Source organism: Actinomadura decatromicini (assembly GCF_008121305.1).
Lineage (GTDB): Bacteria > Actinomycetota > Actinomycetes > Streptosporangiales > Streptosporangiaceae > Spirillospora > Spirillospora syzygii.
Window position 1 is genome coordinate 1 of sequence record NZ_VSRQ01000005.1, and the last position, 56,431, is coordinate 56,431.

At 70.8% G+C, this 56,431-nt stretch carries 51 protein-coding genes, 1 tRNA gene and 1 pseudogene (1 of these 53 cut by a window edge); 26 read left to right on the forward strand and 27 right to left on the reverse strand.

The window, feature by feature from the left end:
- On the reverse strand, nt 1–166 hold a 166-nt coding region (locus FXF68_RS22725), incomplete at its 3' end, for an Hsp70 family protein (RefSeq protein WP_148762449.1).
- A gap of 400 nt (nt 167–566) precedes the next feature.
- On the opposite strand from FXF68_RS22725, the gene FXF68_RS22730 reads away from it, so the two are divergent.
- On the forward strand, nt 567–1,205 hold the full coding sequence (locus tag FXF68_RS22730) for an RNA polymerase sigma factor (protein ID WP_148762451.1): 639 nt from the start codon (nt 567–569) through the stop codon (nt 1,203–1,205).
- Complete coding sequence (locus FXF68_RS22735) at nt 1,198–2,373, forward strand: hypothetical protein (RefSeq protein ID WP_148762453.1); 1,176 nt, start codon at nt 1,198–1,200, stop codon at nt 2,371–2,373. Before FXF68_RS22730 ends, FXF68_RS22735 begins: the two co-directional genes overlap by 8 nt.
- 42 nt (nt 2,374–2,415) lie before the next feature.
- Here FXF68_RS22735 and FXF68_RS22740 read toward each other — a convergent pair whose 3' ends face one another.
- Entirely contained in the window at nt 2,416–3,993 is a 1,578-nt protein-coding gene (locus FXF68_RS22740) for a 3-hydroxyacyl-CoA dehydrogenase (RefSeq protein WP_148762455.1), read from the reverse strand.
- A gap of 113 nt (nt 3,994–4,106) precedes the next feature.
- Here FXF68_RS22740 and FXF68_RS22745 point away from each other — a divergent pair, with 113 nt between their 5' ends.
- Nucleotides 4,107–5,315 carry an acetyl-CoA C-acetyltransferase gene (locus tag FXF68_RS22745; protein ID WP_148762457.1) on the forward strand — a complete coding sequence of 403 codons (1,209 nt, stop codon included), beginning with the start codon at nt 4,107–4,109 and terminating at the stop codon, nt 5,313–5,315.
- A gap of 201 nt (nt 5,316–5,516) precedes the next feature.
- Here the strand turns inward: FXF68_RS22745 and FXF68_RS22750 are convergent, their stop codons facing one another.
- Nucleotides 5,517–6,086 (reverse strand): TIGR03086 family metal-binding protein, encoded by a 570-nt coding sequence (locus FXF68_RS22750; protein WP_342787164.1) that lies wholly within the window; start codon nt 6,084–6,086, stop codon nt 5,517–5,519.
- Nucleotides 6,087–6,457: 371 nt separating this feature from the next.
- On the opposite strand from FXF68_RS22750, the gene FXF68_RS22755 reads away from it, so the two are divergent.
- Complete coding sequence (locus FXF68_RS22755) at nt 6,458–8,557, forward strand: (Fe-S)-binding protein (RefSeq protein ID WP_425458616.1); 2,100 nt, start codon at nt 6,458–6,460, stop codon at nt 8,555–8,557.
- A 52-nt stretch (nt 8,558–8,609) separates the two neighbouring features.
- On the opposite strand, the gene FXF68_RS22760 is transcribed toward FXF68_RS22755, so the two are convergent.
- Nucleotides 8,610–10,298: an AfsR/SARP family transcriptional regulator gene (locus tag FXF68_RS22760; RefSeq protein ID WP_246178937.1), complete on the reverse strand. Its 1,689-nt coding sequence runs from the start codon at nt 10,296–10,298 to the stop codon at nt 8,610–8,612.
- 151 nt (nt 10,299–10,449) lie between these two features.
- Here FXF68_RS22760 and FXF68_RS22765 point away from each other — a divergent pair, with 151 nt between their 5' ends.
- Both FXF68_RS22765 and FXF68_RS22770 read left to right on the forward strand, forming a co-directional pair.
- Entirely contained in the window at nt 10,450–11,217 is a 768-nt protein-coding gene (locus tag FXF68_RS22765; protein WP_148762463.1) for a hypothetical protein, read from the forward strand.
- Between the two features lie 59 nt (nt 11,218–11,276).
- Complete coding sequence (locus FXF68_RS22770) at nt 11,277–12,047, forward strand: ZIP family metal transporter (RefSeq protein ID WP_148762465.1); 771 nt, start codon at nt 11,277–11,279, stop codon at nt 12,045–12,047.
- An 8-nt stretch (nt 12,048–12,055) separates the two neighbouring features.
- Here the strand turns inward: FXF68_RS22770 and dcd are convergent, their stop codons facing one another.
- Complete coding sequence (gene dcd, locus FXF68_RS22775; protein WP_067892601.1) at nt 12,056–12,631, reverse strand: dCTP deaminase; 576 nt, start codon at nt 12,629–12,631, stop codon at nt 12,056–12,058.
- Nucleotides 12,632–12,711: 80 nt separating this feature from the next.
- On the opposite strand from dcd, the gene FXF68_RS22780 reads away from it, so the two are divergent.
- A tRNA-Gly gene (locus FXF68_RS22780) sits at nt 12,712–12,782 on the forward strand.
- 252 nt (nt 12,783–13,034) lie between these two features.
- On the opposite strand, the gene FXF68_RS22785 is transcribed toward FXF68_RS22780, so the two are convergent.
- Together FXF68_RS22785 and FXF68_RS22790 are read right to left on the reverse strand one after the other, a co-directional pair.
- Nucleotides 13,035–13,358 (reverse strand): type II toxin-antitoxin system PemK/MazF family toxin, encoded by a 324-nt coding sequence (locus tag FXF68_RS22785; RefSeq protein WP_246178893.1) that lies wholly within the window; start codon nt 13,356–13,358, stop codon nt 13,035–13,037.
- Complete coding sequence (locus FXF68_RS22790) at nt 13,355–13,663, reverse strand: type 2 periplasmic-binding domain-containing protein (RefSeq protein WP_148762467.1); 309 nt, start codon at nt 13,661–13,663, stop codon at nt 13,355–13,357. The genes FXF68_RS22785 and FXF68_RS22790 overlap by 4 nt, the downstream gene beginning before the upstream one ends.
- An 800-nt stretch (nt 13,664–14,463) precedes the next feature.
- Here FXF68_RS22790 and FXF68_RS22795 point away from each other — a divergent pair.
- Nucleotides 14,464–14,661: pseudogene (locus FXF68_RS22795) on the forward strand (DUF2283 domain-containing protein); the annotation flags it as partial.
- A gap of 532 nt (nt 14,662–15,193) precedes the next feature.
- Here the strand turns inward: FXF68_RS22795 and FXF68_RS43120 are convergent.
- Nucleotides 15,194–15,334, reverse strand: coding sequence for a hypothetical protein (locus FXF68_RS43120; protein WP_222870041.1), 141 nt, complete (start codon nt 15,332–15,334; stop codon nt 15,194–15,196).
- A 1,117-nt stretch (nt 15,335–16,451) separates the two neighbouring features.
- Here FXF68_RS43120 and FXF68_RS22805 point away from each other — a divergent pair.
- Complete coding sequence (locus FXF68_RS22805; protein ID WP_148762471.1) at nt 16,452–16,946, forward strand: hypothetical protein; 495 nt, start codon at nt 16,452–16,454, stop codon at nt 16,944–16,946.
- Between the two features lie 597 nt (nt 16,947–17,543).
- Here FXF68_RS22805 and FXF68_RS22810 read toward each other — a convergent pair.
- Both FXF68_RS22810 and FXF68_RS44660 read right to left on the reverse strand, forming a co-directional pair.
- Nucleotides 17,544–18,278, reverse strand: coding sequence for a class I SAM-dependent methyltransferase (locus tag FXF68_RS22810; RefSeq protein ID WP_148762472.1), 735 nt, complete (start codon nt 18,276–18,278; stop codon nt 17,544–17,546).
- A gap of 190 nt (nt 18,279–18,468) precedes the next feature.
- Nucleotides 18,469–19,005, reverse strand: a complete 537-nt coding sequence (locus FXF68_RS44660; RefSeq protein ID WP_148762474.1) for a DUF6886 family protein — start codon at nt 19,003–19,005, stop codon at nt 18,469–18,471.
- Between the two features lie 389 nt (nt 19,006–19,394).
- Here FXF68_RS44660 and FXF68_RS22820 point away from each other — a divergent pair, with 389 nt between their 5' ends.
- Nucleotides 19,395–20,027 carry a DUF4190 domain-containing protein gene (locus FXF68_RS22820; protein ID WP_148762476.1) on the forward strand — a complete coding sequence of 211 codons (633 nt, stop codon included), beginning with the start codon at nt 19,395–19,397 and terminating at the stop codon, nt 20,025–20,027.
- Nucleotides 20,028–20,074: 47 nt separating this feature from the next.
- Here the strand turns inward: FXF68_RS22820 and FXF68_RS22825 are convergent, their stop codons facing one another.
- The 5 genes from FXF68_RS22825 to FXF68_RS22845 form a co-directional block, all read right to left on the reverse strand.
- The gene (locus FXF68_RS22825; protein ID WP_148762478.1) at nt 20,075–20,815 is read right to left on the reverse strand and encodes a methyltransferase domain-containing protein; all 741 of its coding nucleotides are present in this window, start codon (nt 20,813–20,815) and stop codon (nt 20,075–20,077) included.
- Nucleotides 20,816–20,831: 16 nt separating this feature from the next.
- On the reverse strand, nt 20,832–21,182 hold the full coding sequence (locus FXF68_RS22830; RefSeq protein ID WP_148762480.1) for an ArsR/SmtB family transcription factor: 351 nt from the start codon (nt 21,180–21,182) through the stop codon (nt 20,832–20,834).
- Nucleotides 21,183–21,255: 73 nt separating this feature from the next.
- Nucleotides 21,256–21,681 carry an arsenate reductase ArsC gene (locus FXF68_RS22835; RefSeq protein WP_148762482.1) on the reverse strand — a complete coding sequence of 142 codons (426 nt, stop codon included), beginning with the start codon at nt 21,679–21,681 and terminating at the stop codon, nt 21,256–21,258.
- Nucleotides 21,681–22,721: an ACR3 family arsenite efflux transporter gene (gene arsB, locus FXF68_RS22840; RefSeq protein ID WP_187438054.1), complete on the reverse strand. Its 1,041-nt coding sequence runs from the start codon at nt 22,719–22,721 to the stop codon at nt 21,681–21,683. Before arsB ends, FXF68_RS22835 begins: the two co-directional genes overlap by 1 nt.
- A 59-nt stretch (nt 22,722–22,780) precedes the next feature.
- Nucleotides 22,781–23,164: an ArsR/SmtB family transcription factor gene (locus FXF68_RS22845; RefSeq protein ID WP_148762484.1), complete on the reverse strand. Its 384-nt coding sequence runs from the start codon at nt 23,162–23,164 to the stop codon at nt 22,781–22,783.
- A gap of 85 nt (nt 23,165–23,249) precedes the next feature.
- On the opposite strand from FXF68_RS22845, the gene FXF68_RS22850 reads away from it, so the two are divergent.
- On the forward strand, nt 23,250–23,720 hold the full coding sequence (locus FXF68_RS22850) for an ArsI/CadI family heavy metal resistance metalloenzyme (protein ID WP_148762486.1): 471 nt from the start codon (nt 23,250–23,252) through the stop codon (nt 23,718–23,720).
- Here FXF68_RS22850 and FXF68_RS22855 read toward each other — a convergent pair whose 3' ends face one another.
- From FXF68_RS22855 to FXF68_RS22865, 3 genes are all read right to left on the reverse strand, one after another.
- Nucleotides 23,721–24,401: a class F sortase gene (locus FXF68_RS22855; protein ID WP_148762488.1), complete on the reverse strand. Its 681-nt coding sequence runs from the start codon at nt 24,399–24,401 to the stop codon at nt 23,721–23,723.
- Nucleotides 24,402–24,697: 296 nt separating this feature from the next.
- Complete coding sequence (locus FXF68_RS22860; protein ID WP_148762490.1) at nt 24,698–25,183, reverse strand: hypothetical protein; 486 nt, start codon at nt 25,181–25,183, stop codon at nt 24,698–24,700.
- A 264-nt stretch (nt 25,184–25,447) separates the two neighbouring features.
- The gene (locus FXF68_RS22865; protein ID WP_148762492.1) at nt 25,448–27,883 is read right to left on the reverse strand and encodes a M14 family zinc carboxypeptidase; all 2,436 of its coding nucleotides are present in this window, start codon (nt 27,881–27,883) and stop codon (nt 25,448–25,450) included.
- A 290-nt stretch (nt 27,884–28,173) separates the two neighbouring features.
- On the opposite strand from FXF68_RS22865, the gene FXF68_RS22870 reads away from it, so the two are divergent.
- Nucleotides 28,174–28,626: a hypothetical protein gene (locus tag FXF68_RS22870; RefSeq protein ID WP_148762494.1), complete on the forward strand. Its 453-nt coding sequence runs from the start codon at nt 28,174–28,176 to the stop codon at nt 28,624–28,626.
- 235 nt (nt 28,627–28,861) lie between these two features.
- On the opposite strand, the gene FXF68_RS22880 is transcribed toward FXF68_RS22870, so the two are convergent.
- A complete protein-coding gene (locus FXF68_RS22880; RefSeq protein WP_148762496.1) occupies nt 28,862–29,356 on the reverse strand; it encodes a hypothetical protein in 495 nt (164 codons plus the stop codon).
- A 482-nt stretch (nt 29,357–29,838) separates the two neighbouring features.
- On the opposite strand from FXF68_RS22880, the gene FXF68_RS22885 reads away from it, so the two are divergent.
- Nucleotides 29,839–30,273, forward strand: coding sequence for a MarR family winged helix-turn-helix transcriptional regulator (locus tag FXF68_RS22885; RefSeq protein ID WP_148762498.1), 435 nt, complete (start codon nt 29,839–29,841; stop codon nt 30,271–30,273).
- Nucleotides 30,270–30,710 (forward strand): hypothetical protein, encoded by a 441-nt coding sequence (locus FXF68_RS22890; protein WP_222870042.1) that lies wholly within the window; start codon nt 30,270–30,272, stop codon nt 30,708–30,710. The genes FXF68_RS22885 and FXF68_RS22890 overlap by 4 nt, the downstream gene beginning before the upstream one ends.
- Nucleotides 30,711–30,860: 150 nt before the next feature.
- Here FXF68_RS22890 and FXF68_RS22895 read toward each other — a convergent pair whose 3' ends face one another.
- Entirely contained in the window at nt 30,861–31,307 is a 447-nt protein-coding gene (locus FXF68_RS22895; protein WP_187438055.1) for a DoxX family protein, read from the reverse strand.
- A gap of 311 nt (nt 31,308–31,618) precedes the next feature.
- Between FXF68_RS22895 and FXF68_RS22900 the strand changes: the two genes are divergently transcribed.
- The gene (locus FXF68_RS22900) at nt 31,619–32,302 is read left to right on the forward strand and encodes a pentapeptide repeat-containing protein (protein WP_148762500.1); all 684 of its coding nucleotides are present in this window, start codon (nt 31,619–31,621) and stop codon (nt 32,300–32,302) included.
- Here FXF68_RS22900 and FXF68_RS22905 read toward each other — a convergent pair.
- Nucleotides 32,299–32,667 carry a bleomycin resistance protein gene (locus FXF68_RS22905; protein WP_148762502.1) on the reverse strand — a complete coding sequence of 123 codons (369 nt, stop codon included), beginning with the start codon at nt 32,665–32,667 and terminating at the stop codon, nt 32,299–32,301. The two genes, FXF68_RS22900 and FXF68_RS22905, sit on opposite strands and share 4 nt — an antisense overlap.
- A 135-nt stretch (nt 32,668–32,802) precedes the next feature.
- Entirely contained in the window at nt 32,803–33,183 is a 381-nt protein-coding gene (locus tag FXF68_RS22910; RefSeq protein ID WP_187438056.1) for an RICIN domain-containing protein, read from the reverse strand.
- Between the two features lie 134 nt (nt 33,184–33,317).
- On the opposite strand from FXF68_RS22910, the gene FXF68_RS22915 reads away from it, so the two are divergent.
- The 5 genes from FXF68_RS22915 (at nt 33,318) to FXF68_RS22935 (ending at nt 44,116) form a co-directional block, all read left to right on the forward strand.
- The gene (locus FXF68_RS22915; protein ID WP_148762506.1) at nt 33,318–34,361 is read left to right on the forward strand and encodes a helix-turn-helix transcriptional regulator; all 1,044 of its coding nucleotides are present in this window, start codon (nt 33,318–33,320) and stop codon (nt 34,359–34,361) included.
- Nucleotides 34,362–34,517: 156 nt separating this feature from the next.
- Nucleotides 34,518–36,503, forward strand: a complete 1,986-nt coding sequence (locus tag FXF68_RS22920; protein WP_187438057.1) for a VMAP-C domain-containing protein — start codon at nt 34,518–34,520, stop codon at nt 36,501–36,503.
- Nucleotides 36,500–37,534: an AAA family ATPase gene (locus tag FXF68_RS22925; RefSeq protein ID WP_148762510.1), complete on the forward strand. Its 1,035-nt coding sequence runs from the start codon at nt 36,500–36,502 to the stop codon at nt 37,532–37,534. The genes FXF68_RS22920 and FXF68_RS22925 overlap by 4 nt, the downstream gene beginning before the upstream one ends.
- A complete protein-coding gene (gene fxsT, locus FXF68_RS22930) occupies nt 37,531–40,515 on the forward strand; it encodes an FxSxx-COOH system tetratricopeptide repeat protein (protein WP_148762512.1) in 2,985 nt (994 codons plus the stop codon). The genes FXF68_RS22925 and fxsT overlap by 4 nt, the downstream gene beginning before the upstream one ends.
- 34 nt (nt 40,516–40,549) lie before the next feature.
- Nucleotides 40,550–44,116: a P-loop NTPase fold protein gene (locus FXF68_RS22935; RefSeq protein ID WP_148762514.1), complete on the forward strand. Its 3,567-nt coding sequence runs from the start codon at nt 40,550–40,552 to the stop codon at nt 44,114–44,116.
- On the opposite strand, the gene FXF68_RS22940 is transcribed toward FXF68_RS22935, so the two are convergent.
- The 5 genes from FXF68_RS22940 to FXF68_RS42490 all read right to left on the reverse strand — a co-directional run bounded on the left by FXF68_RS22940 (nt 44,109) and on the right by FXF68_RS42490 (nt 52,731).
- A complete protein-coding gene (locus FXF68_RS22940; RefSeq protein WP_148762516.1) occupies nt 44,109–44,900 on the reverse strand; it encodes a hypothetical protein in 792 nt (263 codons plus the stop codon). The two genes, FXF68_RS22935 and FXF68_RS22940, sit on opposite strands and share 8 nt — an antisense overlap.
- Nucleotides 44,901–45,066: 166 nt before the next feature.
- Nucleotides 45,067–45,471, reverse strand: a complete 405-nt coding sequence (locus FXF68_RS22945) for a DUF5959 family protein (RefSeq protein WP_148762518.1) — start codon at nt 45,469–45,471, stop codon at nt 45,067–45,069.
- A 42-nt stretch (nt 45,472–45,513) separates the two neighbouring features.
- A complete protein-coding gene (locus FXF68_RS22950) occupies nt 45,514–52,056 on the reverse strand; it encodes a HEAT repeat domain-containing protein (RefSeq protein ID WP_148762520.1) in 6,543 nt (2,180 codons plus the stop codon).
- A 12-nt stretch (nt 52,057–52,068) separates the two neighbouring features.
- Nucleotides 52,069–52,494 (reverse strand): hypothetical protein, encoded by a 426-nt coding sequence (locus FXF68_RS22955; RefSeq protein WP_148762522.1) that lies wholly within the window; start codon nt 52,492–52,494, stop codon nt 52,069–52,071.
- Between the two features lie 66 nt (nt 52,495–52,560).
- Nucleotides 52,561–52,731, reverse strand: a complete 171-nt coding sequence (locus tag FXF68_RS42490; protein WP_187438058.1) for a hypothetical protein — start codon at nt 52,729–52,731, stop codon at nt 52,561–52,563.
- Between the two features lie 28 nt (nt 52,732–52,759).
- Here FXF68_RS42490 and FXF68_RS22960 point away from each other — a divergent pair, with 28 nt between their 5' ends.
- The 6 genes from FXF68_RS22960 to FXF68_RS22985 form a co-directional block, all read left to right on the forward strand.
- Nucleotides 52,760–53,218 (forward strand): helix-turn-helix domain-containing protein, encoded by a 459-nt coding sequence (locus FXF68_RS22960; RefSeq protein WP_148762524.1) that lies wholly within the window; start codon nt 52,760–52,762, stop codon nt 53,216–53,218.
- A 95-nt stretch (nt 53,219–53,313) separates the two neighbouring features.
- Nucleotides 53,314–54,141 carry an SAM-dependent methyltransferase gene (locus FXF68_RS22965; protein ID WP_148762526.1) on the forward strand — a complete coding sequence of 276 codons (828 nt, stop codon included), beginning with the start codon at nt 53,314–53,316 and terminating at the stop codon, nt 54,139–54,141.
- Between the two features lie 27 nt (nt 54,142–54,168).
- Entirely contained in the window at nt 54,169–54,432 is a 264-nt protein-coding gene (locus FXF68_RS22970; RefSeq protein WP_148762528.1) for a DUF397 domain-containing protein, read from the forward strand.
- A 186-nt stretch (nt 54,433–54,618) separates the two neighbouring features.
- Entirely contained in the window at nt 54,619–55,461 is an 843-nt protein-coding gene (locus FXF68_RS22975) for a helix-turn-helix domain-containing protein (RefSeq protein ID WP_187438060.1), read from the forward strand.
- Nucleotides 55,462–55,491: 30 nt separating this feature from the next.
- A complete protein-coding gene (locus FXF68_RS22980; protein WP_067892539.1) occupies nt 55,492–55,689 on the forward strand; it encodes a DUF397 domain-containing protein in 198 nt (65 codons plus the stop codon).
- Nucleotides 55,690–56,186: 497 nt separating this feature from the next.
- On the forward strand, nt 56,187–56,431 hold the beginning of the coding sequence (locus FXF68_RS22985) for an ATP-binding protein (protein WP_148762532.1). Its footprint extends 532 nt past the window's final position; 245 of the gene's 777 nt are visible here — the first part of the coding sequence; the start codon lies at nt 56,187–56,189; its stop codon lies off the right edge, out of view.

Below are 56,431 nucleotides of genomic sequence, written 5' to 3' on the forward strand. Positions count from 1 at the left end.
GCTTGGCGACCTCGCCCACCAGCACCTCACCGTTCTTGGCGAAGGCGACGACGGACGGCGTGGTCCGCGACCCCTCCGCGTTCGCGATGACCGTGGGCTCTCCGCCCTCCAGGATCGCGACGACCGAGTTGGTCGTCCCGAGGTCGATGCCGACCGCACGTGCCATGTTCTCGTCCTCCGTCGTTTCTCCGGTGTATCGCTCCCCGGTCGCGCCAGGGTGCGGCCGGTTCGTCTGCTGTCCGCAAGAGTGCCCGGACGTCCCCGCTCTGTCAAATGACTTGAGCCGACCGGACTCAACTTTACTGACGACCTCTTCAACAGGACGAGTGAGCGGGGTATTCCGGTTCCCCGCGGCGTCCCGCGAGCGAAGAGATCGGCCTCGTGGACGAGGCCCGCGCGCGCCGCGTCCATCCCCAGGAGGACGCCGTGCGAGCGATGCCCGTGCGAGCGAGGCCCGTGCAAGCGATGCCCGTGCGAGCGATGCCCGTGCGAGCGATGCCCGTGAAAGTGATGTCGGGCTCCGGGTGATACGTGTACGACCGCCGTCCGCCACGGAAAGGCAGCACATGACAGGGGAGCCCCTCACCGCGGATCCGCCCCCGGACACACGGCCCGGCCGGGTGGAGGACAGCACCGTCCTGCGGATGTCCCTGAACGAGCCCGAGCGGTTCGGCGCCATCTTCGACGCCTACTTCGCGGAGATCCACGGGTACGCGGCCCGGCGGCTCGGCCCGGACGCCGCGTCCGACATCGCGTCGCAGACGTTCCTGGAGGCGTTCCGCCAGCGGGCCCGCTACGACGACTCGCGGGCCGCCGTCCGGACCTGGCTCTACGGCATCGCGACCAACGTCATCGGCAGGCACCGGCGCGCCGAGGTGCGCGGGCTGCGCGCCCGCGAGCGGCTCGGCCCCGCCGAGCGCTCCGGCGACGACGCGGGCGGCGGGCACGCCGACCGGGTGGACGCCCGGGTCAGCGCCGAAGGGCTGCGCGGACGCCTGGCCGGGGCGATCGCGGCGCTGCCCGCGCGCGACCGGGACGTGCTGCTGCTCGTCGCGCTGGCCGACATGAGCCACCAGGAGGTGGCGGCCGCGCTGGACATCCCGTACGGGACGGTCGGCTCGCGGCTCAACCGGGCGCGCCGGAAGGTGCGCGCGGCGCTCGGCGGGACCAATCCGATGCACGACCTGGAGGACGACCATGGATGACCTGCGGACGGTCCGCGAAGCGTACGGCGAGCCCGCGCCCCCGACGGCGGCCGAGATGACCGAGGCCCGCGCCCGGATGTTCGAGCAGGCGCCGCGCGTCCGGTCCGGGTGGCGCGCCACCGGGTGGAGGTTGAAGGTCGGGGCGGGCGTGGTCGCGGTCGGCGCGGCCACCGCGGTCGTGATCGCGGCCACGGGGTCGTCGCCGCCCGCTCCGCACCCGACGGTCGAGCTGGGCAAGGGAGCGGTGCTCGCGGCGGCGGAGAAGGCCGAACTCCAGCCGATGGGCAAGTACTGGCACGACGACAGGGTCAGCGGCCAGGCGTACGTGGTGCGCGCGAAGACCGGGACCTACGCGATCTTCGGCGCGCACAGCGAGACGTTCAACTGGTCGGGTGTGAAGTCGGGCATGGGCGAGGCGTACTACGGCCGCGACCTCCCGGCCCATCCGCAGACCGCGCGGGACGCGGCCCTGTGGCGCGCGGCCGGGGCGCCGTCGCAGATCCGCGTCTGGTCCGGTGATCACTTCGCCACCTATACGACCAAGGCGACCGCGTGGACCTCGGACGGCCCCAACGTGGGCGTCGATCCTCGCGGCGGCGGCAAGTTCATCATCGGCAAGTCGGTCGAGGACCTGCAGAACCTCCCGACCGACCCGGAGAAGCTCGCCCAGTTGTTCCTGAGCGGGAAGGCGATGGAGCAGGAGGGGAAGGCGGCCGGACGGGCCGACCCGAGCGGGGCGAAGTCCGGGCGGCGGGCGCTCGCGGCGATGAAGATCATGCGGGTGTCGGGCCTGCTGGCCACGCCGGTCTCGCCGAAGGTGCGGTCCGGCCTGATGAGGGCGCTGGCCGCCCAGCCGGGCGTGCACGAGATCGGCCGCGTCACCGATCCGCTGGGCCGCCGGGGCGCCGCGCTGGGCACCGACGACCGCGCGGTGACGGAGACCGGTGAGTTCGGCACGCCGAAGGCCCAGCAGGGGACCTACCGCGTCCGCGTGGAGATCGTCTTCGACGAGCGCACCGGCGCGCTGCTGTCCACGCAGACCGTGCTCACCCAGCCGGGCGGGCCGTACGCGGAGATGAGGCCCGGCTTCGTCCTCGACTACATGGCCTGCCGTTCGGCGGGATGGACGGACGCCAAGCCGAACCCGCCCGCGAAACTCCCGTTCTGACCCGTCGAGCCCGCGGGCCCTCTCCGGAGGCCCGCGGGCTTTTCAGGAGGTGAGGTCGGACGGTGCGGTGCCGGCCTCGGTCAGGGGCAGGCCGAGCGCCGCCCGTTCGGTGAGCCAGCCGCTCGGCCGGTAGCGCGGGTCGCCGGTCGCCGCGTGCAGGCCGCGCAGGATCGCGAGGACGCTTTCCGCCCCGGCCTGCTCGCCCCACTCCAGCGGGCCGCGCGGGTAGCCGAGCCCGAGCCGCACCGCCGTGTCGACGTCCTCGGGACGGGCGAGCCGCTGCTCCGCGATCCCGCAGCCCACGTTCACGATGGCGGTGAGCAGGCGTTGCGCGACGGGCGCGGGCGCGTCCCGGACGACGCTGACGGACCGTCCCGTGGAGACAAGGGCCGCGAGGGCCGCGCGCCCAGCCGTTTTGTCAACGCCCGGATGCACGGACAGGGTGAGCCGAGTGAAGAACCCACCGAACGGGTCGACACCCAAGGTGCGCTCCACGGGAAGGCCCTCGGCCTGGGCCGCGCCAAGCGTGCTCTGCCCGAACGGCGCGACAAGGGCGATCGCCCGGCCGGACGGCTCGTCCCCTTGCTCGACCTCCACCCCGGACGTCGAAAGCAGCGCGCCCAGTTCTTCGCGCACATCTCCGTGCACCCACACAGGACGCGGCTCCACGACCGGTGCCGTCACCTCCGGCGGCTCTTGCTTAGCGCCGTCTACATACCCGTAGAAGCCTTCGCCCGTCTTGCGTCCGAACATCCCCGCGTCGACCCGGGCCCGTCCGATCCTGGACGGACGGAACCGAGGCTCCCCGTAGAACCCCTCCCAGATGGACTCCATGACGGAGTGCGAGACGTCCATTCCGGTGAGGTCGAGCAGTTCGCAGGGGCCCATTTTCAGGCCGAGTACGTCGCGCGCTATGCGGTCGATGTCCGCGGGCTCGGCGGCGCCCTCGGACAGGATCTGCAACGCCTCCGTCACCAGCCCGCGCCCAGCGTGGTTGACGAGGAAGCCGGGCGCGTCTGGGGCGACCACGGGTTCGTGACCGAGACGCCTCACCAGGTCGGCCAGCGCGTCCGGGACCCAGTCGGCCGTCCGCGCGCCAGGAATCACCTCGACCAGGCGCATCAACGGCACCGGGTTGAAGAAATGGAGTCCCGCCAGCCTGGACGGGTCCTTCAACGCCGCGCCGATGGCCGTCACCGACAGCGAACTGGTGTTGGTCGCCAGGATCGTGTGCTCGGGACACGTGCCCTCCAGCGCCGCGAACAGCTTCCGCTTCGTGTCCAGGTCCTCCCGGACGGCCTCGATCACGAGATCGCATTCCTGGAACGGCGTGAGCGGCTCGCCCACCGGACGCAGCCTCTCCTTGGCCCGCGCCGCGTCGCCCGCGTCCATCCGCCCCTTGCTCACGAGCCGGTCGAACATGCCGCCGATGTCCTCGACCGCGCTGGTCACCGCCTCGATCCGGACGTCCGCCAGCTCGACCGTCAGCCCTCCGGCCGCGGCGAGCTGTGCGATGCCGCGTCCCATCGCCCCCGTCCCGACCACCCGGACCGTCGTCGCCCGCCGCGCCCACTCCGCCACCGCCGCCTCCTCGATCGCCCACTCCTGGTTTCCCGGCATTTCCCAAGATTCCCTGGCATTCAACCCCCCGCTGGACGGAAGGGTGGGCGCCGCCCGCCGCGCCCCGGGCCGTAGCCTGCCTGATGTCCGACATCGACGTCCAAGGAGCCACCATGCGCGACGCGGTGATCTGCGAGCCGCTCCGTACTCCCATCGGCCGGTTCGGCGGGGTGTTGAAGACCGTCCAGGCCGCCGAACTCGCCGCCACCGTCATCCGGACGCTCGTCGAACGGACCGGACTGTCCGGCGACGCGATCGACGAGGTGATCCTCGGGCACTGCTACCCGACGTCGGACGCCCCCGCCATCGGCCGTGTCGCCGCGCTCGACGCCGGGCTGCCGGTCGAGGTCGGCGGCGTCCAGCTCGACCGGCGCTGCGGGTCCGGGCTCCAGGCCGTCGTGAACGCGGCCATGCAGATCCAGACCGGCGCCAGTGACGTGATCATCGCGGGCGGCGCGGAGAGCATGAGCAACGCGCCCTTCTACACGACGGCCGCGCGCTGGGGCATCCGCGGGCCGTCCCTCGAACTGCACGACGCGCTCGCGCAGGGGCGCGTCACCGCTGGCGGCGCCCACCACCCGGTGCCCGGCGGGATGCTGGAGACCGCCGAGAACCTGCGCCGCGAATACGGCATCGGACGCGAGGAGCAGGACGAGCTGGCCGTCCGCTCCCACCGGCGCGCCGTCGCCGCGCAGAGGTCGGGCGCGTTCGCGGAGGAGATCGTCCCGGTGACCGTCCGCTCGCGGAAGGGGGACACGGTCGTCGACACCGACGAGCACCCGCGTCCCGACACGACCGTGGAGACGCTGGCGAAGCTGCGTCCCGTCCTTGGCAAGACCGACGACGAGGCGACGGTCACCGCCGGGAACGCCAGCGGCCAGAACGACGCGGCCGCCGCCTGCGTCGTCACGACTCCCGAGCGGGCCGCCGAGCTGGGGCTCCGTCCCCTCGTCCGGCTCGTCTCCTGGGCCCGCGCCGGGGTGCCGCCCCGGACGATGGGCATCGGCCCCGTCCCCGCGACGGCGCGCGCCCTCGACCGGGCCGGGCTCACCCTCGCCGACATCGACCTGATCGAACTGAACGAGGCGTTCGCCGCGCAGGCCCTTGCCGTCACCCGCGAATGGGACCTCAAGGAAGCCGACTGGGACCGCGTCAACGTCAACGGCTCCGGCATCTCCCTGGGCCACCCCGTAGGCGCCACCGGCGCCCGCATCCTCGCCACCCTCGCCCGCGAAATGCGCCGCCGCGACTCCCGCTACGGCCTGGAAACAATGTGCATAGGCGGCGGCCAGGGCCTGGCCGCCATCTTCGAGAAGTGTTAACCCAGGGGGGCGAGTTAACCCAAGGGGCGCCCCCCTGGAACCCCCGTTGCGGCGCAGGCGATCCTCACGCCGCTGTGGCGGGCTGTCTTGCCTGTGCGGGTGTGTGTGGCGTCGCTGCGGTCGCCTGCGCCGGCGGGTCGTGCGGCCTCCGGCGTTGGGGCGCCTCCGGCCGCACGACCCGTGGCCTCGGCTCAGGTCTTGTCAGGCCGGGTTTCTGCCGGTCATGCCGAGCAGGCGGTCCAGTGGGGGCGCGTCGCAGGGGACGTCCACGGCGGGGCCGAAGAGGCCCTCGATGCCGGCGCCGCCGCTCTGTTCGACGGTCGGGGCCACGAAGGCCAGGCAGGCGGCGACCTCGTCCTCGCCCACCTCGTAGGGCTGGCCGCTGGCGCGCGCGATGTCCCAGCCGTGGACGACCAGCTCGTTCATCGCGACGTGTCCGGCCGCCTCGCCGGGGAGGTCGACCCCGCCCGCCCGGGTCATGCCCTGCCAGGCGTCGGGCGAGCGCCAGGCGGCGGCGAGGGCGTCGAGCTGCGCGGGGATGCGGGTCCGCCAGTCGGACGGGAGCCGGGTGGCGTCCGCGGACGGCGGCCGCGACGGCCCGTCCGGGAACTCCTTCTCGGCGGCCCAGGTGAACGCGAGGGTCAGGCCGTTCAGGTGGTCGAGCAGCGCGCCGAGCGGCATGTCGCAGGGCGTCGGCGCGTCGAGCTGCGCGTCGCGGACGCCGGCGAGCAGGTCCGCCATCCGGCGGGCGGCGGGCGCGAGATCGGGCATCGCGGTCATACTGGTTCCTCCGTTGGACGATCGTCCGGTGACGTTCCGCTGGACGGGACCGCCGCTGGACGGGACCCGTCTATGGATATGGACTCGGGAACCGGGCGATATTCATCGGTGACGTGAATCCCTAAAGTAGGGGGAATGAGAGGAACGCCAGGTCGGAGTGCGGATGCGCGGGCGGACGTCCCGCGGGCGCTGCCCCGGACCGGCGCGGGTGACGCATAAGCTACTACCGAGTAGTATTCGGGCCCCGGGTGAGAAGCGGTCCGCCGCGAGTCTTACGCTGACTGCCATCGCCCGTACCCCAGGAGGACGGAACAGTGTTCTGGATCACGTTGGTCATTGGGCTCGCCGGAGCGGCGGTCGCGATGGCGCTCGCCGGCCGGCGGGTGCTGTTCCTGTACACCGTCGCGAAGAGCGGGCAGCCCGACCCCGAGCGGGTGCTGCAGGTCAAGCGTGACCCGAAGGCCGACCTGGAGGGGCAGGTCACCGAGGTGTTCGGGCAGCGCAAGCTGCTCAAGTGGACGGTGGCGGGCGCCGCGCACGCCGCGGTGATGTGGGCGTTCATCCTGCTGATCACGGTCTACCTGGAGGCCGCGGTCGCGTTGCTGGCCGGTCTGGACAAGCACATTCCGGGCCTCCAGACGTGGGGGCCGATCGGGTTCGTCCAGGACACCATCGCCCTGGCCTGTACCGCGGGCCTGCTGGTGTTCACTGCGATCCGGATCAAGAACTCGCCGAAGCGGATCGGCCGCGACTCCCGGTTCAAGGGCTCGCACCTGTCCGGCGCGTGGATCACCCTGATCATGATCTTCAACGTGATCTGGACGATGTTCTTCTTCCGCGGCGCCGAGTACGCCAGCGGGAACCTCGCCTACGGAAAGGGCGCCTACTTCTCCTGGACGGTCGGCCACCTTTTCGAGGGCCTCAGCCACGACACCCTCGAAGTGGTCGAGTCGGTCGGGCTGCTGCTGCACATCGGCGTCGCGCTGGTGTTCCTCGTGTTCGTCGTGCATTCCAAGCACCTGCACATCTTCCTGGCCCCGCTGAACGTCATGTTCAAGCGCCGCCCGGACGGCCTCGGCGCCGCGCAGCCGATGATGTCGGGCGGCAAGCCGCTCGACTTCGAGGAGGCCGACCCGGACGAGGACGTCTTCGGCCGCGGCAAGATCGAGGACTTCACCTGGAAGGGCTTCCTCGACATGGCGACCTGCACCGAGTGCGGTCGCTGCCAGTCCCAGTGCCCGGCCTGGAACACCGGCAAGCCGCTGTCGCCGAAGATGGTCATCCTCGAACTGCGCGACCACGCGCTCGCGAAGGCGCCGTATTTCACGGCGTCCGAGGAGAAGCGGGCCTCGTTCACCGAAGAGCAGAAGCTCGCCATGCAGGTGGACAAGGAACTGGTCGGCGAGGACGGCGTCATTCACCCGGACGTCCTCTGGTCGTGCACGAACTGCGGCGCGTGCGTCGAGCAGTGCCCGGTCGACATCGAGCACATCGACCACATCCTGGACATGCGCCGTTTCCAGGTCATGATCGAGTCCAGCTTCCCGTCCGAGGCGGGCGTCATGCTCAAGAACCTGGAGAACAAGGGCAACCCGTGGGGGATGTCCGAGATGAAGCGCCTCGAATGGATCGAGGAGCTCGACTTCGAGGTGGACGTCGTCGACGAGAAGGTGTCCGAGGACACCGAGTACCTGTTCTGGGTCGGCTGCGCGGGCGCGCTGGAAGACCGTGCCAAGAAGACCACCAAGGCCGTCGCGGAACTGCTGCACATCGCGGGCGTGAAATTCGCGGTGCTCGGCCCGATGGAGGCCTGCACCGGCGACCCGGCCCGCCGTCTCGGCATGGAATTCGTGTTCCAGATGCTCGCCCAGCAGAACGTCGAGACGCTGAACGACGCGGGCGCGAAGAAGATCGTCGCGACCTGCCCGCACTGCTTCAACACATTGGCCAACGAGTACCCGCAGATCGGCGGGAACTACGAGGTCGTGCACCACACGCAACTGCTCGCGCACCTCGTGGAGTCCGGGAAACTCACCCCGGTCTCGCCGATCGAGGAGAACATCACCTACCACGACCCGTGCTTCCTCGGACGGCACAACAAGGTCTACAAGCAGCCGCGCGACATCATGGCGACCGTCCCCGGCGTCAAGACGCAGGAAATGCACCGGCACAAGGACCGCGGATTCTGCTGCGGCGCGGGCGGCGCCCGGATGTGGATGGAAGAGCGCATCGGAAAGCGCATCAACACCGAGCGCGTGGACGAGGCGCTCGCCACCGATCCGGACACCGTGTCCACGGCCTGCCCGTTCTGCCTCGTCATGCTCGGTGACGCGATCAACGAGAAGAAGAACTCCGGCGACGCGAAGGAATCCCTCGAAGTCGTCGACGTCTCGCAGTTGCTGATCCGCTCCATCAAGGGCGAGGGCAAGGCCCCGGAGAAGGAGCCCGTCGCCGCCGAATAGCGCGCGAAGACCCCCGGCCGTCACGCGGCCGGGGGTCTTCCCATGTCGCGGGTCAGGCTTCGGGCGGGACGGCGATCAGTGTTTCGCGCAGTGCGTGCACCGTGTGGAACGGCAGGATCTCCCGGACGGCGAGGTCGTCGACGGACGGGAGCGGCCCGTGCGCCGTCCGGGCCAGCACGATCAGTTTCGCGTGGTACGGGTCCAGGCCCGGCAGCGCGGCGAGCACGTGCTCGGGCGCCGCGTTGACGTCGACCAGGCCGCCGTCGTCGAACGTCCGGGCGAGGTCGGGACGCCCGATCCGCAGCTCCCGCGCCACCGCCGGATGGTGCGCCACCAGCGACCGCGCCTGGTCGCGCCGGACCCGCCGCTCGATCAGCGCGACGTCCACCGCCGCCTCGGACAGGCCGGCCGGGCCGTCCGGCGGCGACGACGGCTCGGCGGTGATCAGAGCCAGGTGGACGCCGCCGCCGAGCGTCGTCACGAACACCGAGAACATCATCGGGACGTCCCACCAGCCCGTCGCCTCGGGGTCGGTGGCGGCGGCGCCGTAGAAGAAGACGACCGTCATCACCAGGTAGCCGACGGACATGAGCCCGAGCGTCCCGCTCCGGCGCCGCGCCGCGAAGTAGGCGACCTCGGCCCAGGTCAGGGCGCCGAAGCTGAGCAGCGGGGCCAGTATCAGACCGGTCCGCACGGCCCACGGATACCGCCGCCGGGCGGGCGCCTGGGGCGGGGGCCATCCGATGGCGGGCGCCGGGCCGACGACCGGGACGCCGGGCCACGGCTGGCCGGCCGCCGCCGGGTGAGCGGCGACCATCGTCGCCGGGACGTGCTCCGCCCGCACCGGCGCCGCCGCGGGCGGATCGGGCGGCGCGAACCCCGCCGCCGCACCCGTCCCGGCCGGTTCTGGAAGATCGTCCGCGGGCGGCGTGTCCGCGGGCGCGGGCGGGGCGGCCAGGGCGGGGTCGGCGCGGAGGATGCCGACGTGCAGGGTCTGGAGCCGTTCGCCCGGCTCGACGCCGAACTCGTCGGCGAAGAAGTCGCGGGCGTCCCGGTAGGCGGCGAGGGCCTCGGCCTGGCGTCCGCACCGGTACAGGGCCAGCATCAGCAGGTACCGGAAGCCCTCGCGCAGCGGGTACTCGGCGACGAGCCGGATCAGCTCGGGCACCAGCCGCGCGTGCTCGCCCAGCTCCAACCCGATCTCCGCGCACGCCTCCAGCGCGGCGGCGCGCTCCTCGTCCAGGCGGCCGCGCGCGGCTTCGAAGAACGAGCCGTTCAGCCCGGCGAGCGCCGTCCCGCGCCAGCCGGACAGCGCGTCCCGCAGCAGTGCCTCGGCCCGCGCCGGGTCACCTGCGGCGCGGACGGCGTGGGCCTCCCTCACCCGGTCCTGGAAGATCTCGGCGTCCAGGCCCTCGGGCGGGACGCGCAGCGCGTACCCGGCGCCGGTCAGCGTCAGCAGGCGTCCGGGAGAGCGCGGCGAGCGCTCCGGCTCCAGCACGCGGCGCAGCCCGGCGACGTATTTCTGGACGACGTTCGCCCCGTTGTCCGGCGGCTCGTCCCCCCAGACGGCCTCCACGATCGAGGACGTCGGCACCGGACGGTTGGGCGACAGCAGGAGCACGGCGAGCACGGCGCGCTGCTTGCCGGGACCGAGGTCGAGCTCCCGTCCGTCCCGCCAGGCGGCCGGACGGCCGAGGATCTCGAAACGCAGCGGGGAGCCGTCGCCCGCCAGCGTGACCACCCCCAAACGCCCCCGCTTCCGGCGCCACCGCCGTCGTTCCGCAGCCGGGGCGCAGTGACCGCAGCATACCGACAGTGATTCCGCACCGCCGCGCAGCAGCATTTTCCGGACATCGGGGGCTTGCTCCGATACGCAATGAAAGGGGACCTCGGTGCATCACCATCTACGGGCGGGGATTCCGGCGGCGCTCGTCCTGGCGCTCGCGTTCACCGCCGGATGCGGACCGGCCGGCGAGTCGGACGGCGCGAAGAAGGAGGCGGCCACCACGGGGGCGTCCGCCTCGCCTTCCGCGTCGGCATCGCCGTCGCCGTCCGCGACCGACAACGGGATCGCGGCCCTGAAACCGGCCCAGATCTTCGCCCGCGCCCGCGCGGCGACGGCGTCCGCGCGGTACGTGCGAGTGCGCGGCCAGGTCGAGGACGGCGAGAAATACAAGATCGACTTCCGTTTCGAGGGGAGGACGAAGGTGACCGGCTCCCTCCAGCAGCGCTCGGAGCGCGCCGAACTCACCGTGATCGGCAAGGTCGTCTACATGTCCGGCAACGACAGGTTCTGGAGGTCGGCCGGCGGCAAGGGAGCCGCGCAGCTCCTCTCCGGCAAGTACCTCAAGATGAAGACCACCAGCGCCGACTTCCGCGAACTCGCGGCTTTCGTGAACAAGACGACTCTGTTCGACGAGGCGGTGAAGAGCGGCAGGGGATGGCGGAAGGAGGGCGCGGGCAAGGTCGGCGACATTCCCACCGTGGTGCTGTCCGACTCGGCGGGGGACAAGATCCAGATCGCGACGCAGGGTCTTCCGTACGTGCTGCTCATGGAGGGCGGACGGGAGGACCGGCTCGAATACGTCGAGTACGGGCAGCCGGTGACCGTCCAGGCGCCGCCCGCCAAGTCCGTGGTCGACGTCCCGGCGCTGAACTGAGCGCGGGCGGGCGCGGCGGGCGGTGGTTGCGGTGGGGGATGTCCTGGTAAGACCCAGGGATGGCCGTGCTGGTGTCCGTCCTCGCGTTCCTGATGACGCTCGCCGGGGGGCTGACGGCGATGCGGGTGCGCGACCACCGGCACCTCGTCCTCGGGCTGGCGGGCGGGCTGATGCTCGGCGTCGTCGCGTTCGACCTGGTCCCCGAGTCGCTGGAGATGGCGCGGCACGACCTGCTCGGCGTCCCCACGCCCATGATCGGCTTTGCCGCCGGCTTCCTGCTGCTGCACGTCGTCGAGCAGGCGGTGGCGATCCACCGGGCGCACGAGGACGAGTACGCCCCGCACGTCCACGCCCATTCCCCCGCCGTCGCGTCCGGTACCGGCCGCGCGGCGGGGCGCACGGCCGGACTGCTCGCCGCGTCCGCGCTCGTCGCGCACAGCCTCGTGGACGGCCTCAGCATCGGGCTCGGCTTCCAGTCCGGGACGGAGGTCGGCGCGTTCGTCGCGCTCGCCGTCGTCACGCACGACTTCGCGGACGGCTTCAACACTTTCACGGCCGCGTCGCTGAACCGGGGCGACCGGCGTCCCGCCGTCCTGCTGCTGGTCGCGGACGCCGCCGCTCCCATCGCGGGCGCCGCGCTCGGCACGCTCGTCCACGTCCCGGAGGCCGTCCTAGCCCCCTACCTGGGTTTCTTCGCCGGAGTCCTGCTGTACCTGTCCGCCTCCGAGATCCTCCCGGAGGCGCACAGCGTCCACCCGCGCGTCCTGACCCTGTGCGCAACGGGCCTGGGCCTAGCAGCCGTCCTATTCAGCGTCGGCCTGGCGCACTAGGGGGTCGACTACACCTTGGTGCGATGAAAGTTCAGGTACGACCGCGACGGCGTCGGCCCCCGCTGGTCCTGGTACCGCGACCCGTACCGTTCAGAGCCATACGGGAACTCGGTCGGCGAACTCGTCCGGAACAGGCACATCTGCCCGATCTTCATGCCCGGCCACAGCTTGATCGGCAGCGTCGCGACGTTCGACAGTTCCAACGTCACGTGCCCGGAGAACCCGGGGTCGATCCACCCGGCGGTCGAGTGCGTGAGCAGCCCGAGCCGTCCCAGGCTTGACTTCCCTTCCAGCCGGGCGGCCAGATCGTCCGGCAGCCCGAACACCTCGTACGTCGAGGCGAGCACGAACTCCCCCGGATGCAGGACGAACGCCTCCTCGGCGTCCACCTCCACCAGCCGCGTCAGATCCCGCTGCTCCACGGCAGGGTCGATGTGCGGATACCTGTGGTTCTCGAACACCCGGAAGTACCGGTCGAGCCTCACGTCCACGCTGGACGGCTGGACCATCTCCGGCTCATACGGGTCGATCTTCACCCGCCCGGATTCGAGCTCGGCCCTGATGTCACGATCGGAGAGCAGCACCCCGAAACGCTATCCCACGACCAGGCCCCCACCGACTTCCGGTACAGTACTCACAACACGGGAGGCCCAAGCCTCCCCACGCGGGTGTAGTTCAATGGTAGAACTTCAGCTTCCCAAGCTGACAGCGCGGGTTCGATTCCCGTCACCCGCTCCCACCACAAAGGCCCAGGCCAGGGACATGACCCCCAGACCTAGGCTTTGATCGTTTCTGGCTTCTACGCCTGCTGTGCAGTGAGTGTGCCATCAAGCCATGAGCACAAGTGCCGCAGCGACTACGCCATCGTCCTCGTTTCGTCCCTGCTCGGCCTGGACCAATACGCCCGGCGCCGCGACATGCGAGTTTGCTGCCATGCCTCAGTACACCGTCGGTCAAAGGAAGTCCGGTCGTATCGGCCGAGGGCGGTCACAGTGCCAAGGCGTGCCGCAGTGCCCGGCCGACGTTCATCATCGTGGGCATAGACAGCGCCCCCAGATCAGCGACGATCTGGTCTCGGTAAAGGGGGCCGAGGTCGTCGCAGTTGACGTATCCAGCGAGTGGGTCGCTGGCGCTCAGGGGAGCCCAGGATGGTAGATCGCGGCGAGTGGTGGTGATCCGCGCAACGAGGCAATCATCGATGGCGTTGTTGCGGGCGTTGTTGGAGACCACTAGCCACGGCTTGAGACCGTAGCCGAGATCGGCACGATAGATCCGACCGCGGATGGGGACGATGTTGGGGGCAGCGTTCACGCTTTCGTTTCACCAGCCACCTTGTTGCCGCGATCCCAGCCACGGCGGGCGGTGCGGTAGGCGCGGTCCTCGTCGTCCATTTCGGCCGCCCATGCCGCGTACCCGGTGGTCGCCACCTGTTGGGTGACGGCTTCTCGTCCTGCGCGGACCAACGCGGCGAGGATCTCTGCATCGGAGGCGCTGGCGTCCAGTTCGTGGCCGGTGAGTTGGGCTAGGGCCTGGCGCTCGGGACTGGTGGGAGCGTGCATGCGCTCCAAGGTGATGACGTCCTCGGGCCCTACCGGGACACTCTTGCGTACGTTCATGCAGTCAAGTGTACAGCACATTACGCATCGAATGATGCAGCACTTACTGCTGCAGATCTGAGGGGAGGTGGGACGTCCACCCCCGTACGGCCACTGTGTCCGGCATCGCCCTCCGACCACTGACGTGCCTCAGGCACTGGCCGAAGCTGCCGTCGAGTACGGTCTCACGGCTCGCGGCGTTCGATGTTCGGGCTTTGGTCGGCGGCCTGCGCTCCATGCCTGCGTGCCGCCGGGGTCTGCAGGCGCCGTCGTTCCGATCAAGCCGAGTGCGCGCAGACCAGTGGCTACAGTGACGGGCCGTTAGCGGGCCATAAGGCAGGGTGACCAAGGGGCATTCACGGTCACTAGCGGTACGGCACTTGGCCAGGTCAGCGGTACCAACGGGCAAGATCGGAACTATTCCCAAGCTGACAGCGCGGGTTCGATTCCCGTCACCCGCTCCCACCACAGAGGCCCAGGCCAGGGAAGCACTCCCCGAACCTGGGCCTTGATCGTTTGTAGGCGTTGTCAGCGACGGGCCGTTAGCGGCCATTAGGCCACCGGCACCAGGACCGTTGGGATCGCATGGGACGACGAGTGCGCCTGTGACGGGCGTCGAGCGCTATCGGGCCTTCCGCCCATCACCGGCGACCCGATCGAAGAAGTGAAGACCGCGCGGCAGGCGTCCCGTGGCTCTCCCGTTCGCCCTGCCGCGCGGTCTTCAGGGCCACGGCCACCCAGCCCTCCTCAAAGTGAGGGCCGCTCAGTAGAGGGAGCCCATGGCAGAAGTCAAAGTCACCTACGACTAGCAGGCCAATGCCGCGTACGTCTACCTCGTCGACCCCACCCAGGCCGGGACGAAGTCGGCGCAAATGTACGCCTGCGACCCCGTCGACGTCGGCGGGGTGATCAATCTCGACTTCGACGCCGAGGGGCGCGTCATCGGCATCGAGATCCTTGACGCCCGCTCCAAACTGCCCCGATACCTGCTCGACGCCGCCGAACGCCTAGACGTCTGAACAGCCAGAAAGACAGGAGGAAGCCGGGCGGCCGGACAACCGAAACGCTGGCCCCTCCGAGGCGCCCCGTCCCTGGATGAGAGCCTTCTTTACTTCTTCAAGGGCGCCGCTCCGCGTCGCCAGGCGGGCGCCCGCCCCGGCGCGCCGGGCGTGCGGCCTGTTCCGTCCGGTCACGCCGCGCCGCGTCGCCCGTCCGCCTGCTAGTGGCGAAGAAGCGAAAAGGTCGGCCACCAGGACGCGATGGCCGACCCTTCCGTCAGTTGATCAGTCGTAGCTCTGGAGCTTCCAGGGCACCGGAAGGTGCCCCGTACGCAGGACACTACCCTTCGCCCCAGTGAAGACCGTGGCCGCCGGGTCGGAGGCGGTGTGTCGCTCCAGGTGTTCCCTGATTGCCGGAGTGATCGCAGCCGGAAGCGCCGCCGTTCGGACGCCCGCCCGTGATTTCGTGGGCCCGACGATCATGTCTCCGCTGTCCATTTCGAGGTACTGCCGCCGCACGCCGCTTCGTCCGTTCGCCCACGGGACTTGGGACTCAGGCCGCCGTATCGGCGTTCGCGCAGACCACATAGACGGTGAAGTCGAAAGGGAAGCCGTAGTTGGAGGGCGGAGTCACCTCCCAGCCGTCGGTTCCGGACGGCCGGGAACCGGTGGGGCCCGTGATCCTCGGGTCCATGAGGTATCCACCGCTCAGCGCCACCTTGCCTGAGGGGCACGTGACGGTCTGCGGGGTGGACGAGTTCGGCGGGTTCGTGAACTGCGCCTGAACGACCTGCCGGCCGATGACTCCGTCCCGGCCGGGCTCGCCCGAAGGGCCCTGGGGACCTGTTGCCCCTGTCGGGCCTTGGGGGCCTGTTTCGCCTCTCGGGCCTTGGGGGCCTGTTTCGCCTCTCGGACCTTGAGGGCCTGTTGCCCCTGTCGGGCCTTGGGGGCCTGTTTCGCCTGTGGGACCTTGGGGGCCTGTTTCCCCTCTCGGGCCTTGGGGGCCTCGCGGTCCGCGGGGGCCCCGCGGACCGCACTCTCCGCAGCTGTGGACACAGCATGCCGCCGAGTCGGTGGCCTGGGCCGTCTTCGCGGTCTCCCGGACGGGCGGGGGAGACTGGGCTGCCATGGCCATGCCCCCGCCTAGCGGCAAAACGCCCGCCATCACCGCACATGTGCAGAGAGACCGAAGGTGAAAGTTCATGGGACTCCTCAAGCGTGTGGAGTCCCGATACCCATGGCCCCCTCCGCCTTAGACGCCCACATGATCAAAGTTCCGGGTGGTGATCCGTAAACCTGTCTCAGCCCGGCTGGGCAGCGCCCCTTGATGCGGACTCGCAGCAGGGTTCGTGTGGCAGCGACGTGGACGACGTCTCGCCCAGAACTTCATGCATGTCCTGATGGGGGGCGATGCTGGACAGCCCCGCCCTTGCCATGGGTCAGACGGCTTGCCGAATTCGGCCGTATGAGATCAAGGGCGCCCGCTGGCGTGGGTCGCCGGGTGGCTGTGCCCGGCTCTGCGAGCCGGGCATGCGGCCTGTTCCTCCGATCCCGTCTCGCGCCGCCGTACGCGGCCGCCACAAGCCCTAGTCACGCCTCCGCCTCGGCTTGCTATCCGATCACTGCTACAGATCGACTCGCATAGCTCACGAGAGGCCTACATCCGGTTTGGCCTCGTAAGTGTGGAATCGGCCATAGGCTGCGTTTCGCTCGCATGACCGCATTCGGACATTCTTGCTCGTGCGGGACCGTTGGCCGCCATTATTAGTTCACTTAGAGCAATAAATGATCTCAATGGGAGTGATGGGATCATGAGACCGCAGGTCTACGCCCAGGTGATCGCCTTATCGATGATCGCGTTAGGGGGTTGTGGCGCCTCCGATACAAAATCGGATCAGGAGCAGTCCCCGTCCGCCGCTCGCGCGCGAAGTCAGACGGCAGCGCCAGTCATTACGGCAGTCGGAACTCCGATCAAGATCGGCGAGTGGGGAGGTCAGGACGCTTCGGGAAGGGCGCATGTCAGGTTCCGTATCAAAGAACCGAACAAGGCCACCAATCTGCAGATGCTCGTCCCGGTATTCGAAAGTTCTCCTGGGCAAAGTACCTGTCGAGCGAACCTTTCGGACGCTCCTGTCAAGCCGCCTCTTAATATCGAACTCACCGATACCTCCGCCCGCACAGCCATAACTCTAAATGTTAAGCGGATTCTCGAGCCCAGTGAAATGATCATGGATGTCGCGGGATCCTGTCAGGGATCCCTGATCCTCCTGGGCCTCGAAATTCGAGCCAAGTGGTTGAGAGCCTGAAAGCCGGGTTACCCGCTGGCTGAACGAGCCCGAAGCGGTCTCGCGACCCACAGCTCCCGCGAGCCGGGAGGGCACGACCGCGAGAAACCGTCTGTCACACCGTCTGGCCGTTCGCGTGGGTGCACCCTCCGGAGCGGAGCGCGTCGCTAACGCCAGTACTGGCAATGAGGTCTGATGATCTCGAATGGGTGGGCGGCGCGGACGGGCGAAGGCTGGTCAGGAGACCACCTGTGGGGGCTGTCCTGGCCACTGCCGATCTTGCTTGTAACGGATTCGGTGGAGCGAGCTCGAACCAGGGGACTGCGCCGCCCCTGGGCCCCCGCGAGCCGGGGGGCTCGTTCGCGCCAAGCTGTCTGTCACGGGGGTGCGCGCCGTTCGCGCTAACGAGCACCCCGGACCGGTCGGCGCGGAGTGCTCAGGCCTGCTAACGCGGGTGCTAACGGCGGGTCTGGAAGGGTCTGGACGAGGGTGGAAACCGAGAGGCGTCTGAGATCAACTCAGCCAGTGACCCGGCTCTGCCACGTAGGTGTTGCCGTGTGGCGGAGGTCATGGAATCGATGGTGCTCGTCGGACGCCAGGTGACCAGGGGCCTGGATCTCAGGGGGTGGGTGGTTTGCGGGCGGTTAGTAGGCGGGTTGGGACCCAGGGGCTGCCCCACCATGCGCGCCAGCCGAGGTTGCGTACGTGGATGTCCTGGGCGTTCAGTCGGGCCAGCACCGCGGCGTACTCGCGGGGGGTCCGTGCCAGGTCGGCGATCAGCAGGCGACCGCCCGGCCGCAGCACCCGGTACGCCTCGGTGATTGCTTGGGCGCGGGCGTCTGCGCCGCGGATGGTGTGCACCGTCAGGCTGGACATGACCAGGTCGAAGCTTGCCTCCGCGTACGGGAGTCTGCGCAGGTCGCCCCCTTGCACACGAACGCGGTCGGCGACGCCTTCGGCGCGGGCGTTGTGCATGGTCGCCGCCGGGGTGTTGCCGGATTGGTCCCGTCCGCGCCACAGGTCCACGCCGACCGCCCGACCTTCCGGGAGGCGCCGGGCGGCGGCTAACAGGACGGCGCCGCGTCCGCAGCCGAGGTCGAGCAGCCGTTCGTCGCCACGCAGTTCCAGCTCGTCCAGGACGTCCCGCCAGACCAGGAACTTGCCGCGCAGGGTGGCGTGCAGGCTCAGGGCCAGGCATCCCGCCAGCAGGGTGCCGGAGACCAGCGCGGGGAGCGCGGCGGCCAGATCGGCGGTGACCGCCATCACCAGCCCGGTCACCCAGAACCCCAGTACGACCAGGCCCACGAAGCTGAACCCGTAGGGCGCATCCATCCCGTACCGCGCGCCAGGCATCCCGCCACTTTGCCACGAACCGGCCGCTGGGGGAGCTGGCTACGACGCACTGGTCTACTCCGGCTCAGTACCCGACACCGCTGACCTGGTCTTCATCCGCCGACCCCGAGGTGTCGAGGATGGGCGGACCCGTCAGTCGAAATGTGCAGTTCTCGTCGGGCCGGGGGAGATCAGTGGTGGGGACGTGCGCTCATGGGCGAGGGCGGGCGTTGCGTAGGCGGATTCCGCTGTACTCGAGGGTGCTTGTGATGACTGCGTCCCAGAACTCCCACAGATTGTCGAGCACTCGCAGTTGTATGCCCGCGGCGTCATGCAGCTGCAGTAGATCGCCCACCAGTTCGGGAGCGCCGAGAGGCTCGACCGGCTCTGTGGCGACGACCGCGTGCGGCGTTGGTTTACCGATCGGCTGGAATGGGGCCGCGGGCAGCCGATATGCGAACAGTTTGACGTCGAGGAGCCTGGTGATCCAGGGGTATTCGATCGCGTGGACGCGGGTGCCGCAGCCGGACCCGATGATCCGTTCACGGTCGGCGTCCAAGGTCGTGGGGCCCACCCATGTCATCGCTCGTGGACAGTCTCGGGGAAACCAGTAGTCCGGTGCACGCGCGTGATCGACCGCCCACACATAGGGCTCCCGCTGCTGCGCGCTGGAGGCGACATGAGGAACGAACCGGGTGATCGTCGGGTCTTCGGAAAAGTGCAAAACCTGTCCTGGCTCCGGTCGCATATCTACGTCTATATCGCGGATCCTTGCCCGGTGCCCTACGAGGAGGGTGAAGCCGTCTCTGTTGCGTGCCCGTTAGAGCGGACGCTCACGGAGTGGCTCATGCGCGCCATCAGGGTGCGCAGTGAGACACCCTCGGCCACCGGCTTCCGGCGAGCGTGATCGTGTTGAGGTCACTGTGCCGCGGTCTTCAGGGCCACGACCGTCCGTCGGGGTGCGTGATGGCCGGAAGTACACGAGGAGCGTTGGGCGGACGGGGTTCGGGCGCGGGCAGCGCCGGTGCAGGTCAGGGCCGTCCATGGCGGTGGGCGAGGCTGGTCGGCGATCACAATCGGTTGACGAAAAGTCGTTGTCTATAGTCTCCAGGATCGGCTAGTCATTACTATTAGGTCATGGATCAATCCCAGGCTGCTCAGCCCAAGACCTCCGGACTGGCGATCGCCGCTCTGGTCACCGGGCTGCTCGGCTGCCTCTCGGTCGTCGGGCTGGTGCTCGGCATCGTCGCACTCTTCCGGATCCGGCGTACGGGCGACAAAGGCCGGAACCTGGCCATCGGCGGCATCGTGGCCTTCGCCGCCTGGACGGTGCTCTTCGTAGTCTTGGCCTCCTTTGGCGTGTTGAGGTTTTCGGCGTATGTAGGACTCGACCGGCAACCTGAGTCGTCAGTGTCAGGCGCCGGGCCTCTCCCCTTCCGGGTGGGTCAATGCCTTGATCTCCGGGGAGAGGAGTTGAGATACGAAAGCGTGGTCCTGGCCTGCGACTCGCCACATGATGGCCAGATCGTGCACAGGTACGACGCGCCTCCCGGTCTCTATCCGGGGGACCAGGCGTTCAAGGCGCAGGCGTGGGACGAGTGCCAACGCGCGAAGGTGAAGATTCGCCTGCCGCTGCCGCCACCTCCTCCCCGCATCACGCTTTCGATGCGATACACGACGGAGGGTGCGTGGGCTGCCGGGTTCCGCCATGTGTTCTGCTACGTCAAGGCCACAGACGGCAAGCTCAACGGCTCCATTTTGAAAGAGTGAGGACGTGCCCTGAGCGGGGACGAGGCGTGCTGTAAAGCGTCGTGAGCCTAGGGCTTGGTCGCTTGGACGATTGCCGTGTGCAGCCGGATGTCCGCATTGCTGGTCGGTGTGATGGTGATGTCGGTGAATCCGGCCTGGTGCAGCAGTTGGTGGTACTCGGCGGCCGTGAGCGTGCCGTTGACGCATCCGACACGCTGTTCGGCGGCGAGGTGCCCCGTGCGGTCGGCTTCCGGGACCGCGTCGTCCGAGAGGACGTCGCTTATGCCTAGTCGGCCGCCGGGTCGCAGTACTCGGTGGGCCTCGCGGAGCACCCGCGACTTGTCGGTCGAGAGGTTGATGACGCAATTGGAGATGACGACGTCGATGGAGGCGTCGGGCAGCGGGATGTCCTCGATGTGGCCGTGCAGGAATCGGGCGTTGTCGGCTCCGGCCTGGGCGGCGTTGGCGCGGGCCAGGGTGAGCATGTCCTGGCTGGCGTCCAGGCCGTAGGCGATGCCGTCGGGGGCGACGCGGCGAGCTGAGATCAGTACGTCGATGCCGCCGCCCGAGCCCAGGTCAAGGACCGTGTCTCCCGGCCGCATGTCGGCGACGGCGGTGGGGTTGCCGCAGCCCAGGCTCGCCCGGACGGCCGCCTCTGGTAGCTGGTCGGTGTCGTCGTAGGCGGCGGCCCCGAAGCATGCGGTGTCGGGGCCGCAGTCGATGACGGGGAGGCCATCGGACGCAGCCCGCGCCAAGGCGCCATAGCGGTCCACGATCGCTGCACGGGTCTGCGGGTGAGGGGTGGCCATGGTGTGCTCCCTATGTTCATTTTCGTTCGGGGGGACCGCAGGTGGGCGGGGCGGGTGCGGGTTGTCCCATGACGACGTCCGCGGCGGTGGGGAAGCAGGCCACGCACTCCTGGTTGATCCGGTAGTAGCGCGCGGTGCCGCTCTGGTCGGCCAGGACGAACCGCACCTCGGCCAGCACTTTGAGGTGGGCCGACACGGTCGATTGGCCGACCTGGACGGCTTGGACGATCTCGCCCACGTTCATCGGCCGACCACGGCGGGCCAGCAGGGACACGATCTGGATCCGCGTCGGGTCGGCCAGCGCCTTGAACCAGGACGCGTACTCGGTCGCGGTCGGCCGGTCGAGCGGCCCGCTCTGCTCATCCATCGTTAATCGACGATAGACGATTAATCGTCCCGAATGGAAGACCCCCGCGGCGCAGGCTCGCACGAAGACCCGGCTAGGAGGCGTCGGGCGTCAGTTCGGCGAGCAGGGCCCGGACGCGGCGGTCGATCTCGTCGCGGATCGGTCGGACCTCGGCCACGGGACGTCCCGCAGGGTCAGGGAGCTGCCAGTCCAGGTAGCGCTTGCCGGGGAAGACCGGGCAGGCGTCCCCGCAGCCCATGGTGATGACGACGTCGGCGGCCTCGACCGTGTCGCCGGTCAGCGCCTTGGGATGCTCCTTGGTCAGGTCGAGCCCGAGTTCGGCCATCGCGTCCACCACGGCCGGGTTGATCGTGTCGGCGGGCGCGGAACCGGCCGAGCGCACCCGGACACGTCCGGCGGCATGGTGGTCCAGCAGCGCGGCGGCCATCTGGGAACGCCCGGCGTTGTGCACGCAGACGAACAGCACCTCGGGAACCCGGGGCTCGGCGGACACGGACATCACGACTCCTCTGCTGTGAGGCGGCGGCGCAGCGTCAGCGAGACGTAGACGAGGCCGACCAGGACGGGAACCTCGATGAGCGGCCCGACGACCCCGGCCAGCGCCTGCCCGGACGCCGCGCCGAAGGTCGCGATGGCGACGGCGATGGCGAGTTCGAAGTTGTTGCCCGCGGCGGTGAACGCCAGGGTCGCGGTGCGCGGGTAGCCGAGTCCGCTCGCGCGGCCCAGAGCGAAGGCCCCGGCCCACATGACGGCGAAGTACGCCAGCAGCGGCAACGCGATCCGGGCCACGTCGAGGGGCTTGGAGGTGATCGCCTCGCCCTGCAGGACGAACAGGACCACGATCGTGAACAGCAGGCCGTACAGGGCGACCGGGCCGATGCGCGGCAGGAACGTCCCCTCGTACCAGGCACGGCCCCGCGCTCGTTCGCCCAGGCGACGCGACAGATACCCGGCGGCCAGCGGGACGCCGAGGAAGACCAGCACGCTACGCGCGATGTCCCAGGCCGAGACGTCCAAGCGGGCCTGGTCAAGGCCGAGCCAGCCAGGCAGGACCTCCAGGTAGAACCAGCCCAGCCCGGCGAACGCCACGACCTGGAACAGCGAGTTGAGCGCGACCAGGACGGCGGCGGCCTCGCGGTCGCCGCACGCCAGGTCATTCCAGATGATCACCATGGCGATGCACCGGGCCAGGCCCACGATGATCAGCCCTGTCCGGTACTCCGGCAGGTCGGGGAGGAAGATCCAGGCGAGGGCGAACATGACCGCCGGTCCGACGACCCAGTTCGCCACCAGGGACGCCACGAGCAGCCGCCGATCTCCCGTGACGGCGTCCAGACGGTCATAGCGGACCTTGGCCAGGACCGGATACATCATGACCAGCAGTCCCAGCGCGATCGGCAGCGAGATCCCGTCGACCTTCACCGCCTCCAGGGCCGACCCGAGGCCGGGGACGGCGCGTCCGGCCGCCAGGCCCGCCACCATGGCCGCGCCGATCCACACCGGCAGGAAGCGGTCCAGCCGTGACAGCCTCGCCGTCACCGGGCCCGCGGCACCGGGTTCGGCGGGAGTCCCAGAGTGCAGATGGGGCTCAGCGCTGGTCACGAGGCGGTGGCGAGCCGTGGTCCGAGGACCGCCGAGAGCCGCTCCAGGACCTGTGGCTGGAGCCAGTAGTACACCCAGGTCCCGCGCCGCTCGGAGTCGATCAGCCCGGTCTGCTTGAGCACCTTCAGGTGGTGGGAGATCGTCGGGCCGGACAGGTCGAACGCCCCCGTCAGGTCGCACACGCACGCCTCGCCGCCCTCATGGCAGGCGATCAGCGACAGCAGCCGCAGCCGGACCGGGTCGCCCAGCGCCTTGAACAGCGGCGCCAGCCCCGCCGCCTCCTCCGCGTCGAGCGGCTCGCAGGCCAGCGGGACGCAGCACTCCGCGTCCCCCGAGGTGACCGGCGAGAGATCCAGCACCGGCAGACCTTGTTTCGACATGCCTCTAATTTGACATCCATCTAGGCAAGAGCGCAAACTCGGTGCTGCCGAACTGATTCGATGAACATCAAAACAGGAGGTCTCGATGTCTCGCGTCCAGCTCGCCCTGCGCGTGTCCGACCTGGAAGGCTCCATCGCCTTCTACAGCAAGCTGTTCGGGGCCGAGCCCGCCAAGCTGCGTCCCGGCTACGCCAACTTCGCCATCGCCGAGCCGCCGCTCAAGCTCGTCCTGATCGAGGGCGACGCCGACGAGCCCACCCGCATGGACCACCTGGGCGTGGAGGTCGAGGACACCGCCCAGGTCCACCAGGCCACACAGCGCCTCACTGACGCCGGCCTCGTGACCCTGACCGAAGACGACACCTCCTGCTGCTACGCCCTCCAGGACAAGGTGTGGGTGCATGGCCCCGGCCAGGAGCCGTGGGAGGTCTACGTGGTCAAGGGCGACGCCGACACCTTGGCCAAGGAGGAGAACTCCGCCTGCTGCGCCACCGGCCAGCAGACCGACGAGACCACCGAGGGCGAAAAGGTCACAGCGGGATCCACCTGCTGCTGATCACGGCCTTTGACGAACGGCATTCTGGGCGTTCTGGGAGCCGGGGATCAGGGACGCGTACACGATGATGTTGTCCTCGTAGTGCCCACGCTTGCGGTCGAAGCGGCCGCCGCAGGTGACGAGACGCAGCTCCGGCCCGCCTCCGTTCCCGTAGACGCTCTCGGTCGGGAACCTGTCCTTGGAGACGAGCTTGACGCCGTCGACGCGGAAGGCCGCTGCCATGCCGTCCTTTCGGACGACCTCGATCCGGCGTCCCTGGCGCAGCGCGCCCAGTTTGTAGAAGACACCCGGCTGCTTTTTGGAGTCGACATGGCCGACCAGGACGCTGCGGCCGTTCTCGCCCGGCGTCGGCCCGGCCCTGTACCAGCCGACCTCGTCGACGCGGCTCAGCGACGGCACGCCGAGCGCCCCGTCCGGCTGGACGTCGACCGGCGCGACCGGTGCGTCGACCTTGATGGACGGAATCCTGATCCGTTTCGGGACGGACGCGGGAAGCGCCCGCTCCGGGTTCGGGGCCGGGTCCTCGGGCATGTCCGCGACCGATGCGGGCGGCCGCGGTGGCGTGTCCGGGCCGATCAGCCGGAACCCGACGACGCACAGGGCGACGCCCGTCGAGATGATAACGGCGGCCAGCCAGTACAGCAGAGTCGCCGATCGCCCGCTCCGCTCCGCTTCGCTCATGGGCTCACCCGAGACCCTTCGTATCGCAGCGGACTCGCCACCCAGTGCGACGCGGCGCCAGATCGTTCTCGGCCCCCGCCACCGCGATCACCGTGCCGGGGTACGTTCTCAGCTTCATTCTCTCCACCAAATGGACCTCTTCGAGCCCGGCAGCGCCATGGAATTCTCCCGTTCGGCGCAAACGATGCTCTTCGCCAATGGCCCGACAATTCAAATGCGGCGGAACGCCGGAAGGGAACGACGGCCGGTCGCCACCCCGGGTGGCCGGCCGACCGCCGAATGGAGCGCTCCATCCCTCAGGCGACGTTCCTCACCTGGCGGCGCCGCGCGGAGACCGCGACACCCGCGCCGAGGACGAGCGCGCCGATGCCGGCGCCGGCCAGCATCGGGTTCGCCGCCGCGGAGGTGCCGCCGCCACCGGCGGAGACGCCGCCGACGGGCTTGATCCGCTTCAGGAACTTCGCGAAGACCCAGCCATGGCGCTGGCTCACCGGCACGTCCCCGCGCAGCTCGACCCAGCCGTCGTGGCTCGTCTTGCAGTCCGCCAGGACGCGCTTGCCGAACTTCAGCGGCGGCGGAATCTCCTTGCCTCGCGGCGTCTCGTGGACCTTGAGCCCGTGCCGCGCGATGACCTCGTAACGGCAGATGCCGTCGTCGGCGAGCCTCGTCGGCGGTGCGGTGGTGGTCGCCGCCAGGGCGGTGGCACCGCCGCTCAGCATGGTCAGGCCGCTCGCCACCCCGGCCACCGCGACCGCCATGCCGGTGCGCGCACTACTCCTCATTCTTTCTCCCTCGAACAAGTGATTCTGGCGTTCTGCCGGAGGTGTCCGGCATCGCTCTTCTTGATCACGTTGCCCGGCGGGATGAGGTACATGTCACCCTGGTCGCAAACACTGGGAATAGTGATCGGCGGGGCATCGCGATGGCCCGGCCGGTCGAATCCAGGATTGGTAAAGCTGATCATTTACGGCAATGGCGACATCTTTGGCATCGATTGTGGCCGCCTGCCGGGGAGGGCAGGCGGCCACGGTTGCGGGCTCAGCGGGTCAGTTCTTGACCGTCACCCACTGGTGCCGGTAGTTCTGCCGGTCGCCGTCCGGGTCGTAGTGCCGCTCGACGTTGCCGGCTATGTCGACCGTGAACCACTTGACCTCGGTGTTCTTGTCCACCTTGAGCTTCTCCGGGCCTTCGCGCACGCCCGCCGCCTTGAGTTTCGGCGACTTGAGCGTCGGGCGGCTGCCGTCGAGCGTGTAGTAGACCGTGGCGGGCTCGCTCGTCGTGAACGTGAAGGTCGTGGACCCCGGCTGGCGGCTGTCGATCAGCAGGTTCGACCTCGGCGGGGTCTTGTCGGAGCCGTAGGCGCGGGCGACCTCCAGGATTCCGATCTGCCCGCTGGAGAATTCCATCGCCTCCTCGTGGCCCTCCGAGAACGGCGGCTGGAAGCCCACCGGGTCGAACCGCTTGGTCGCCTGGTTCCAGATGTCCGCGCCGACCTCGAAGTCCCAGCCGATGATGCCGCGGTTGTACCAGTGCTCGTCCGCGCTGTTGCCCGCCGCGGAGTACAGCACGTCCGGCACCGGGCCGGTGCGTCCCGGCCAGATGGCCGTGCCGCGCCGGCTCTGCACCGAGTTCAGGATGTGGTCGGACGCCGCCCAGAAGAAGGTCTCGGTCCCGAGGTCCACCCTGGGCAGCAGTTCGCGGCCCGGGACCTTGTACGCACCCGGCGGCCACATGAAGTACCCGCCGTAGGAGTGCGTGTTCATCGCGAACCTGATGTTCGGGAACCGGTGCGTCAGCCACACCTCGTTCTTGGCCTCGGGCTCCGACAGCTCGGCGGGCCCGGCGAAGACGTCGCTGCGGCAGGACGACGACGCGCCGCTGTACCCGTCGAACAACGACCCGACCGAGAAGTTGCGGTTGAGGTCGACGCCCCACGAGTTGCGGTACCCCGGGTCGGACTCCGTCGGACCGCAGTGGTTCGTCATGTTCCTGCGCTGCATGTTGAAGTCGTACATGCTGTAGTGCGCGCCGTCGGGGTTCACCGACGGGAGGACGAAGATGTCGAGGTCATTGACGATCTTGCGCGTCGCCGGGTCGAGCCGGTAGTTGCGCAGCAGCCGCTCGGCGGTTTCCACGCAGGTCAGCGGCGTCACCCATTCGCGGGCGTGTTCCTGGCAGTACAGGAACACGCCCGGCTTCGAGCCGTCCCGCTTGCCTCCGATGCGCAGTGCCCGCATCTGGAAGGGCTTGCGCGACACCGACGCCGGGGCCTTCAGACCGTCCGTGAGTTTCGTCGCGGCGCTTTCGGCCACCACACCGGAACCGGCGTCCCCGCGGTAGGTGGCCGCGCTCAGCAGCGTGCCGGCGTCGGCGTTCAGCGCGTCCACGACCTGCTTGGCCGTGCTGGTCGCCGCACCGTCGGCGTCCGTCGCGAGGGTGACGGTGACGTTCTTGCCGTCGACCGACACCGCCAGCGGGGCGGACGGCCGGTCAGCCTTTTGCAGCGCCACCGCGATGTCGTTGCCGCCGTCCGACCCGTACGCCTTCGAGGTCACGTAGAAGGTGCTCGCCGGGACGGTCCCGAACTGGGCCTGAGCGTTCCGGCGGTATCCGTTCGTCTTGTTCGGCAGGTCGACGATCTCGGCGAGCTTGGGGAACTGCCTGGCGAGCCCGTTGATCCGGCCGTAGACCTCGGTCGGGTCCATGTAATGGTCGACGAAGTCGCTGACGTAGTGCTTGCCCGGAGCCTTCCGCGGCTTGCCCAGCCATTCCTTGACCGGAACGGTGAGGCTGCCGCCCGAGCTGCTGGTGATCGTGGCCTCCGTCGGCGCGGAGTCGATCGCGAGCGGGGAGGTGAACCGGTGGTACATGTACTGGCCGGCGTCGGTGAAGCGCGACATCGTCGCGGTGCCGCCGGAGCCCGGTTCGGTGTCCTTGCCGCTGTTCCACGCCGCCGTGAGGATGTTCGTGGCGTCCGGGGCGCTCGTCTTCACCTCGATCGACAGGAACCGCTGCCCCTCCAGGCTGGTGAACCATTCGGCGCGCAGCGGGGTCAGGGTGTCGGCCGCCTGCCCGTCCTGCGCGAGCGAGCGGAGCGTCCTCTCGCGCTCCTGCCGGAGCTTGGTCACGTCCTGCTGGTCGGAGATGGCGTCGCGGACGTCGAAGCCCTTGCTCCTCAGCTCCTTCGTCTCCGCCGGGCTGAGGACGGCGTGCACCTCGATTCCTCCGTCCACGGGACGGGTGTACTCGGCGAGGTCCACGCCGAGGTCGTTCAGCCGGTCGACGGCCTGTTGGTCCGGGACGATGACGCGCATGAGCGCGACGCCGTTCTGCTCACTGCTGGATCCACGGTCGGGGGACACACCGCCGTTCGGTGTCGCGCCCTGAGCCAGTGCGGGTAGCGGGCTCAGGACGAGCGCGGCGGACAGGACGAGCCACGGTGCTCGCCGCCCCACCTTCCCCGGCTTGCGAGAACTCCTCATGAGAGGTCCCTTCGGTCGGAGCGTGATGCGCCAGACCAGCGGCCGGACGCCCCCCGGGGATCACGCAAGAGGCAAGATCGTTCTAAGCGCTGCCGACCAGGAAAACAAGACTTGACACCACCGCCCCCACACGGGCGTCCGCGCCCCCGCAGGTCAGCGACCGCGAACTCAAACCGGTCGGCACCCTGTGCGCTTATGGGAGGCGACCGAGCAGAGAGTCATTGTGAGTGTGCGCCCGAACTGGTTCAAGCGCTACCTCAATGGTGAGCTTCGGAAACGGATGATCTAGCATGTACCGTCCACCTGCTTGCTTCAAGCGAACCGACGCCGAGCGGCGGGATCAACTCCTCTCCTGGGACCGGGACGACTTGGCGTTCTTCGCTTCCGGCGCCTGCCACATCCTCGCCTACGCGTTCATGGACACCTATCCGGACGCTGGGTTTCAGCCTGTCGGGCTCTGGTCACGCGAGGCGAAAGACCCCGGCCATCTCTACGTCACGAACGGTACGTGGGCCTTCGATCACGATGGATGGACCCTGGAGTCGGAACTTCTTCGGGTCACGCGCGAGGCCGCTCCTGTGAACGACTTCCAGCCGCGTCCGATCCTCATGGATCTAGACACGTTCTGCCTGCGCCATTACCACCGGCCTCGCGAACTCTTCGCGTTCGACCCCTGGGAACGAGCCCTCCGATACATAGCCGAATTTCCTGCTCCGGCTGCTGGCGCGGGTGCTCCGATCTGAAAGGCCCACCGCCTCCTACAGCAAGCTGTTCGGCGCCGGGCCTGCCAAGTTGCGCCCCGGCTACGCCAACTCCGCCATCGCCGAGCCGCCCCTCTGCCGACTTGACGGACCGGGGAGCCTCCTGGCTTCAGCGGGCGAGGAGACCGCTTGGCTGGCTTCATTCCAGACTCACGATCGCTTGACGATCGGTGCGTCCGGTAGATGACAGGGGGGCGAGGGTGGTGGGCGATCAGTGTTAGCGCGACTGTGGTGATGGGCACTGGGCGGGGAGTGTGACTCTTCCCGGGGTGTGCTTGAACGTGCTCATCTTGAACCATTCGTCGAGCTCAGGGTCGTAAAGATTTTGGATGCCGAATTGGAGCACCTGCCAGAAGGTCGTTGGATCCCTTTGATCGACGTAGATGTCGCCGAGCGCTACCGGGAACCGGAGGAACTTCCCCGGAGGCAGTTGCGGGACGACCACGCCGACCCTCCAGTGGTTGACCTGGCGTTGCGGATTCAGATGCAGGGTCTCCCGTCCGACGAAGCGCGCCGTCCTGAGCTTCTGGTTCAGAGTGTCCAGGTTGACCCCTGGTATTCGCGAGCATTCGTGGTCGTTAAGGCCGGGCCATTTATAGGTCAGCGTGTAGAACGAATTCCGATAGATGAGGTTCGTGAACCAGATCGGGTAGCGCGGACCTCCCGCGACCATCTGGCTGTCGCCGTCTCTCCCCGTCCAGGTGAACGGCACCGTTACGCCCAGATCCCGGACGATGTATCTACCGGTTCCATGAAAGTCACGCGGTAGCTGGGGCGGTCGTGGAGTAGGCCCGCCGGACACTCCCGCGGCAGCGAAGGCGACCGCAGGAGGCATGGTGAAGGCGGTGGCTGTTGCGGCGAGCGCTCCCGCCATGACCACCCGTCGGGTGCGTGTCCGACTCATGTTCCCCCTCGGCTACCGCGCCGCCCGCCGCCAAGGCGCGGCATCCGAACGCAGCGATGCTCCTGCACCGTCCCCGCGCCGAAGAGAGAAAAAGCCACACGCAGGTCACGGTTCGCCCTTGTCCCAGCGAGGGCCCGCGTCCCACCACACTGAGGGCCGCGCGTGATCGCCAGCGCGGGTGTGTCTTCAAGTCGCCCAGCGCCACAGGCGTACGTCGAGACCGACCTTGAGCGGTGCCCCGGCGGCAGGACGGTTGCGGCAGATACAACGAAATCGTATAGTACGAAAACATGAAGTCCGAATCCGTTGCATCTGAGTGGTCGGCTTTGCTCGCCTTGCAGCGGGCCACGCACGCCACACTGCAAGTGCTCTCCGCTGAGCTCGTCGACCTGGACCTGACCAGCTCCGAGATCAACGCGCTGGCGAATCTGGGTGACGGCCGAGGCCGGACGGTGTCCGAGCTCGGCGCGGCCGTGGGAACCCGTCCCACCACGCTCACCAGCGTGCTGGACCGCCTGGAACGACGGGGCCACATCACCCGCGGCGCTCGCCCTGGAGACCGCCGCGCGGTGCTCATCGAACTCACCCCGTCCGGACGGCTGGCCGCCGCCACGATCCGGCAGGCCATCGCCGACGTGGAGCACCGCGCGCTCGACGGTTTGCCGAGCGACGCGATCGCCCACCTGCGTACCGCGCTGGAAGCCTTGACGGAGGTTCGGTCATGACCGCGCGTCCCTCCGGGGAACGCTTCGTCGGTGCACCAGACTTCGATGCGTTGATGGCCGAGGCGATGGCGACCGCCGAGCGGTTCGGCCACCGCGAGCATGTGCATCTGACGTGGCTGGCCGTGCGACGGGTCGGAGTGCCCGCGGCTGTCGGCCTGGTCAGCGACGGCATTCAACGCACCGCCCGCTATGCGAAAGTGCCCCAGAAGTACCACGCGACCATGAGCCGAGCCTGGGTCGAACTCGTCGGACATCACGCGGCCGAACACGACGAAGACGCCTTCGCCGCATTCGTCAACCGGAATCCCGCCTTGCTCGACAAGCGTCTTCTGACCCGCTTCTACCGTCCGGCGACCCTGGCCTCTTCACCGGCCAGAACCGGCTGGATCGAACCCGACCTCGCCCCATTTCCGTGGCAGCGCACAGACCACCACTAGCGACGTCCCTGGTGGGATTGGAAGGGGTGGGCCGGTTTCGCCGAGGGCGGCTTTTTGGTTGGGGCCTTGGGGTGGTGGGAGAGCGCCCGGGCCAGAGGGTGAGCCTCTGGCCCGGGGCTGATCGTGAGTGGAACGTCGGTGGGGGTGCGGTCAGGTTGTGGCTTCTTGGGGTTTCCTGGTGCGGTCGAACAGGAGGCCGTCGACGGAGAAGCGGCCTGCGCCGGCGAGGGCCAGCAGGAGCGCGCTTGCGCCGAGGACGAGGACCAGTTCGTAGCCGTTCTCGGTGACGAAGACGCCGTTGCCCTTGTGGACGAACCAGAAGGCGCCCGCCATGTCGGCGGCGAGTAGCAGGCCCGCCAGCGGGACGGCGACTCCGGCGATGAGGGCGAGGCCGCCGATGAGCTCGACCCAGGTGGAGTAGTAGGCGGCGAGGGACGGCGCCGGGATGTCCATGCCCTTGAACATCTTGGTGACGCCGCCGTGGCCCATGTCGTCGAACTTCTGCCAGCCGTGCGCGACGAAGACGACGCCGACTGCGACGCGGCCGATGAGCAGGGCGACGTCGGAGAGGTAGGGGATCCGGTTCGCGGGGGTCATGCTCCCTCCCAGGGGGTTGTTCAAATCTGAACTATCGGGGGAGGTTAACACGGGACAAGTTGCGTGAGAGCCCCAAGTGACTCACGTTCTGATACCGGTGTCGGCCTGGGACTGAGTGGATCGTCTGTCCGCATGGCCTGGTTGGGAGCGGCAGGGGGCGGACGTGCCGTGACCGAGATGCTCGATCGTAGCCAGCGGGTCGGTCGGTGACGTCGGGCCGCGAGCGTGGTCTCGTGGGCCGGTGAGTTCGGGGTCTCTTGATCCTGGTGAGTCGTGGGCGTCCTGGCTTCGCGATCAGTAGGGTCGGGCAGGTGGCAGGTAACGATGTTCGGGCTCGTCCGAAGCGGCTTAAAGAACCTGTGGCGCCTAAGATCCCCAGTTCATTGGAGGAGGTCGGCGGTTCGGGTGCCGAGTTGGCGCATGATGGCGTTTATCTGTCCACGCGGTTCTGCGACGTAGATCTGTCCGCGCAGGATGTCGAGGACGTGGAGTTCGAGCGCTGCCGCTTTCAGGACACGCGGTTCTCCGGGACGATGATGCGCCGCGCCGGTTTCGCCGATGTCGAGTTCACGTCGTGTGACCTGGCCAATCTCAGGCTCGTCGACTCCCGGATCTTCAACGCGGTCGTCCAGGGGAGCCGCCTGACCGGGACCTCGATGAGCGGGTGCGGGCTCCGGGACGTCCTGTTCGTCAATTGCCGCGCCGACCTTTCGTCCTTTCGGTTCGGTCGGTTCAAGAGCGTCGTCTTTCGCGACTGCAACCTGACCGACGCGAACTTCCAGGGTGCGGAGCTCGGCGGCGTCCGGTTCGAGCGTTGCAAGCTGACCGGTGCGCAGTTCAGCGGCGCCAACATGAAGGGCGCCCGGCTTTCTGAGTGCGACCTCTACGGGGTCAATGGCATTCAGAGTTTCGAGGGTGCGACAGTGCCTGCCGCTGACGCTCAGGCGCTGCTGTTCGCCCTCGCGGCGGCCATGGGGATCACTATCGAGGATTAGACGCCGGGCGAGCCGACTCGATGGAGGGTTCCGTCCGGGTCGACGTAGGCGAATTCTCGCAGGCCGTACGGGGTGCCGGTTGGTTCGCCGAGGCGGCCGGGGACGTCTGCGTTCGTCCATTGGGCGTGGACGGCGTCGGCGTCCGAAACGTAGAGGTAGATGGCGGCGCCGGTTCGGGCGGGATCGTGCTCGTCCCACTGGGTGAGGTGCAAGGAGACGGGGCCCCAGTCGGCGAATCCGTAGCGGTGGTCTTCGTCGGCCTGGCGCACGGAGAAGCCGAGGGCGCGGTAACGGTCTAGAGCGGCCTTCAGGTCACGGACCGGGATTACCGGTGCCACGTCCAGCATGCGTACCTGAGTGTTCATCGTCTGCTCCTGCGGCCTCGTCCAGCGGTTATAGGTGAGGTTATGCCGGGGCCGTCGAAGTCGGGATCGGGAAGGGAATGGCCCAGGCCAGAGATTGTCTCTGGCCTGGGCTTGAGTCGCTCCGGGGCGTCTCGGTCAGGTCGTCGTCCGCCAGGACTGGCCTCTGCCTCCATTGCAGCCGAAGTTCACCACGGCCGCTCCGGCGGCGAAGTTGTTCGCCAGGACGCTGAGGCACTTGCCGTTGAGGCCGCTGATCAGCGTGTCCCCGCTGAACCGCCACAACTGCGGGTTTCCCGGATGGCAGTCGTAGGTGTTGGTGGCGGCGCCGTCGCCTGGGCTGAGGCCGGGGCCGACGCCGGGGCCGAGGCCGGGGCCGGGGCCGCTGAGGCGGACGTCGCGGCGCCCGTCCCGCCGAGCATGGTGATTGTCGGCATCAGCACCAGCATCACGAATTTGCGCATCTTGCTCTCCGATCCGATCTGGGCTCGTCCGCGGGGTGGTGAGCCGTCCTGCCACAAACGGTCGCCGGACGGCGGGCGCGGGAGTATCCCCAGGTCTCGGGGGTTGCCGGTGCCTTCCCGAAGGGCCCCAGCTCACGAATGCGACAATCTGTGCTCGTCTAAATGCGTTGCGTGGCGGATAATGGAAGGGTGAGCAGGGGTGAGCGCTCGTCCATCGAGGCTGCCTCGGACGTCGGGACCACCGTCGAACTGGGCGCGGTGATCTCGCATTGGGTGGGACGAGTGGTCCCCCACGAGGGGTACATGCTCGCCGGGGTGGACCCGGTCACCGGCGTGGGATGTTTCCTCGCGAGGGAGGACGGCTACAGCCAGGCGGCCGCGCGGCGGCTGATCGTGGGGGACCGCATCGACGGCGACCACCCGTATCCCTTTGAGCGGAGGACCAGGCAATCCCGGGTGGGCGTCTTCAACACGGACGCTCCGGGGCTGCGCCGCAACGAGGCGATGCGCGACGTCATGCTCGATCAGGGTGTCGGCAGCGAGCTGCGCATCGCGTTGGCCCACGCGGGGACGATGTGGGGCGGGCTGGTGCTGCTCCGTCCGAGGGGAGCCCGGCCGTTCTCGGTGGACGAGTCCGTCCAGGCCCAGCGGCTCGCCCGGGACGTCGTCGCCGCGATGCGACGCTACGCGGCGGGCGCGCCGCCGGAGCCCAGGGGACTCGACCTCCCGCCGGGCGTGCTGGTCATCGGAACCGGAGCCGGAGCCATAGCCGCCGAGACGGTCGTGGCGGCGACGCCGTCCGCGCGCGGATGGCTCGACGAGCTGGGGGCGCTGCCCGCCGACGCGCCCACGGCGCCGAATCCGCCGGTGGAGAGCATCGTCTGGATCCTCACCCAGACGGTGCGCACCACGGACAAGCCGGCGATGACCCGCGTCCCCACCAGGCGCGGGTGGATCGTCCTGCACGCTCAACCCCTGATCGGCGGGACGGAGGTGGCGGTGACGATCCAGCCCGCCGTCGGCACCGATCTGCTCCCGGCGATGGCGTTCTGGCACGGCCTCACGCCCAAGGAGCGCGCGGTCGTCGAGCAGGTCCTCGACGGGCTGGCCGCCAAGCAGATCGCGCGTCGGCTGGAGATGTCGCCGCACACCCTCAACGACCATTTCAAATCGATTTACCGCAAGCTCGGTGTGTCCGCGCGCGAGGAGCTCATCGCCAGACTCATCAGATGATGACGCGCGCGCATATCTGCGCACACCTCTGCGCAGACCTCCGCGTCCGCCCCGCACGGCTTCGGCGTCCGAAATAATGGTGGTTCGGATGACTCAGGGTGGTGAGCGGTGAGCTGGCCGAGCGTGCCCGGTGACGCGCCTCCATGGTGTGTCCGCGTGCTCGACCAGCAGGGGCTCGTCGCCGGGACCGGGTTCCTGGTCGACCATCACCTGGTGCTGACCTGCGCGCACGTCGTGGCGGGCGGCGGAGGCGCGGCGGGACGTCCGGTCGACGGCGTCCGGGTCGAGTTGCCCGCGTTCGGGCAGGACCGGTCGGCCAAGGTGCTGCCGGGCGGCTGGTTCCCCGCGTCGTCCGGCCACGGGGACCTCGCGGTGCTGAACCTCATCGGACCGTCCGTCCGGTGCGACCCGCTTCCCGTCGTCCGGCCGGATGAGGACATCCCGCCCGGCATGGAGGTTCGATACTTCGGCTATCCCGGCGACGCCGACCAGGGGATGTGGATGTCCGCGCGAGTCTCGGCGCGCGGCGGCGACGCGGCGGGGCGGCGGTCGCTCGACGTCGCGGCGCCCGGACTGCTCGGGCCGGGGTTCAGCGGCGCGGCCGTCCTGTCCGGCGAGACGGGGAACGTGGTCGGCGTCCTCACGGCGGCGGCGCCGGAGCGCACGGCGCTCATGCTGCCCGCGCGGGCCGTCGCGGACCTCTGGCCGCCGCTCGCCGGGCTCGCGGCGCCGCCGCCCCGCGCCGCGCGCCTGTCGGCGGCGGAGGCCGGGACGATCGTCGACGCGCTCATGAACATGCCCGACCTCACCGGACGGCGGCTCCGCGGCATCTACGACCAACTGCTCGGGGAGCTGCTGGGCGAGCGCCCCGGCATCGGGGTCAGCGGCGAGACACACCGCGAACTGTGGACCCTCGTGAACTGGTGCGCCGAGCGGCCGGGCGCCTTCCACACGCTGCTGGACGTGGTCAGGATGTTCCACCCGGCGAGCGTCGAGGTCGAGCAGCTGGCGGAGCGGATCGAGCGCGTGGTGCCGCCGCCGCTGCTCACCGAGAACGAGCGGGCCGACCTGCTCCGCCTGGTCGAAGCCGTCCGCGGCGCATCGGCGGCGCCGTCCGGCGGCGCCGCGATCGGAACGTTGATCACTCCAGGGGTCGGGACGGCGATGGGCGGCGCGGTCGGCGCGCGGCTCGGCGAGCGCGGCGATCTCCTGTCCGCCATCCGGACGCTGGAGGACGCCGTCGTCTCCCCCGCCGGCGTCCCGCCCCTGCTGGAGGTCGTGGCGCGGCTCGCCGCGGACGCGGAGCCCTTCACCGGCTCGCGGCTGCGCGGCTGGCTCGCCGGGGTCGGCGAACGGCTCGGCCTGCCGCCGGAAGCGTGGTCGGCGGAGCGAGCCGAGACGACCTCCCCGGCGCCGGACCCTCGGTCCTACTTGATCGTCCAGCTGGAGGAGGACGGTCTCGACGCCGACCACTTCCTGCTGACAGTGTCGTCGCAGCGGGCGGGCGGGCCGCCGACCGTGCTGCTCAGCCCGGACGAGGCGGTGACCCTGCCGGAGGCCCAGCGCCTGCTCAAGGAGCTGGTCGGACCGGTGGGGACCGGCACGCCACCGGGGGACGCCGACGATCTGGTGGTCGAGTTCGTCCTGCCGCGAACGCTGCTCAACGTCCCGGTGGAGGAGTGGCCGCTCGGGCACTCCGCGGAGCCGGAGGCCGAGATCGGCACGGTGTACCCGGTCGTCGTCCGCAGCCTGGAGCGGGCCCACCTGTCCCGGGAACGGCGATCGCCGGAAGAGCGCGCGGACGACCGCCCGGGGACCACGGCGCCCGTCTACCTCGTCGCGGACCGCAGCCCCGGCGGGGTGCTCGACGCGCTTCGGGACGGCTTCTCGATCGCGGTCTGGCATCGGCACGACCCGGGCCCGGCGGCGGCCGCCGAGCTCCAGTCCCGGCTCGCCGAGACGCCCGCCGACGACCTTCCCCGCATGGTGCGCGACCTGCGCCGGGAGGCCGCCGCCGCGCCCGCCGGCGCCGACCATCCAGGAAAGGGCCTCCAGGTGATCTTCGACGATCCGAGCCGCGTCCCGGACCGGCCGGGCGGTCTGCACGTTCCCGAACTTCCCGAGGGAGACACGAGCCGATGACCGCGGAGACGGCAGGGACCGGACTCCAGGCCCACCACATCTACCGTGGCACGGGGGTGCCGCACGACGGCATCGAGCGCCTTCCGCCCCCGCCGCCGTGGCGCGACTTCGGCAACTGGGGGACGCTCGCCGACGGCCCGCGGCCCCCGCTGAACCCGCCGCCCGAGCCGTTCGACGTCGGCACGTCCCTGCAACGGGCGCGCTCCTACAAGCCGGACGCGAGCGTGGTGGACGTGGTGAACGCCGCGCTCATCCTGCGGCGCCCGCTGCTGGTCACCGGCCTGCCCGGCACCGGGAAGTCGACCCTCGCCTACAGCATCGCCTACGAGCTGAAGCTCGGGCCCGTCCTGTACTGGCCGATCACGCGCTCGTCGGTGCTGCGCAACGGCCTCTACGAGTACGACGCCATCGGACGGCTGCAGGAGACGAACATCGCCGCGAGCGGCGGGACGCGCCCGGCGGACATCGGGTCGTTCATCCGGCTGGGCCCGCTCGGCACGGCGCTGCTGCCCGCGCGGTTCCCCCGCGTCCTGCTGATCGACCAGCTCGACCAGAGCGACTTCGACCTGCCGCACGAGCTGCTGTCGGTCATGGAGGAGGGCGAGTTCCAGATCCCGGAGCTGATGCGGATCGCCGGCGCGGAGCCCGCGGCCACGGTGCTGACCTCGGACGGGCGGCGGGCCGTCGTCCCGGACGGGCGGGTCCGCTGCCACGCCTTCCCGATGATCGTGATCACCAGTAACGGGGAGCGGGAGTTCCCGCCCGGCTTCCTGCGCCGCTGCCTGCGGCTCGGCATCGCGCCGCCCGGCCTTCTGCAGCTCGTGGACATCGTCACCGCGCACCTCGGGCCCGACATGACCGCGCGCAGCGGGGAGCTGATCGAGAGCTTCCTGCAGAACCGGACGCGCGGCGACGTCGGCGTCGACCAGCTGCTCAACGCCATCTACCTCGCCACCTCGTGGGACGGACCGGACGCGCGGCGGCTGGCCGACGCCCTCCTCAGGACGACGGAGGCGGACGGCCCCGAATGATCGACCGGCTGCTCAGAGCGCTCGGCGACCTCGGCCTGCGACCGACGGGCGAGGAGATCGCCGACGCCATCTGGCTGGCCTCCCACACGGGCCCCGAACCACCGCCCGCCGAACCACCCGAAACGGCGCCACCGATCCAAACGCCGCCCGCCACGCCGCCTGGGACAGCGGCGCCCGCCGTACCGCCGCCCGGCACGGCACCCGCCGAACCGTCGCCCGGCCGTGTGGCGCTGCCGGTCCGGGCGCCGGATCCCGGCTTGTTCGCGACGGCGGGGATGCCGAGCGCCGGCGCCCTCGCCCGGGCGTTTCGCCCGTTGCGCGACGCCGGGACGGGCGCCCGGCGAATCCTGCTCGACGAGCGGGCGCTCTCCCCGGCCGCGCCGCACCTGTTCCTTCCGGAGACGCCGACTGTCCGGGAGCGTGCCTTCGACCTCGCGCTCGTGGTCGACACGGGGACGTCCATGGACCTGTGGCGTCCGGCGATGCGGTGGTTGCGCTCGGTGATCGAGCACCTCGGGGTGTTCCGCGACATCCGGACCTGGACGGTCGACACCGATCGCGCGATCGGCGGCGGGTGGCCGACGCTGGGCACGGGCGGGGGCGCGTCCGGCCGCCGCCCCGGCGAGGTCGTGATGCCCGCGCGGCGGCAGTGCGTGCTCGTCCTGAGCGACTGCGTGGGCGCCGCCTGGCGGACCGGCGCGATGCAGCGGATGCTCGGCGAGTGGGGACGCAGGCAGACCGTCGCGATCGTGCAGGTGCTCCCGCAGCGGCTCTGGCGGCGGACGGCGCTGGAGCTCACGTCCGTCCGCTGGCAGCGCGTGTCGCCCGCCGGGCGGTCCAACGACCGGCTGATCTGCCGCGACCGTGCCGACGGGACGGCGCCCCGGGGCGTGCCGATCCCCGTCCTGGAACTCCAGCCGCGGTGGCTGAACTCGTGGGCGACGGTGATCTCCGGGACGGGCACGGGCTGGGTAAACGGCCTCGCCCACGTCATCAGCGACCGCGTCGATCCCGTGACGGAGGACGCCGACGAGGCGGGGGCGGGGGCGGGGCGTGAGGCGGAGCCGTCGCCGTCCGAGCGGGTCGCGCGTTTCCTCGCGGTGTCGTCGCCGGAGGCCGGGAGCCTCGCCCGGTACTTCGCCGCCGCCGTGCTGACCCTGCCGGTGATGCGACTCGTGCAGGCCGAGATGGCGCCGCATTCGACGAACGGGCACCTCGCGGAGGTCTTCCTCGGCGGGCTCCTGCTCCGCCAGGACGACGCGGGCCGCGCGCGTTCCCCGGACAGCGTCCGGTACGACTTCCGGCCGGGCGTCCGCGAGGTCCTGGTCGGACACCTGACGCGAACCGAGGCGACGCGCGTGCTGGGCCTGCTCGCGGACGTGTCCAGCTCGCAGCGCGCCCTCCTGGACGATTCCTCGAACATGGGGTTCGCCATCGTCAACCGGATGGTGCTCCAGTCGTTGCGCGGCGCGGGCACCCCCGTCCGCCAACGCCGCCCGGCCCGCGTCCCGGACGCCGCACCCGGCACCGCTCCGGACGGCACTCCCGGCGACACCCCAGGCGATGCCCCGGGTGACGCTCGGGGCGATGTCCCGCGGCAGGCCCCGGCGTGGCCTCCGCGGGCGAGGCGGGTTTCGCCGATCTGGGGGGCGGTGCCGAGCGCCAACCCGCGGTTCACGGGACGCGAGCCGATGCTCGCGAAGCTGCGCGCCAAGCTGGAGGCGGGCGGATCGGCCCTGCTGACCTGCACCCTTCACGGGATGGGCGGCGTCGGCAAGACTCAGCTCGCCATCGAGTACGCGCACCGTTACGGGGACGACTACGACCTGGTCTGGTGGGTTCCGGCGCAGCAGCGGGCAGGCGTCAGGGCGTCGCTGACCGAGCTGGCCCACCGCCTCGGACCGGACGGCGGCGCCCCGCCCGGTGCCGACACCACGGGCGGTGAACCGTGGTCGCGGGCGCTCGCGGCGCTGCGCAGCGGCGAGCCGTGCGGCCACTGGCTCATGGTCTACGACAACGCCGACCGTCCAGAGGAACTCGGCGAACTCCTCCCCGAGGGACCCGGCCACCTGCTCGTCACGTCGCGCAACCCCGTCTGGTCGCTGCGGACGGACGCGATCGACGTCGGCGTCCTGACTCCGGAGGAGAGCGTTCGCCTGTTGCGCCGCCACCTGCCCGCCGAACGCGGCCTCTCCGACGCCGACGCCGCGCGCATGGCGCAGGCCGCGGGCGGGCTGCCGATCGCGCTCGTCCAGGCCGCCGAATGGCAGGCGTCGACCAGCATGCCGATCGACGAGCACCTGCGGCGGTTCGAGGACGTCCTCCCGTCGATGCTGTCGGACGACCTCCCGCCCGGCTACCCGGTGTCGCTGTACGCGACGTGGCAGATGGCCATCGACCGGCTCCGCGCCGACAACCCGGCGGCCGTCGAACTGCTGGAGCTGTGCGCGCTCTTCGCGCCCGAACCCATCCCGCTCGCCATGCTGACGACCGACGCGGACACCGTCCTCCCCTCGGCGCTCGGCGGGACGCTCGGCGACTCGGTCGCCTTCGACCTCGCGCTCCGCGACCTGCGCCGCTTCGCGCTCGCCCGCGTCGACGCCGCCCGCCGGACGGTCGAGGTGCACCGGCTGATCCAGGCGGTCGTCCGCCGCAAGGAGTCGATGTCGCCGCTCCGCCGGGTGGGCCTCGCGCACGCCGTCCACCTCCTGCTGCTGCGGCACGCGCCCGCCGACCCGGCCGATCCGGACAACTGGCCGCGGTTCAAGGAGATCCAGCCGCATCTGCTGCCGTCCGAGGCGTACGACTGCGATCTGCCGGAGGTGCGCGGGCTCGTCCTGTCCCAGGTGCGGTACCTCCAGGCGAGCGGCGACCGGCGCAGCGCCCGCGAACTCGGCGAACCGGCCCGGCTCCGCTGGACGGGGATGTACGGCAAGGACCACCCCGACGTCCAGGCGATGACGCGGCAGTTGTCCGCCTGACCCCGGTGACTCCGGTGATGAGGAAGGGAGCGCCGTGACCGGCGACAGCTCGGAGAACCCCCGCGCCGAGGCGCTCCGCGAGTTCGGCGAGGAACTGCGGGCCGTGCTGGACGCGGCCGGTGGCCCGCCGCTGCGGCGGCTGGAGCAGGTCAGCGAACGCGAACGCGGGCTCCGGCTCAGCGCGAGCACCGTCCGCGACAAGCTCGCCGGACGGTCGGCGCCCACCTGGGAGTTCGTCGTCACCTTCGTGAGCGTCTGCCGCGTCCTCGCCGGGGAACTGCAGCTCCCGACCGAGGTTCCGGCCTTCGACCTGGATCACTGGCGCCTCCGGCACACCCAGCTGATGCGGACGCTGGCGACGGAAACCGCCCCGGCGCCTTCCGAAGAGGTCCAGCGGGAACTCGCGGCGTTCGCACTCCCGCCGCTGCCGTCGCCGCTACCGCCGTCCATGGCGGACTTCGACCGACACTGGCTCCTTTCGCTGTGGCTCGGCCAGTCCTCCCTTAGCCAGTCGACGTCCCAGCTCCTGGTGCTCGGCGGCCCTCCGGGGATCGGCAAGACCTCCTTGGCGGTCGCCTTCGCCCGCCACGTCGAGGGCGAGTTCCCGGACGGCGTCCTCTTCGCGAACCTCGCGCACCTGCATCCGGAGTCGGATCGGGTCAGGACCGTGCTGGGCGGCCTGCTCCGAGCGCTCGGCGTCGCGTCCGACGCGGTGCCGGAGACGTTCGCCGAGCGCACCGCGGCGCTGCGCGACCTGCTGGCCTCACGGCGGCTGCTGATCGTCCTCGACGACGTCTCCAGGCCGGACGGCTTCGACATGATCGACGCGCTGCTTCGGGAGGGCGACGGCCGATCGCTGCTGCTGGTCACGTGCACAGGGACTTTCGCCGCACCGGATCTCCAGTTGGTGGACCTCGAGGGGGTCTCGGAGGAGGACGGGCTCGCGATCCTCTCACCGGCGGTGGGGCCGGGAAGACTCAACTCGGACGCGGCGCTCCAATTCATCGAACTGTGCGGCAGGTCGCCGTTGATGTTGCACCTCGCCGGGGCGGTGCTCACCGCGCACCCGTCCATGCCTGGAGCGGAACCTCTCTTCGCGCCGGATTGGGGGAGAGAAGGCCAGCCAGAGGGATGGCTGCTGGCGCGGCTCTACGAGAGCTTGGGCGACGCTGAGAGGCTGGTGCTGCGGAGGCTGGCGCTCGTGGACGAGCACGAGGAGCTCCCGCGCCGCCTCCTCCCGTTCCTCGTCGGCGACGAGCTCACGCCCGACGAGGTGGACAAGGCGATCGACCGGCTGGTGGACGTCCACCTCCTCTACACGTGGCAGGACGGCCAGGTCATCCGCACCCACGATCCCGTCCGGGAGTTCGCACGCGAACGCGCCGAGGAGGCGGAGGAGGCGATCGAACTGGCCGCCGTCCGCGACCGGGCGCGGCGGTTCTTCCTGATGGAGCGCGGGTACCGGCCGCAGCCGGAGCCGACGATCACCAGGGACTACTGGACGCTCCGCGACCGCCTCTCCTACTCCCACTACGCCGACGCGATCGCGGAGTTCATCAGGCACAGGCAGACGCGCCCGCCGCTCACCATCGGGTTGAAGGCGCCGTGGGGCGCGGGCAAGACCTCGCTGATGCGGATGATCCAGAACAACCTCGACCCGCGCGACGGCGAACGTCCCTGCACCATCCGCCTGGACCGCCGAAACAGCCGTAACAAGCCGTCCCGCAGCCGATGGCGCAAGCTGCTCCGGCGCGCGAGCGCAACTCCCGGATCGGGGGTCACCAACCTGGAGATCCTGCTCCACGCCGACGAGCCCGGCCCGGACGACGCCACGGGCGAGCCGACGTCCGGCCTGCGCGCCCATGTCGCCAAGGGGGCGCCGGTGCGGGCGGGCGACTGGCGTCCGACCGTGTGGTTCAACCCGTGGATGTACCAGAACGGCGAGCAGATCTGGGCCGGGCTGGCTCACGAGATCATCACGCAGGTCACCGAGCGGCTCCCCGTGGCCGACCGCGAACGGTTCTGGCTCAGGCTCAACCTCGCGCGGATCGACCGCAGCGTCATCCGGCGCCGCTGGTACCGGCTGCTGGCCGAACGGCTCCTCCCTTTCCTGGCGGTATGGGTCGTCGCGTTCCTCGTCACCCTGGCCTGGCTCGCCGTCGGACAACTCGTGGACCCGCTGCGCGGCGTGTTGCGCGGGTTGTCCGCCGGGGTGCTCGGCACCGGGACGGTCGTGCTCCTCGTCGGCGGGACGGGCAAGACGCTGTCCTTCCTCGGGAAGGCCGCGTCGGGGCCGCTGTCCGCGCTCGTCCGCAAGCCGGACATCCTCGGCGGAAGCCAGCGCCTCCTCGCCGACCAGGCCAAGACCGGCTTCGACACGATCGTGCCCGACCCCGGTTACGCGGGACGGCTGGGCTTCCTGCACCTCGTCCACAGCGACATGAAACGGGTGCTGGACCTCATCGCCACCCCGGAACGTCCCCTGGTCGTCTTCGTGGACGACCTCGACCGCTGCTCGCCCAGCGCGGTCACCCAGGTCATCGAAGCCGTGAACCTGTTCCTCGCGGGCGAGTTCCCCAACTGCGTGTTCGTGCTGGGCATGGAGCCGGGCGCGGTCGCCGCGCACGTCGAGGTCGCCTACCAGGACCTCGTCAAGGCCCAACGCGACGGACGGCTGGCCGGGGACTGGTCGACGCTCGGCTGGCGCTTCCTGGAGAAGATCGTCCAGTTGCCGCTGAGCGTCCCGGCGCCCGGCGGGAACGGCGAGATCGACGACTACCTGCGCTCCCTCGTCGAAGCTCACACCCCGAAACCCCGCCCCGGAAGTGCACCCTCCGGGGAACGCCGCGTAGCGCGCACCTCGCCCTTCGTCCCAGGGGACCGGCGGGTCCGGATCCGACGACAGGCCCCTTCTCCGGCCATTCCGCTCCCCGACGAAACACCAGAACGCATCGTCGAGGCCCCGGACACTTCCTCGATCGAGCAGATAGCCGAGATAGAGAGCCGCATCCGCGCCCGCCAACCAACCCCCGACACGCTCCGCGAAACGGCACTCGCCGTCCAACGCGAACTGCTCGACCTGCCGGAGCCGCTCACCCCGGAAACCCTGGCCGCCGCCGACCGCGTCGTGTCCGACCTGTACAGCGACCTGGACGCGCACGCCGTGCTCGCCCGCTCCCTCCCCGTGCTCGGATCCCGCAATCCACGCGAGATCAAGCGGTTCGTCAACCTGTTCCGTTTCTACAGTTTCGTCGCCGAAAGGCAGCGGCTCCTCGGCGCGCCCGCGCCCGACCAGGAGCAGATCGCCAAACTCGCGGCCTTCGCGATCCGGTGGCCGCACGTCATCAGCATGCTGGGCGCGTCCACCGCGACCGCCGCGTCCGAGCACCCCCTCGACCGCCTGGAACGCACGGCCCGCGAGGGCGACCCGTCCGGCTGGACGACCGAACTCCGCACGATCTTCCCGGTCTTCGACGTCCAATCCGACCAGCAGCCGGACCCCGCCGCGTCCCCCGCCCTACCACCCGGCTGGGGCGACGACCTCCGCACCTTCCTCCGCGAAGGCCCCGAAATAGCCCCCATCGCCCCCCGCTTCATCTAGGCGGCGGGGCGGGCGTCCGGTTCTGATCGGTCGCCAGCCACGTCCACACCTCCGCGGCCAGCGGCACAGGGTGCGCACTGCCGGGCGGCACCGCCCACACCCGGCCCGTCTGCGGATGGCGCGGGACCAGGACGATGTCAGCGTCGGCGGCGGGCAGGCCTGGCCCGGCGAGGGCCAGGCTCTTCGGCGGCGGGCCGGACGGGAGCAGCGCGTCGAGCGCGGTGCGGAACGCGTCGGCGAGCAGCCCCTCGGGGACGGCCACCGGCCCGCCGGACGCGCCGACCAGCAGGTGGGGCAGCGCCGCCCCGGCCGCCGCCTCCCACACCGGGTTCCAGGACTCAGGCGGTTCGATCGGCGGCGTTCGCGCCAGCTCGTCCCGCTCCGTCAGCTCGTCCCGCGCGGCCAGCTCGTCCCACCCGATCACTCGGGGCTCGGGTTCGTCGTCGGGGACTCCGCGCACGGACCGTGAGTCCAGCCAGGTCACCTGCCATAACCCGCAGTCGTCGACGCGGGTCGCCACAGGCTGCCCACATTGAGCGCACGCGAGGTTCGGGCCGTTGCGGCCGTCCAGGCCCATGCAGTAGCCGTCGCACCGCTCGGGGATCAGGACGGTGCCGCGGACGTCCCCCGGCGCGACCGCGACCGCGTCCGGCGGGCTGTAGGACAGGCTGCGCACCGGCGCGTACACGCCGCGCGCCGCGGCCTCGTCCGCCCCGGTCTCGCTCCGCTCCCGCCACGGCGGGCCGGTCGGCTCCGGCTCCACGGCGAACGTCCCGGACCTCATCAGCGCGGGAAGGAGTCGATGGCCATATCGCTGATAGGCGTGAACGGGCAGCGCAACCCGCGAAACCGGGGCGGTGAGAACGGCCTCACAATGTGCGCACACGAATACGGTCACACGTCCTCCCCGGCCATTGTCTCAGCGACCGGGGAATGGCGTCCGCCCGGTGCTATCCGGCCTGGAGTTTGCGGATGGCGGAAAGGCGGTCGTAGTGGTCGTCCAGCCAGTTCTCGGGGACGGCGACGAGGAGCTCGGCGGTGCTGGACGACCCCTGGCGGTCGATGACGGAGACGAGCAGGCGGTCCTCGTCGTCCACTTCGAGCCAGATCTCGGGGGCGCGCGTGTCCTCGCGCCAGGCCGTGTTGTCGCCTTCGTGCAGGTCGTCGAGGACCGTTTCCCATTCGTCGAGGTCCGCGGCGTCGACCGTCGTGGTCACCTCGCCGTTGACGAAGGCGCTGCGGACCTCGATCCGACCGGTCAGCCGTTCCGCCTCCAGTTCGGTCACGCGGAGGACGACGCTGTTCCCGTGCTCGTCGGCGAAATGGATCAAGTCCGGAATGTCATTGCTCGTCACCGGGCTCATCGTAGTTAGTGCGCCGCTCGCCGCGGGACGGTTTCAGCGGGCGGTCTCGCGGCGCCAGGCCAGCCACCGGGCCGGGGCCGGGGTCTGGCAGGCGGCGGCGGATTCCCGGAGTTCGTCCCAGACCGCCGGGTCGTCCGGCTCCCGGACGCCGAGGGACTCCATCGCGCGCATCGCCACGTCCTCGTCGGGGTCGGCGGTGAGGCGCAGGAGGGTCGCGGTGTCGAGCGGGCCGGTCACGTCGAGGAAGTTCAGGGCGGTGTGGCGGATCGGCGCGACCGGGTCGGTCAGGGCCTCGCGGGCCAGGGCGCGGACGGTGTCGTCCGGCCGCGTGTAGAGCGCCGCGAGCGCGGCGCCGCGGACGCGGGGGCAGTCGTGGCGCGCCGCGGCCAGCAGTGTTTCCCGGGTTTCCGGGGCGTCCGGCCACCAGGCGGCGAGCGCGGCGAGGGCCGGGCCGTGGACGGCGTGGTCGTCGCCCAGCGCCGCCGGGGCGAGCGCCGGCCGCAGGTCCGGGTCGTCGCCGCGCAGGTGGGCGGTGATGAGCGCGGCCCGGCGCGGGTCGCCGTCCCAGAGGGGGCGCAGGCCGGTCGGCGTGAGCGGCAGCGGGCGGTCCCCCGCGACGAGGACGTGCCGCAGCGCCCCCTCGGTGGCGACGTTCGGGTCGCAGGCGCCCGGCCACGGGTCCTCGGCACGGGTCCGCGCCGCCTGGTGGAGGAGGTCGAACGCCACCCGGCGGATGTACCAGTCCCGGTCGGCCGTCATCTCCCGCAGAGTTTCCACGGTTTCCGGATCGAACGGCCGGCGGATCACCAGGTGCCGCATCGCCAGCGCGCGCAGCGCCCAGTACGGGTCGGTCCGCGCGGCGGGGACGAGCACGTGGAGGCCGTCCGGGTGGTACCCGTCCGAGAGGACCGCGTGGGCCTTGTAGCGGACGCCGCCGTCCTCGTCCTCCACGGCGCGGTGGACGGCGGCCAGGGAACCGGGGTCGCGCAGCCACAGCGCGCCGATCTCGCGGAGCGCCGTGTACCTGAGGAGGACGGGCCCGGCGGCGGCGGCCTCGTGCAGGGCGCGCAGTGCTTCAGGCGCGTCCGGCCAGCGGAGGAACAGCTCGTGGAGGGCGTCGGCCCGCCGGGCGGGGTGCCCGTGCCCGGCGGCGCGGACCGTCTCGGCCAGGTCGCGTGGACGGCGCCGATCCCGCCGGTCGAGCGTCTCGCGGGCCATTTCGCGGTCGTCGACGACGGGGCTGCGGCTCAGCAGGTGCAGGGCGTCCCTGGTCTCGGGCGCGTCCGGCCACTGGACGAGCAGCGCTTCGAGCGCCGCCGCGCGGACGTCGTCGTCCGGGTCCCCGGCGCACCGCGCCAGTGTCCGCACGGTCGCGGGCGACGAGGGGCGCAGCGCCGCGAGCCAGCTCAGGGCCCGGACCCGCACGCGCGCGGACGGGTCGGCGGTCTTGCGGCGGAGCCACTCGTCGTGGCCGGTGTAGAGGCGGGCGACGAGGTCGACCGCCGTGTCCCGGACGTTCGGCTCCGGGTCGTCGAGCGCCCGCTCGATCCAGCCGCGGCACCGGGGGTCGCCGGGCCGCGCGGTGGCGAGGCCCCACAGCGCCAGCTCGCGGACGGCCTCGGACGGCGACCGCAGCCCGGCTTCGAGCACCGCCGCCGCGCCGGGGTCCGGCATCCGGCGGACGAGGTCGGCGAAGGCGAGGCCGCGGACGGGCCACACCTCGTCCTGGAAGGCGATCCGGACGGCGCGCCGCGTCTCCGGCGCGTCCGGCCAGGCGAGCAGGAGCCGCGACAGCCCGGTCACCCGGACGCGCGAGTCGGGGTGCGCCGCCGCCGCCGCGGCGGCCGGGCGGTCCAGCGGCAGCGACCGCGCCTCCGCCGCGCCGAGGAACGCGAGGCACAGGTCGGCGGCGCCGCGGACGCGGGACGTCTCGTCCCAGAGCAGGCGCCGGACCAGGGCGGGCGTCTCGGGGTGCGCGGGCCAGCGGGTCGTGAGGGCGGCGAGCGCGGTGAGCCGGACGTTCTCGGACGGGTCGCACACGGCGCGCGCGACCCGCTCGAACACGCCGTCCTCGTCCCGCCAGCGCAGGCTCAGCGCCTTGACGCCGCCCCGGCGGGCCTCGGCGGACGTGTCCTCGGACGCGGCCAGCATCGCCGCCGCCGCCCCCGGGAAGCCGGGACGGTGCGCCGCGAGCGCCTCCACGGCCCGTTTGCGGGTCTCGCCGTCGTCGTCCTGGCAGGCCAGGGTCAGCCGGTCGAAGGTCTCGGGGGAGTCCGGGTCGGACAGGACGAGCGCCTCCACCGCCGTCCGGCGGACGTCGCCGGACAGGTCGTCGAGCATCCGCCGCGCGGCGGCGCCGGTGCCGGGGTCGTGGCGCCACCGCACCAGCAGGACGCGCAGCGCCAGCCCCCTGACCTCGCTTTCGGGGTCGCGGGTGGCGTCGAGGACGGCCGTCCGGACGCGCTCGAAACCACGGACGTGCTCAAAACCACGGTCGCGCTCAAAACCACGGTCGCGGTCCCGGGTGGCGGCGAGCAGCGCGCCGAGGGCGAGGAGCCGCACGTCCACGTCGTTGTCCGCGAGGGCGCGCTCGACCGTTTCCCACGTTTCGGGTTCTGCGCCGAACCGTTCGACCAGGGACGCGAGCGCGGTCCGCCGGACGGCCCCGAGCGGCGAGTTCAGGGCCGCGGTGACGTGCGTCCGTTGCGTCCAGCCCGCCTGCCAGCGTCCGGCGAGCAGGCGGCGGGCGCTGCGCCTGGCGCCCCGGTGCGGGTCGTCGAGCGCGTCGGCGGCGCGCCGCTGGTCGGCGCCGAGCGCGACGAGCGCCTCCAGCGCGGCGTCGCGGATCAGCCCGGCCGGGTCGCGGGTGAGCCGCTCGATGGCGGCGACCGCGTCCGGGTGGTCGCTCCAGCGCGCGGCGAGGGTTTCGAGCGCGACCTTGCGGACCATCCAGGCGGCGTCCCGCGCGCCCGCGAGGAACACGGGAAGCAGGGCCGGGTCGCCGGCCCAGTGCGCGGCGAGCGTCTCCATCCCGGCCTTGCGGACGTCCGCCTCGAACTCGCACACCGACGACAGGCAGGCGTCCCGCAGCTTGGGATGCGCGGGCCAGTACCGGGACAGGACGCGCATCGCCGCGACCCGGTTCGCCGCCACCGGGTCGGCCGTCGCGCGCAGGACGGCCCGCAGCACCTCGGGACGCCCGGCCCGGTGCTCGCCGACGAGTTCGAGCGCGGCCTGCCGGACGTCCTCGTTGCGCGGGTCGCCGAGCCGTTCGAGGAGCGCCGCCGTGGGATCGGCGTGACCGTCCGCGCGGCGCGCGACCGCGACGGCCGCCGCGCACTGGACGTCGCCGTGCGGGCTGCGGCAGGCGCGGCGCAGCGCGTCCAGGGTCTCCGGACGGTCCGGCCACCGGCTCGCGAGCTGCTCGACCGCGACCGCGCCGACCTGCGGGTCCGGGTCGGTGACGGCGTCCAGGACGGCCGGGTACGTGCCGGGGTCGTCGGCGAAGCGGTCCGCGAGCGCGCGGATCGCGGCCTGCCGGACGTCCTCGTCGACGTCCACGGCGGCGTGCCGCAGCACGGCGAGGGTCTCGGCGACGCGCGCCCACGACGAGTCCAGCGCGCGGACCGCGGCGCGGCGCACCGACCAGTGCGGGTCCCGCGCGGCGCGGTGCACGGCGTCGAGGGTGCCGTGGCGCGTCGCCCAGTTCGCCGTGAGCTGCTCCAACGCGGCTTCGCGAACGTCCGGGTCGGGATCGCCGAGCCGCCCCTGGACGGCCGCCGGCGTCGCGGGCTCGCGCGGCCAGCGCGCGGCGACCTGCTCCACCGCCGCCTGCCGGACGTCGGCGGCCGCGTCGAACAGCGCCTCGTGGACGGCCGCGCGCGTGCCGGGGTCGTCCGGCCAGTGCGCGGCGAGCTGCTCGACGGCCGTCTGCCGGAGCGCGTCGGCGTGGTCGTGCAGCAGGCCGGCGACCAGTTCGCGTGTTCCGGGATGGTCGGGCCAGCGTTCCACGACGGCGAGCAGGCACGTCCGGCGCTGGCCCGCGACGCCGTCGTGCCGCGCCATGTCCGCGAGCATGGCCCGGACGGACGGGGTGTCGGAGTACAGCGCGGCGAGGATGCGCGGCGCGAGGCGGCAGGCGCGCCAGCTCACGAACGCCGACGCGTGCTGCCGGAACCAGTGCAGGAAGTGGTCGCGTCCGGGCCAGGCGGGGCCGATGGCGGCGATGGCGGGCAGCGCCGCCGTCTCCAGGCGTTCCTGCCGGTCGTCGGCGAAGGACCGGTCGGGCGCGCGCAGCAGCTCGATGATCGCGTCCAGCAGCGCGCGGGCCGACTGCTCGGCGGACCCGAGGCTGCGCACCTCGGCCAGGCACTGCACGGCGAGCGTCACCGCGCCGAGCGGCGGCCTGTCCAGGACGGTCGTGCGCACCGGCTCGACCCGCCGCAGCAGGTGCTCCAGCAGGCGGCCGGTGACGGTGGCGTCCACCATCCCGGCGACGAGGCGGAGCACCTCCGTCCAGGCCGGGTCCTCCCAGTGGGCCTCGTAGACCTCCTCGCGGAGCTGCTCCTCGGTCAGGGCGCGGGTCTTCTCGAACCGGGCGACGATCTCGCTCGCGCAGAAGAACTCCAGCAGGGCCCGGTGCACGAACCCGTAAATGCGCGGCCCGTACCGGGCGAGGACGAAATTGCGCTCATGGAACTGCTCGACGATCGCGTTCGCGATGGCGGTGGCGCGGGCCAGGTCGTACTGGAAGCGTCCTTGCAGGTAGCCGACGATCTCGTCGACGAGGTCGTCCTTCCAGATGTGGTTCCCGGCGAGGCCCTCGGTGCCGAGCTGCATGCGGTAGGCGAGCCTGCGCAGCAGGTCCTTCTTGTCATCCTCGCGGATCACGTCGGCGTCGATGCGGGCGTCGGAGAGGTGCTTGTTGACGTCCCAGTGCTCGACCAGGACCCCGGCCGCGTGGTCGTACACCTTCCAGCGCTCGCGCGGCAGCTCCCGGTGCTTGCCGATGATGGCGAGGATCGTCAGCAGCAGCGGGTTCCCGGCCAGCTCGCGGATCGGCGGGGAGTCGTCGATCGCGCCGGTCAGCCGCAGCCGCCGCTGCTCCGCCAGCGCGGGACGGTCGTGCAGCGCCAGCCCGTACCAGGACGTCAGGAACTCCTCGATCTGGTCGCCCCCGAGATCCTGGACGGTGTAGTGCGTGAACCCCGCCTCCTCCAGGATCCGCCGCCGGTACCCGACGATCCGGGACGTCACCAGCACCCGCGCGGTCGGATGCGACGACGCGAACCAGGCGATCTCCCGGGCCACCGCCTCCCGCTCGCGCGGGTCGAACAGCTCGTCCAGCCCGTCGAAGATCACCAGCGCCGGGCCGCCGCCGGACAGCCGCGCCTCCAGCGCCTCGGCCGGGACGCCGAGCCCGTCGGTGCGCGCCCGGTGCGCCAGGTAGTCGCCGAACCCGGCGCACCGGTTGCGGGCGCGCTCGGCCGCGTAGTCGCGCAGCTCGATCAGCACCGGCTCGTGGCCGTCGAGGTCGGCGAGCCGCGGGGGCAGCCGGTCCTGCGCGAGGGCGAGCGCCAGGTAGCGGGCGACCGTCGACTTCCCGGCGCCCGGGTCGCCGAGCAGCACGCACAGCCGCTCGGTCGGACGCGCCGCCACGTCGAACAGCGCCCGGGTGGGGCGCGTCCGGTACACCTGGCGGACCTTCTCCAGGTCGTCGCGGTTCAGCCCCAGCCCGCGCGGGACGTCCGACGGCGACAGCTCCTTGGCGTCCTGGAGCTTGCGCCACAGCTCCTTCGGCAGCTCGACGGGCGGCGCGTCCTGCCGGACGTCCGGTTCAACGAACACGTCGCGCAGCCAGAGCTGGAGGTACTCCTCCCGCTCGGGCGGGGTCAGCGCCTCCAGGTCGAGCCGCCCGTACTCCTCGATCAGCCGCCGCCGGTAGGCCCGCCAGTGCGCGGCCGTCGCCGCGTCCGCGCGCGAGCCGGGCTCCTCGCCGAGGCCGCGCGGCGTCACCAGCTCCTCGACGCGGGCGCCGAGGTCGGCCGGGGTCGTGAACTCCTCGCAGCCCTCGCCGGACGCCAGCTCGGCGCGGAGCGCGTCGACGCGGCCCGCGGCCTCGCCGCGGTCCATCGCGCCGGGCGGCCACGGCTCCCGGTCGCTCAGCAGGAACACGAGCGACTCGCCCCCGGCCTCCCGCGCGGCGCGCAGCTCCAGCTCGGGCAGCGAGTGCTCGCCGCCCTCGGGCACCGGCCCGTACCGCCACGCGAGGACGCACAGGAACAGGTCGCAGCGGCGCACCTCGTCCAGGTGGTCGGCGAGCGGACGCGTCGCCGCGTCGGACTCGACCTCCTCCACCCCGACCCGGCGCAGCGCGCGGCGCACCTGCTCGCGGTGGTCGCGCAGGTCGTCCGACGTCCAGGAGACGAGCACGCGCAGCGGTTTCGGGCGTGCGCGCGGCTCGCCGTAGTAGGTGGTGTTGTGGACGGTCAGGTGCTGGTCGCGCCCGGCCGTGTAGGCGTCACGCTCCGCGGCGACGTCCTGCCGCGGCGGGTCGGCACGGTCGGGGGCGGTCACCGGCGGCGCCCGTCAGTCGTCGTCGGAGGTGCCGTGCCGGTGGACGTCCCGCTGTCGCGTTCCGCGCTCGTCGGTGCCCTGCGTGCCGTGGTGATGGGTGATGGTCTGGTCGCGTGCGGCGGTGTAGGCGTCGCGCCCGGCGACGACGTTCTGCGTCACCTCGACGTGCCCGCCCGCCCAGCGCTCCAGGTCGGCGGCGAACCCCTCGTCGCGCCGCGCGTACCAGCGCAGCGACTCGGCGAGCTCCTGGACGGCGGTCTCGTCGCCGGTGGACGCGGCCTCGTCCAGGCTCTCCGTCGCGCGGGCGTCGCCGCGGAACACCGACCGGATCCGCTCCAGCATCCCCGCCGTGGCCTGCTCGCCCGCGCTCTGCGCCGCGCCCGTCGCGCCCGCGGCCACCAGCGCGGCCGCCGCCTCGGACAGCGCCACAAGATCCATGTTCCGCCACCTCCGCCTTCGACCCTAGTGCGATATGACGGCGGGGAACCGGCAATGGTTCACCATTCACGGCGGCATCGGGAACGCCGCGCGCCGCGCCATGTCGCCCGCCGCGTAGAGACCTCGAAAAGGCGTCCCGGCGGTGCGTCCGGCCGAGGGTGAGGCGGCGGCCATCCCGGCCAGCCCGCCGCCCGCGATCAGCACGTCGAACGCGTCCGGTCCGTCGAAGGTTGACATGGCCACGAGTCTGCAAGTTAATGTCAACATGAAGTCAAGCGCGGCGCTGCGGATCGGCGAGCTGGCCGGACGGTTCGGCCTCGCCCCGCACGTGCTGCGCCACTGGGAGGCGATGGGTCTGCTCACCCCGGCCGCGCGGGTGAACGGGCGGCGGGTTTACACCGACGAGCACGTCGTCCGGGTCATGACGATCGTCCGGGCGAAGGAGGGCGGGCTGTCGCTGGAGCAGATCCGCGCCATGCTCGACGCCCCCGGCCGGGACGAGCGCCAGGCCCTCCTCCGCCGCCAGCACGCCGCGCTGGAACGGCGCATCGCGGCGCTGAACGCGTCCAAGGCGCTGATCGAGCACGTCATGGAATGCACCGCCGACGACATTCTCGAATGCCCCGGCTACCGGTGGCTGGCCGAGAATCCGCAGGCCATTGGCGATGCGCGGGGAGATGCGCGGGGAAATGCCTGCGCCGTCGCCCCGGCCACGCACGACTGACCGCCCCGGCTCCCCTCCCCTCGCGCCCTTCGCGGGACCGGAGAACTTGTTTCATAATTCGTGCATCACAAGTTGCCGCAACGGAGGCCCGACCGGTGAGCGACACAGATCAGGTTCCCCCCGGGGTCGACCCCGATATCCCCAGCCCGGCCCGAATGTACGACTTCTATCTCGGTGGCACGGAGAACTTCGAGGTGGACCGTATCGCCGCCGCCAAGGTCAAGGCGGCGATGCCGGAGGCCGAAGACGCCGCGTGGGCGAACCGTGGCTTTCTGCAACGCGCGGTCAGCTGGCTCGCGCGTCATGACATCCGCCAGTTCATCGACGTCGGCGCGGGACTTCCGACCCGAAACAACACGCACGACGCGGCGCAGGCCGTCGCACCGGAAGCGCGCGTCCTGTACGCGGACAACGACCCGATGGTGCGCGCCCACGCGCAGAAACTGCTGACCGGCGTCAACGGGACGGCCTTCATCCAGGCCGACTTCCGCGACCCGGAAGGGCTGCTCGCGCATCCCATCACGCAGGCGACCATCGATTTCACGCAGCCGGTGGCTTTACTGGTGGTCGCGTTGACGCATTTCGTCCCGGACGCGGACGACCCGTGGGGCGTCATCCGCCGTTACATGGACCGATTGGTTCCGGGCAGCTATCTGGCGCTGTCCGCCGGGACGCATGACAGGCAGGCGGAGCGGGCCGTCAGCGGGCTCAAGGACGTCTACTCCAAGTCGTCGGCCAACGTCCACACCAGGACGCGGGAGGAGATCGCGCGCTACTTCGACGGGCTGGAGATCGTCCCGCCGTACGAGGGCGCCGCGCCGGACCTCGTCTACGCGGGCGAGTGGGGCGCCGAGGACCCCGAGGCCGCCGACAGCGACGGCTCCCGCTGGTCCTACTGCGCGGTCGCGAAAAAACCCGCCTGACCTGGGATGTATGAGGAGGGGACTCGCATGACCACGAAGAAACCCACACTGGACGACCTAGGGCTCGACCCCGACACCCTGGACTGGAAGCGCTCAGGCACGGCCGAGGGCGCAATCGAGGTCGCGTTCTCCGGAGAGTGGACGTTCCTGCGCACCGCCGACGGCCCCGTCTCCGTCTTCGACGAGCACGAGTGGACCTGCTTCCTGGACGGAGTGAAGAAGGGAGAGTTCGATCACGCTGCTGTGCCCTTTCGGGGAACGACCCCCGAACCCCCGCGGGAGGCGCCGTGATCCTCGCTTCGCTGCGGTCACGGCGTGCCCTTTCGGGGGGCGACCCCCGAACCCCCGGGGGAGACGCCGTGATCCTCGCTTCGCTGCGGTCACGGCGTCTCCTAAATCCGATCTGTCAGCATCTGTGATTCACAAATTGGGAAGGCGTATGCTGATGGCGGGCGGAGATCAGGGGAGGTGGTTCCGGTGAGCGAGGCGTACGGGGCCACCGTCGCGAAGCGGGGCCTGGCGCGGCGTCTGCGCGAGCTGCGCGACGAGGCCGGATACACCGCCAACCAGGTGTGCGACCGGCTGAACTGGGGACGCGGCAAGGTCGGCCGGTTCGAGGCGAACAACTGGGTCCGTCCCGAGCTGAGCGACATCCGCGACCTCGCCCGCATCTACGAGGGCAGCGACCTCGACGAGCTGGAGCGGCTCGCCTCGCTGGCGCGGGAACGCGCCTGGTGGCGGGAGTATCCCGACGTCTTCGACAACGAGTTCCCGGGTTTCGAGGGCGACGCGTCCCGCATCCACGTGATCATGCCGCTGGTGCTGCCGGGCCTGCTGCAGACCCTGCCGTACATGCAGGCCCTGCTGGCGTCGGGGTTCCAGTCGCCGGAGTGGCGCGAGCGGGCGCTGCGGGCGCGGCTGCGCCGCCAGCAGATCCTCGACCGGGACGACGGCACCGCCCCCGAGCTGGTCGCGCTGATCACCGAGGCGGCGCTGATGTACGAGTGGGGCGACGCGGGCGATCGCCGCGCCCAGCTCCGCCACCTGCTGACCATGTCGAAGCGGCCGAACGTGGAGCTGCGGCTGCTCCGCCTGTCGGACGGCCTGCACCCCGGCATGTCGACGCTGGTCAACATCTTCCGCTTCCCCGGCGGCGAGCCGCCGCTGGTCTTCCTGGAGAACGACGCGGACATCCAGGAGATCGACACCCCCGAAAAAGTGGAGGCGTATGACCGGATCTTCGAGCAGATCCGCGCGGCGGCCTTGAGCACCGCCGACACCGCGGCACACCTGGAGAAGTCGATCGCCGCGCTGGAGTGAGTCCGGCGCGAGAGAGCGAGCGGAGCACACATGGATCTCTCTCAGGCACGATGGTTCAAGGCCACCGCGAGCGCGAGCAGCAACGGCGGCTGCGTCGAGGTCGCCGACCTCGGGACGGCCACCGGGCTGCGCGACAGCAGGACCCCGGAGGCCGGAGCGCACGTCGTCCCCCGGTCCGTCTTCGCCGCGTTCCTCGGCGACCTGCGCGCGGGCAGGTACGACCGCTGACCGGCGGACCGCCCGGCGTGGCCGACGGCGGACGGCGCGGCGCGGGCGTCCTCCGGCATCGGACCGCCGACCGGGCCGACCCCGCGGGAGCGGCTCTCCACCAGCGGGCGCGCCCGCGGTCCCGGTAGGGCGAGCGGCCCCGCACGATCGCCGGGCCGCACACCGGATCCCCCAGGGGCTGCATCCCTGGGGGATCTTCACGTGTGCGGCCCTCTCTCAGGCCCCGCCAACGCTACAGCGCGGGCGGCCGGACGTCTCCCGCGCCGCCGGTACGTGCTTGGCGGCCCGTTCCGGGGCATGGTCTGTGCGGTTTCCAGCCGGTTCGGTGAACGTCTCAGTCGTGCCCGGACGAGCTTGCTCGTGTGACGCCCCATTCCGGCCGGGATGTGCGAAGCTTTGATCTGTGAATCACACATAGCGACTCGCGGGCCTATGAGGCTCATGTCGCGATTGTCTGAACGCGAACACAGCTCCGCGAAACCCCGAGGGTGAGCGTCATGACGAAGGCCGCAACGGAGTGCGGGATTCCCTGGAGTCTGGAGCCCGGCGGCTGCGCGGCCATCCCGCTGCCGGCGGACGAGTCGATCGCCTCCGTCGCCCGAGCCCAGGTCAGGACGCTGCTCCCGGTGCTCGGCCTCGCCGTCAAGGACGCCGACGACGTCGCCATCATGGTCAGCGAGCTGGCCACCAACGTCCTCCAGCACGCGACGCCCCGCTCCGGGCGCTCCCGCGCCGAGCTGTG

What these genes read in the sequence shown, in the direction of transcription:
- FXF68_RS22730 (WP_148762451.1), top strand. Translation starts at nt 567, where the DNA reads ATGACAGGGGAGCCCCTCACCGCGGATCCGCCCCCGGACACACGGCCC.
- FXF68_RS22735 (WP_148762453.1), top strand. Translation starts at nt 1,198, where the DNA reads ATGGATGACCTGCGGACGGTCCGCGAAGCGTACGGCGAGCCCGCGCCC.
- FXF68_RS22740 (WP_148762455.1), bottom strand. Translation starts at nt 3,993, where the DNA reads ATGCCGGGAAACCAGGAGTGGGCGATCGAGGAGGCGGCGGTGGCGGAG.
- FXF68_RS22745 (WP_148762457.1), top strand. Translation starts at nt 4,107, where the DNA reads ATGCGCGACGCGGTGATCTGCGAGCCGCTCCGTACTCCCATCGGCCGG.
- FXF68_RS22750 (WP_342787164.1), bottom strand. Translation starts at nt 6,086, where the DNA reads ATGCCCGATCTCGCGCCCGCCGCCCGCCGGATGGCGGACCTGCTCGCC.
- FXF68_RS22755 (WP_425458616.1), top strand. Translation starts at nt 6,458, where the DNA reads ATGGCGCTCGCCGGCCGGCGGGTGCTGTTCCTGTACACCGTCGCGAAG.
- FXF68_RS22770 (WP_148762465.1), top strand. Translation starts at nt 11,277, where the DNA reads ATGGCCGTGCTGGTGTCCGTCCTCGCGTTCCTGATGACGCTCGCCGGG.
- FXF68_RS22790 (WP_148762467.1), bottom strand. Translation starts at nt 13,663, where the DNA reads ATGAACGTACGCAAGAGTGTCCCGGTAGGGCCCGAGGACGTCATCACC.
- FXF68_RS43120 (WP_222870041.1), bottom strand. Translation starts at nt 15,334, where the DNA reads ATGGACCCGAGGATCACGGGCCCCACCGGTTCCCGGCCGTCCGGAACC.
- FXF68_RS22805 (WP_148762471.1), top strand. Translation starts at nt 16,452, where the DNA reads ATGAGACCGCAGGTCTACGCCCAGGTGATCGCCTTATCGATGATCGCG.
- FXF68_RS22810 (WP_148762472.1), bottom strand. Translation starts at nt 18,278, where the DNA reads ATGCCTGGCGCGCGGTACGGGATGGATGCGCCCTACGGGTTCAGCTTC.
- FXF68_RS44660 (WP_148762474.1), bottom strand. Translation starts at nt 19,005, where the DNA reads ATGCGACCGGAGCCAGGACAGGTTTTGCACTTTTCCGAAGACCCGACG.
- FXF68_RS22820 (WP_148762476.1), top strand. Translation starts at nt 19,395, where the DNA reads ATGGATCAATCCCAGGCTGCTCAGCCCAAGACCTCCGGACTGGCGATC.
- FXF68_RS22825 (WP_148762478.1), bottom strand. Translation starts at nt 20,815, where the DNA reads ATGGCCACCCCTCACCCGCAGACCCGTGCAGCGATCGTGGACCGCTAT.
- FXF68_RS22830 (WP_148762480.1), bottom strand. Translation starts at nt 21,182, where the DNA reads ATGGATGAGCAGAGCGGGCCGCTCGACCGGCCGACCGCGACCGAGTAC.
- FXF68_RS22835 (WP_148762482.1), bottom strand. Translation starts at nt 21,681, where the DNA reads ATGTCCGTGTCCGCCGAGCCCCGGGTTCCCGAGGTGCTGTTCGTCTGC.
- FXF68_RS22845 (WP_148762484.1), bottom strand. Translation starts at nt 23,164, where the DNA reads ATGTCGAAACAAGGTCTGCCGGTGCTGGATCTCTCGCCGGTCACCTCG.
- FXF68_RS22850 (WP_148762486.1), top strand. Translation starts at nt 23,250, where the DNA reads ATGTCTCGCGTCCAGCTCGCCCTGCGCGTGTCCGACCTGGAAGGCTCC.
- FXF68_RS22855 (WP_148762488.1), bottom strand. Translation starts at nt 24,401, where the DNA reads ATGAGCGAAGCGGAGCGGAGCGGGCGATCGGCGACTCTGCTGTACTGG.
- FXF68_RS22860 (WP_148762490.1), bottom strand. Translation starts at nt 25,183, where the DNA reads ATGAGGAGTAGTGCGCGCACCGGCATGGCGGTCGCGGTGGCCGGGGTG.
- FXF68_RS22865 (WP_148762492.1), bottom strand. Translation starts at nt 27,883, where the DNA reads ATGAGGAGTTCTCGCAAGCCGGGGAAGGTGGGGCGGCGAGCACCGTGG.
- FXF68_RS22870 (WP_148762494.1), top strand. Translation starts at nt 28,174, where the DNA reads ATGTACCGTCCACCTGCTTGCTTCAAGCGAACCGACGCCGAGCGGCGG.
- FXF68_RS22885 (WP_148762498.1), top strand. Translation starts at nt 29,839, where the DNA reads ATGAAGTCCGAATCCGTTGCATCTGAGTGGTCGGCTTTGCTCGCCTTG.
- FXF68_RS22890 (WP_222870042.1), top strand. Translation starts at nt 30,270, where the DNA reads ATGACCGCGCGTCCCTCCGGGGAACGCTTCGTCGGTGCACCAGACTTC.
- FXF68_RS22895 (WP_187438055.1), bottom strand. Translation starts at nt 31,307, where the DNA reads ATGACCCCCGCGAACCGGATCCCCTACCTCTCCGACGTCGCCCTGCTC.
- FXF68_RS22905 (WP_148762502.1), bottom strand. Translation starts at nt 32,667, where the DNA reads ATGAACACTCAGGTACGCATGCTGGACGTGGCACCGGTAATCCCGGTC.
- FXF68_RS22925 (WP_148762510.1), top strand. Translation starts at nt 36,500, where the DNA reads ATGACCGCGGAGACGGCAGGGACCGGACTCCAGGCCCACCACATCTAC.
- fxsT (WP_148762512.1), top strand. Translation starts at nt 37,531, where the DNA reads ATGATCGACCGGCTGCTCAGAGCGCTCGGCGACCTCGGCCTGCGACCG.
- FXF68_RS22940 (WP_148762516.1), bottom strand. Translation starts at nt 44,900, where the DNA reads ATGAGGTCCGGGACGTTCGCCGTGGAGCCGGAGCCGACCGGCCCGCCG.
- FXF68_RS22955 (WP_148762522.1), bottom strand. Translation starts at nt 52,494, where the DNA reads ATGGATCTTGTGGCGCTGTCCGAGGCGGCGGCCGCGCTGGTGGCCGCG.
- FXF68_RS42490 (WP_187438058.1), bottom strand. Translation starts at nt 52,731, where the DNA reads ATGTCAACCTTCGACGGACCGGACGCGTTCGACGTGCTGATCGCGGGC.
- FXF68_RS22960 (WP_148762524.1), top strand. Translation starts at nt 52,760, where the DNA reads ATGAAGTCAAGCGCGGCGCTGCGGATCGGCGAGCTGGCCGGACGGTTC.
- FXF68_RS22970 (WP_148762528.1), top strand. Translation starts at nt 54,169, where the DNA reads ATGACCACGAAGAAACCCACACTGGACGACCTAGGGCTCGACCCCGAC.
- FXF68_RS22980 (WP_067892539.1), top strand. Translation starts at nt 55,492, where the DNA reads ATGGATCTCTCTCAGGCACGATGGTTCAAGGCCACCGCGAGCGCGAGC.